At 47.1% G+C, this 57,671-nt stretch carries 52 protein-coding genes and 1 pseudogene (1 of these 53 running past the window's edge); 22 read left to right on the top strand and 31 right to left on the bottom strand.

The features are described from left to right. On the bottom strand, positions 1-11 hold the 5' portion of the coding sequence (locus tag PMG25_RS21750) for an EVE domain-containing protein (protein WP_283769001.1). The gene continues 439 nt to the left of window position 1, outside the view; 11 of the gene's 450 nt are visible here — the first part of the coding sequence; the start codon lies at positions 9-11; its stop codon lies off the left edge, out of view. 138 nt (positions 12-149) lie between these two features. On the opposite strand from PMG25_RS21750, the gene PMG25_RS21745 reads away from it, so the two are divergent. Further along, the gene (locus PMG25_RS21745; RefSeq protein WP_283769000.1) at positions 150-1,406 is read left to right on the top strand and encodes a family 10 glycosylhydrolase; all 1,257 of its coding nucleotides are present in this window, start codon (positions 150-152) and stop codon (positions 1,404-1,406) included. Positions 1,407-1,828: 422 nt separating this feature from the next. On the opposite strand, the gene PMG25_RS21740 is transcribed toward PMG25_RS21745, so the two are convergent. Next, positions 1,829-3,187 carry an LCP family protein gene (locus PMG25_RS21740; RefSeq protein ID WP_283768999.1) on the bottom strand — a complete coding sequence of 453 codons (1,359 nt, stop codon included), beginning with the start codon at positions 3,185-3,187 and terminating at the stop codon, positions 1,829-1,831. Between the two features lie 176 nt (positions 3,188-3,363). Continuing rightward, a complete protein-coding gene (locus PMG25_RS21735; protein WP_283768998.1) occupies positions 3,364-3,954 on the bottom strand; it encodes a Uma2 family endonuclease in 591 nt (196 codons plus the stop codon). 263 nt (positions 3,955-4,217) lie between these two features. On the opposite strand from PMG25_RS21735, the gene PMG25_RS21730 reads away from it, so the two are divergent. Next, positions 4,218-5,279: a mannose-1-phosphate guanylyltransferase gene (locus tag PMG25_RS21730; protein ID WP_283768997.1), complete on the top strand. Its 1,062-nt coding sequence runs from the start codon at positions 4,218-4,220 to the stop codon at positions 5,277-5,279. A gap of 86 nt (positions 5,280-5,365) precedes the next feature. Here the strand turns inward: PMG25_RS21730 and PMG25_RS21725 are convergent, their stop codons facing one another. Further along, positions 5,366-6,037 carry a class I SAM-dependent methyltransferase gene (locus tag PMG25_RS21725; protein ID WP_283768996.1) on the bottom strand — a complete coding sequence of 224 codons (672 nt, stop codon included), beginning with the start codon at positions 6,035-6,037 and terminating at the stop codon, positions 5,366-5,368. A 450-nt stretch (positions 6,038-6,487) separates the two neighbouring features. Between PMG25_RS21725 and PMG25_RS21720 the strand changes: the two genes are divergently transcribed. The 4 genes and pseudogenes from PMG25_RS21720 to PMG25_RS21710 all read left to right on the top strand — a co-directional run bounded on the left by PMG25_RS21720 (position 6,488) and on the right by PMG25_RS21710 (position 10,139). Then, positions 6,488-7,603: a PQQ-dependent sugar dehydrogenase gene (locus tag PMG25_RS21720; RefSeq protein ID WP_347178909.1), complete on the top strand. Its 1,116-nt coding sequence runs from the start codon at positions 6,488-6,490 to the stop codon at positions 7,601-7,603. A 96-nt stretch (positions 7,604-7,699) separates the two neighbouring features. After that, on the top strand, positions 7,700-8,185 hold the full coding sequence (locus PMG25_RS21715) for a YrhK family protein (RefSeq protein WP_283768994.1): 486 nt from the start codon (positions 7,700-7,702) through the stop codon (positions 8,183-8,185). 17 nt (positions 8,186-8,202) lie between these two features. After that, positions 8,203-8,434 (top strand): annotated as a pseudogene (locus PMG25_RS24570) (PQQ-dependent sugar dehydrogenase); the annotation flags it as partial. A gap of 49 nt (positions 8,435-8,483) precedes the next feature. Further along, positions 8,484-10,139: an ABC1 kinase family protein gene (locus PMG25_RS21710; RefSeq protein ID WP_283768993.1), complete on the top strand. Its 1,656-nt coding sequence runs from the start codon at positions 8,484-8,486 to the stop codon at positions 10,137-10,139. Positions 10,140-10,513: 374 nt separating this feature from the next. Here PMG25_RS21710 and gshB read toward each other — a convergent pair whose 3' ends face one another. The 5 genes from gshB to PMG25_RS21685 all read right to left on the bottom strand — a co-directional run bounded on the left by gshB (position 10,514) and on the right by PMG25_RS21685 (position 16,555). Further along, positions 10,514-11,485 (bottom strand): glutathione synthase, encoded by a 972-nt coding sequence (gene gshB, locus PMG25_RS21705; RefSeq protein WP_283768992.1) that lies wholly within the window; start codon positions 11,483-11,485, stop codon positions 10,514-10,516. Between the two features lie 42 nt (positions 11,486-11,527). Next, positions 11,528-12,214, bottom strand: coding sequence for a glycerol-3-phosphate 1-O-acyltransferase PlsY (gene plsY, locus PMG25_RS21700; protein WP_283768991.1), 687 nt, complete (start codon positions 12,212-12,214; stop codon positions 11,528-11,530). Positions 12,215-12,340: 126 nt separating this feature from the next. After that, the gene (locus tag PMG25_RS21695; protein WP_283768990.1) at positions 12,341-13,672 is read right to left on the bottom strand and encodes a DUF3086 domain-containing protein; all 1,332 of its coding nucleotides are present in this window, start codon (positions 13,670-13,672) and stop codon (positions 12,341-12,343) included. Between the two features lie 28 nt (positions 13,673-13,700). Next, the gene (locus tag PMG25_RS21690; protein ID WP_283768989.1) at positions 13,701-14,105 is read right to left on the bottom strand and encodes a DUF3119 family protein; all 405 of its coding nucleotides are present in this window, start codon (positions 14,103-14,105) and stop codon (positions 13,701-13,703) included. A 125-nt stretch (positions 14,106-14,230) separates the two neighbouring features. Then, positions 14,231-16,555, bottom strand: coding sequence for an ATP-binding protein (locus PMG25_RS21685; protein ID WP_283768988.1), 2,325 nt, complete (start codon positions 16,553-16,555; stop codon positions 14,231-14,233). A 165-nt stretch (positions 16,556-16,720) separates the two neighbouring features. Between PMG25_RS21685 and PMG25_RS21680 the strand changes: the two genes are divergently transcribed. The 4 genes from PMG25_RS21680 (at position 16,721) to PMG25_RS21665 (ending at position 21,509) form a co-directional block, all read left to right on the top strand. Further along, positions 16,721-18,226: a UbiD family decarboxylase gene (locus tag PMG25_RS21680; RefSeq protein WP_283768987.1), complete on the top strand. Its 1,506-nt coding sequence runs from the start codon at positions 16,721-16,723 to the stop codon at positions 18,224-18,226. 217 nt (positions 18,227-18,443) lie between these two features. Continuing rightward, complete coding sequence (locus PMG25_RS21675) at positions 18,444-20,399, top strand: mechanosensitive ion channel domain-containing protein (protein ID WP_283768986.1); 1,956 nt, start codon at positions 18,444-18,446, stop codon at positions 20,397-20,399. Positions 20,400-20,502: 103 nt separating this feature from the next. Next, a complete protein-coding gene (locus tag PMG25_RS21670; RefSeq protein ID WP_283768985.1) occupies positions 20,503-21,336 on the top strand; it encodes a hypothetical protein in 834 nt (277 codons plus the stop codon). Between the two features lie 14 nt (positions 21,337-21,350). Next, positions 21,351-21,509, top strand: coding sequence for a hypothetical protein (locus PMG25_RS21665; protein WP_283768984.1), 159 nt, complete (start codon positions 21,351-21,353; stop codon positions 21,507-21,509). On the opposite strand, the gene clpP is transcribed toward PMG25_RS21665, so the two are convergent. Beyond that, positions 21,506-22,114 (bottom strand): ATP-dependent Clp endopeptidase proteolytic subunit ClpP, encoded by a 609-nt coding sequence (gene clpP, locus PMG25_RS21660; RefSeq protein ID WP_283768983.1) that lies wholly within the window; start codon positions 22,112-22,114, stop codon positions 21,506-21,508. The two genes, PMG25_RS21665 and clpP, sit on opposite strands and share 4 nt — an antisense overlap. Positions 22,115-22,267: 153 nt before the next feature. On the opposite strand from clpP, the gene PMG25_RS21655 reads away from it, so the two are divergent. Then, the gene (locus PMG25_RS21655) at positions 22,268-26,647 is read left to right on the top strand and encodes a CHAT domain-containing protein (protein WP_283768982.1); all 4,380 of its coding nucleotides are present in this window, start codon (positions 22,268-22,270) and stop codon (positions 26,645-26,647) included. Between the two features lie 93 nt (positions 26,648-26,740). After that, positions 26,741-27,295: a zinc ribbon domain-containing protein gene (locus PMG25_RS21650; RefSeq protein WP_283768981.1), complete on the top strand. Its 555-nt coding sequence runs from the start codon at positions 26,741-26,743 to the stop codon at positions 27,293-27,295. Between the two features lie 72 nt (positions 27,296-27,367). Here the strand turns inward: PMG25_RS21650 and PMG25_RS21645 are convergent, their stop codons facing one another. The 4 genes from PMG25_RS21645 to PMG25_RS21630 form a co-directional block, all read right to left on the bottom strand. Continuing rightward, positions 27,368-27,802, bottom strand: coding sequence for a hypothetical protein (locus PMG25_RS21645; protein ID WP_283768980.1), 435 nt, complete (start codon positions 27,800-27,802; stop codon positions 27,368-27,370). A gap of 219 nt (positions 27,803-28,021) precedes the next feature. Further along, a complete protein-coding gene (locus PMG25_RS21640) occupies positions 28,022-28,372 on the bottom strand; it encodes a phenylpyruvate tautomerase MIF-related protein (protein ID WP_283768979.1) in 351 nt (116 codons plus the stop codon). 47 nt (positions 28,373-28,419) lie between these two features. Continuing rightward, positions 28,420-28,899, bottom strand: a complete 480-nt coding sequence (locus tag PMG25_RS21635) for a flavin reductase family protein (protein WP_283768978.1) — start codon at positions 28,897-28,899, stop codon at positions 28,420-28,422. A 156-nt stretch (positions 28,900-29,055) separates the two neighbouring features. Further along, positions 29,056-29,952, bottom strand: coding sequence for an S-methyl-5'-thioadenosine phosphorylase (locus PMG25_RS21630; RefSeq protein ID WP_283768977.1), 897 nt, complete (start codon positions 29,950-29,952; stop codon positions 29,056-29,058). A gap of 95 nt (positions 29,953-30,047) precedes the next feature. Between PMG25_RS21630 and PMG25_RS21625 the strand changes: the two genes are divergently transcribed. From PMG25_RS21625 to PMG25_RS21615, 3 genes are all read left to right on the top strand, one after another. After that, the gene (locus PMG25_RS21625; RefSeq protein ID WP_283768976.1) at positions 30,048-30,452 is read left to right on the top strand and encodes a TMEM165/GDT1 family protein; all 405 of its coding nucleotides are present in this window, start codon (positions 30,048-30,050) and stop codon (positions 30,450-30,452) included. 107 nt (positions 30,453-30,559) lie between these two features. Further along, on the top strand, positions 30,560-31,159 hold the full coding sequence (locus PMG25_RS21620) for an RNA 2'-phosphotransferase (RefSeq protein ID WP_283768975.1): 600 nt from the start codon (positions 30,560-30,562) through the stop codon (positions 31,157-31,159). A 228-nt stretch (positions 31,160-31,387) separates the two neighbouring features. Next, positions 31,388-32,644, top strand: a complete 1,257-nt coding sequence (locus PMG25_RS21615; protein WP_283768974.1) for an AAA family ATPase — start codon at positions 31,388-31,390, stop codon at positions 32,642-32,644. Here the strand turns inward: PMG25_RS21615 and PMG25_RS21610 are convergent. Continuing rightward, positions 32,629-32,808 carry a hypothetical protein gene (locus tag PMG25_RS21610; RefSeq protein WP_283768973.1) on the bottom strand — a complete coding sequence of 60 codons (180 nt, stop codon included), beginning with the start codon at positions 32,806-32,808 and terminating at the stop codon, positions 32,629-32,631. The two genes, PMG25_RS21615 and PMG25_RS21610, sit on opposite strands and share 16 nt — an antisense overlap. Positions 32,809-32,854: 46 nt before the next feature. Then, positions 32,855-33,364, bottom strand: coding sequence for a phycobiliprotein lyase (locus PMG25_RS21605; RefSeq protein WP_283768972.1), 510 nt, complete (start codon positions 33,362-33,364; stop codon positions 32,855-32,857). A 316-nt stretch (positions 33,365-33,680) separates the two neighbouring features. On the opposite strand from PMG25_RS21605, the gene hemE reads away from it, so the two are divergent. After that, positions 33,681-34,742 (top strand): uroporphyrinogen decarboxylase, encoded by a 1,062-nt coding sequence (gene hemE, locus PMG25_RS21600; protein WP_283768971.1) that lies wholly within the window; start codon positions 33,681-33,683, stop codon positions 34,740-34,742. Positions 34,743-34,748: 6 nt separating this feature from the next. Further along, a complete protein-coding gene (locus PMG25_RS21595) occupies positions 34,749-35,777 on the top strand; it encodes an NAD-dependent epimerase/dehydratase family protein (RefSeq protein WP_283768970.1) in 1,029 nt (342 codons plus the stop codon). Between the two features lie 134 nt (positions 35,778-35,911). Here the strand turns inward: PMG25_RS21595 and PMG25_RS21590 are convergent, their stop codons facing one another. Then, a complete protein-coding gene (locus tag PMG25_RS21590) occupies positions 35,912-36,364 on the bottom strand; it encodes a hypothetical protein (RefSeq protein WP_283768969.1) in 453 nt (150 codons plus the stop codon). Between the two features lie 267 nt (positions 36,365-36,631). Further along, positions 36,632-37,663 carry a DnaJ C-terminal domain-containing protein gene (locus PMG25_RS21585; RefSeq protein WP_347178906.1) on the bottom strand — a complete coding sequence of 344 codons (1,032 nt, stop codon included), beginning with the start codon at positions 37,661-37,663 and terminating at the stop codon, positions 36,632-36,634. Between the two features lie 203 nt (positions 37,664-37,866). Here PMG25_RS21585 and PMG25_RS21580 point away from each other — a divergent pair, with 203 nt between their 5' ends. Beyond that, on the top strand, positions 37,867-38,694 hold the full coding sequence (locus PMG25_RS21580) for a YwqG family protein (RefSeq protein WP_283768967.1): 828 nt from the start codon (positions 37,867-37,869) through the stop codon (positions 38,692-38,694). Between the two features lie 75 nt (positions 38,695-38,769). On the opposite strand, the gene PMG25_RS21575 is transcribed toward PMG25_RS21580, so the two are convergent. Further along, positions 38,770-39,252: an AAA family ATPase gene (locus PMG25_RS21575; RefSeq protein WP_283768966.1), complete on the bottom strand. Its 483-nt coding sequence runs from the start codon at positions 39,250-39,252 to the stop codon at positions 38,770-38,772. Positions 39,253-39,279: 27 nt separating this feature from the next. Then, entirely contained in the window at positions 39,280-40,584 is a 1,305-nt protein-coding gene (locus PMG25_RS21570) for a glucose-1-phosphate adenylyltransferase (RefSeq protein ID WP_283768965.1), read from the bottom strand. Between the two features lie 209 nt (positions 40,585-40,793). Between PMG25_RS21570 and PMG25_RS21565 the strand changes: the two genes are divergently transcribed. Next, positions 40,794-41,525 carry a phytochelatin synthase family protein gene (locus PMG25_RS21565; protein ID WP_283768964.1) on the top strand — a complete coding sequence of 244 codons (732 nt, stop codon included), beginning with the start codon at positions 40,794-40,796 and terminating at the stop codon, positions 41,523-41,525. Here the strand turns inward: PMG25_RS21565 and PMG25_RS24705 are convergent. From PMG25_RS24705 to hoxE, 9 genes are all read right to left on the bottom strand, one after another. Next, on the bottom strand, positions 41,506-41,769 hold the full coding sequence (locus tag PMG25_RS24705; protein ID WP_283768963.1) for a hypothetical protein: 264 nt from the start codon (positions 41,767-41,769) through the stop codon (positions 41,506-41,508). The genes PMG25_RS21565 and PMG25_RS24705 overlap by 20 nt on opposite strands. Before the next feature lie 55 nt (positions 41,770-41,824). Then, a complete protein-coding gene (locus PMG25_RS21555) occupies positions 41,825-43,255 on the bottom strand; it encodes a Ni/Fe hydrogenase subunit alpha (protein WP_283768962.1) in 1,431 nt (476 codons plus the stop codon). 222 nt (positions 43,256-43,477) lie between these two features. Then, positions 43,478-44,026, bottom strand: coding sequence for an NADH-quinone oxidoreductase subunit B family protein (locus tag PMG25_RS21550; RefSeq protein ID WP_283768961.1), 549 nt, complete (start codon positions 44,024-44,026; stop codon positions 43,478-43,480). Between the two features lie 11 nt (positions 44,027-44,037). After that, complete coding sequence (locus PMG25_RS21545; protein ID WP_283768960.1) at positions 44,038-44,721, bottom strand: hypothetical protein; 684 nt, start codon at positions 44,719-44,721, stop codon at positions 44,038-44,040. A gap of 6 nt (positions 44,722-44,727) precedes the next feature. Then, entirely contained in the window at positions 44,728-45,444 is a 717-nt protein-coding gene (hoxU, locus tag PMG25_RS21540; RefSeq protein ID WP_283768959.1) for a bidirectional hydrogenase complex protein HoxU, read from the bottom strand. Then, positions 45,435-45,608, bottom strand: coding sequence for a hypothetical protein (locus PMG25_RS21535; protein WP_283768958.1), 174 nt, complete (start codon positions 45,606-45,608; stop codon positions 45,435-45,437). The genes hoxU and PMG25_RS21535 overlap by 10 nt, the downstream gene beginning before the upstream one ends. 12 nt (positions 45,609-45,620) lie before the next feature. Next, positions 45,621-47,264, bottom strand: coding sequence for a hydroxylamine reductase (gene hcp, locus PMG25_RS21530; protein WP_283768957.1), 1,644 nt, complete (start codon positions 47,262-47,264; stop codon positions 45,621-45,623). 103 nt (positions 47,265-47,367) lie between these two features. After that, the gene (nuoF, locus tag PMG25_RS21525) at positions 47,368-48,981 is read right to left on the bottom strand and encodes an NADH-quinone oxidoreductase subunit NuoF (protein WP_283768956.1); all 1,614 of its coding nucleotides are present in this window, start codon (positions 48,979-48,981) and stop codon (positions 47,368-47,370) included. 130 nt (positions 48,982-49,111) lie between these two features. Further along, positions 49,112-49,636 (bottom strand): bidirectional hydrogenase complex protein HoxE, encoded by a 525-nt coding sequence (gene hoxE / locus PMG25_RS21520; protein WP_283768955.1) that lies wholly within the window; start codon positions 49,634-49,636, stop codon positions 49,112-49,114. A gap of 377 nt (positions 49,637-50,013) precedes the next feature. Here hoxE and PMG25_RS21515 point away from each other — a divergent pair, with 377 nt between their 5' ends. The 3 genes from PMG25_RS21515 (at position 50,014) to PMG25_RS21505 (ending at position 55,229) form a co-directional block, all read left to right on the top strand. Then, the gene (locus PMG25_RS21515; protein ID WP_347178908.1) at positions 50,014-52,206 is read left to right on the top strand and encodes a hybrid sensor histidine kinase/response regulator; all 2,193 of its coding nucleotides are present in this window, start codon (positions 50,014-50,016) and stop codon (positions 52,204-52,206) included. Between the two features lie 170 nt (positions 52,207-52,376). After that, positions 52,377-53,696, top strand: a complete 1,320-nt coding sequence (locus tag PMG25_RS21510) for an adenylate/guanylate cyclase domain-containing protein (protein WP_283753675.1) — start codon at positions 52,377-52,379, stop codon at positions 53,694-53,696. Between the two features lie 24 nt (positions 53,697-53,720). Beyond that, positions 53,721-55,229, top strand: coding sequence for a methyl-accepting chemotaxis protein (locus PMG25_RS21505; RefSeq protein WP_283768953.1), 1,509 nt, complete (start codon positions 53,721-53,723; stop codon positions 55,227-55,229). 15 nt (positions 55,230-55,244) lie between these two features. On the opposite strand, the gene PMG25_RS21500 is transcribed toward PMG25_RS21505, so the two are convergent. Both PMG25_RS21500 and PMG25_RS21495 read right to left on the bottom strand, forming a co-directional pair. Then, positions 55,245-55,817 (bottom strand): Uma2 family endonuclease, encoded by a 573-nt coding sequence (locus PMG25_RS21500; protein ID WP_283768952.1) that lies wholly within the window; start codon positions 55,815-55,817, stop codon positions 55,245-55,247. 61 nt (positions 55,818-55,878) lie between these two features. After that, positions 55,879-57,468 (bottom strand): glycoside hydrolase family 57 protein, encoded by a 1,590-nt coding sequence (locus PMG25_RS21495; RefSeq protein WP_283768951.1) that lies wholly within the window; start codon positions 57,466-57,468, stop codon positions 55,879-55,881. Between the last annotated feature and the right edge of the window lie 203 nt (positions 57,469-57,671).

Genomic DNA, 57,671 nt, shown 5'->3' with positions numbered 1-57,671 from the left:
CAATAAGCCATGAAAGATCGCAATTTTAACTCATTCTAGAGCAAGTTTACCATGGTTGATAGGCGATCGCCTTTTCCTCAGACTCTAAGTTTGCCCATTCCTAAGTTGATTGTCTATAATGAAACCATCAGGACTCTCACCTTAATCCCATGTCAAAATCCCCAGAAAAGCCCAAGGGATGCGGATGCTCTAGCATTCCTATTTCCGTAATTATTCTCTGTTTAGGACTAGGCTATGGGTTATTTACGCAACGTCACCGTTTACCTATCGACCAAGTTTTACCCCACATCAAAACTGCCCTGGTCGCCCTCAATATACCTATCCCAGAATCTACTCCAGAACCCTCTATCAGCCCTTCTATACTGCCTTCACCTGCCCCCACGACTCCCTCCCCAAAACCCTCTCTGAGTCCCTCCCCAACTGCAAATAAACCCACCCCAGAGCGATCGGTTAGTCCCTCTCCGACTCCAGAATTGGTGGCTGCATCTCCTTCCCCTTCCCCAACTCAGAAATCCGAGCAAACCCCTGCAATTCGCGGCATTTACCTGAGTCGATATCTGGCAACTGCCAACGCGAGTGAACGGACTATTCGCGATCGCGTGCGCTACTATAAAAGCCAAGGCATTAATACCATCATCCATGGGGTTTGGGGCAATGGTTGCACCATGTACAAAAGTGAAGTCATGAAGCAAAAATTAGGATATGAAAGTTGTCCTAACCAATTTCAAGATCAATGGATTGATTGGATGATTGATGAAGCCCATAAACAAGGAATGGAAGTCCATGCTTATTTCGAGAAAGGGATTAAAATTGATGAAGATAGCCCCATTTTTGATTTAGCCATAGATCGGCGTTGGATTGTGGCAGGAGTGGATAAAACCCATCAGGGAATCGATCATTATGTGCTAGATGTGGCAGTTCCTGAAGTCGCTTCTCTGTTAACTGAGGTTTTAGTGGAGTTTGTGCAGAAATACCCAGAAGTGGATGCCGTGCAATGGGATGATTATCTAGGCTATCATGCCGAACTCCCCGGCAAGAGCGATCGCACACAAAAACTAACTGATTTTGTCCAAAATATGATCGCCCAAATGAAAGAGGCTAATCCTAACGTAAGCTTTGATATTTGTCATCATAATCCCTATTGGGCGAAAACCTATTTTGATGCAGATTGGGAAAATTGGGATGTGGATCGGGTATTTATCCAAGTGTACAATATGGATAACTTCCAAGATGAGTTGAAGTATGTAACGGCCAATGATGGAATTGCGATTACCGAGCGACAATTTGACTATTTGCCTCAATTAGTGAATAATCCAGAAATCGATAGTATTTTACTCTTTCCCTTGGAAAAACCAGATAAAATGGCAGCAACTTATCATCAGTTGATCTCAGGGAATCGGGAATAGAGTTGTTTTAGATGGCAAAAGATAAAGGAGTGCGAGCATCTTGCTCGCAGGTTGATCATAAAGGAGTGCGAGCATCTTGCTCGCTAGTTGATCATAAAGGAGTGCGAGTATCTAATTTTCCTTGTCCTTCTAGCGAGCGAGACGCTCGCATTCCTTAAGCATTACAGCGCGAAGCGCTGCTATGAGGTACATTGTTGATTCATAGATTTGAGTTGTCATTGCGACCGCAGGGAAGCATTCGCGCTTCGCGTTTCGCGTTTCACGCAAGCTTCGCTTTTCATGTCCGCGAAGCGGAAACGCTAAGATTTGGGGATTGTGCGATTGCTTCATTCCACTGCGTTCCATTCGCAATGACTTATCTGAATAAGACTGTACTCCGTTACAGCGCTTTGCGCTGTAAATGAGCTGTATCCCAGAATCATCTAAGGATTTGGGGGAAACTGGGATAACCAATCTTCTCCAATTCTTAAGGTTAAATCGGATCTAAGATCTCCCGTAGATGCAGCTTCTAAACTCCCTAAACCTAACTCTTCTAAGAGAATTTTTCCGCCTTTTATATCCCCTTTTTGGACAACGACTTGAGTGGTTCTGAGGGGATGGGGCCAATCGGGGATAAAGTAGAGGTCATAATAGCCTTTGGATTCTAAATAATCGGCGACTTGATTGGCTAATTGGGGTTGGGTGGTGGCGTTTTGAATGGCAATTTTGAGGGTTTTGGGATCTCGACCGGTGGAGACGCTATAATCGGGGGTATCCCAAACGTTTCCCATCCAAAACTGATTAAAATATTCTCGGAGGATGCGATCGCGGCCATCGTCGTCCATAATCCAATAACTGGTATTCTCGAAGGGGGAGAATTGGGAAGAACCGGGAAGCATGACCATTTTTAGGGCATCTTTGTCCATTTTCAGGGTAAACTGCATGAGGGCAATCCTCTCTTCTGGACTCAGGTTGGTATCGATATAGGGTTCCATAATTCTCAGCACTTGCGGAAGTCGGGGAATGACCACAGGATTTTTGAGTCGTTGCTCGATGGCTTTCAGGAGTAATTGTTGACGCTGCACCCTTCCAATATCACCGAGAGCATCCCCCCGAAAGTGAACAAAATCTTCCGCTTGTTGACCGTTTAGGGTTTGCCATCCGGGAAGCAATTCAATGGTTAAGCCTTGGGTATAATCGATGTAGGACATGGGTTTGGGGACATAAACCTCTAGTCCTCCGAGGCGATCGACTAATTCGGTTAAAGCTCCTCTTTGAATGCGAATATAGCGATCGATCTCAATTCCCCTGAGCAGGTTTTCAATGGCGTTAATGGTGACTTCTGGGCCCCCTAAAAAGTTGACTTCATTAATTTTGCGTGTTCCGAATTGGGGGACTTGAACTTGGGTATCCCTGGGAATGGAGAGCAGGTTAAGGGTTTGGGTTTTGGGGTCAATTCGCAACAGGAGCAGGGTATCACTACGACCGCTAAAACCCGGACTCGATCCGCGATCGACTCCCATGATTAACAGATTCATCGATCGCGTGAGACGATATTGAAAAGGATACCCCAAATTAACCAGAGGCCCTTGTTCCTGCGGTTCTTCCTGCACCATGGTAATCAGTTGTTTGGGGACTAACAAAGCGGCGATCGCCCCCAATGTAGCGGAGATTAAGGCAGTGATAATAATTACATAGCACCAGAATAACACCTGATTGGCTTGGATTACCCTAGAGCCATTCCATGAACCTTTGCGAGAAGAATAGTCAATCAGTCCAGACAAGTCCGTGAACCTATACACTCAACGATCAAAGGCTATTGTGACACAGAGCTACACCGACTTAGGATATTGTTATAAATTCTCTCAAAAGTGAATCTAGATGCAAGTCACCCCCACTCGCAGTTAAGGGTTGATGGGAACTCAAGGCTAGGGATGAAAGGGAAGAACCATGATAGCAGGATCTTACCCAAATCCTTCTACTCTGAATCCCTTTGAAAATCCACCTTATCATACAAATCCCCTAGGGAAATTTCGCCAGGAATGCGCTCAAACTCGATGATCGATTCTGGTTGATTGTATTCTGATAACACCCATTGATTCGATTCAGTGCGATAATAATGCTCCACTTGCATCGTATATTGATCGATTAACAGATATTCTTGTAAGCTAGGAATAGTGCGATAAGCTTGGAATTTTTGACCGCGATCGTATCCTTGGGTAGACTTCGATAAAACTTCAGCAATAAAAATTGGATTAGTAAGGGTATCTTTCCGTCCTTCTTGTAATTGTAATTCTCCCTGAATAACCATCACATCCGGATAAGTATAGATCCGTTTTTCGGGAATCCACAAACGCTGATCAGTCACAAAGACATCATAAGGCTGACGTTTGAGAGAAAAATAGAGAGTTGCTCCCAAACTCATGGCAATCCTGTTATGATTTGGCATTGCACCGGTCATTAGAATAATCTCCCCATCAATATATTCATGTCGTTCATCACTATTCACTTCTTGCTCTAGATACTCTTCGGGAGTATAGGTTTTAGTTTTTTCTACTTGCATCACCATAGGGGAAAAATCTCCGATCTTTGGAGCAATTGTTGTGAGCTTACGGCACTTCGCGCAGTAATGGGGAATGGGTAATAGCAAAACTGCTGTATCTCTAGATTGTAACAGCAAGATCTACATGAGATAAAAACACTCAAGACGGTAGGACTGAAATTTCCTGGAATAACTAATATTTCACAATTTTTAATTTTTAATTTTTAATTTTTAATTGTAATGCTACCATAGCCACAGTTGAACCTTGCAACCTTTAGGAGTTCTGCACCATGTCTCATACCGTTGTGCCTGTGATTTTAGCTGGGGGAAAAGGCGAACGCTTTTGGCCCCTGAGTCGCAAACATCGGCCTAAGCAGTTTCTAAGCTTAGATGGCACGGGTTCGAGTCTATTGCAGACCACCGCCGATCGCCTGGTTCAACTGGCCCCCGGTTGGGATAAACTGTGGATCTGCACCTCTAGCCAACTCGCAGAAGGCGTGCAAGAACAGTTACCCCAACTGCCTCCAGAAAACCTGCTGGCAGAACCGGAAGGTCGGGATACCGCGCCAGCAGTGGCTTGGACAACTCTGGAAATTGCTAAACGCTATGGTGAAGATGCGGTGATTGGCTTTTTCCCCGCAGATCATTGGATTGGAGATTATCCCGCCTTTGAGAAAACCATTCAAGCAGCCGTGGAACTGGCAGCCACAGAAGAAGCAATTGTTACCCTAGGAATTAAACCCGCCTATCCCTCCACCGGCTACGGCTATATCGAACAGGGAGAAACCAAAGGCAGCTATCTAGATTTACCGGTGTATCGGGTGCAACGCTTCACCGAAAAACCCGACCTCACCACCGCCGAACAGTTCATCGCTCAGGGTAACTTTAGCTGGAATAGTGGCATGTTCATCTTCCGCGCTGGGGTGGTGTTGCGGGAACTCGCTACCCATGCGCCAGAAATTTTAACCCCTCTGCAAAACCAGGGTAAAGCCGCCTATGGAGAATTACCGAAGATTTCCATCGACTATGCCTTAATGGAGAAAACCCAACTGGCCTACATTTTACCGGCTGATTTTGGCTGGGATGACCTGGGAGACTGGAACGCCATGGCGCGTCTGTTGCAAGGAGAGCAGCCGAATTTAGAGCTAGGGAACCATGTCAGCCTGGATACTGAAGGGGCGATCGTCTATGATCAAGACCCAGAAGGTCTAGTCGTGACTATTGGCTTAGAAGATATTGTGATTGTGCGGGATGGAAATGCCACCTTAATTGTTAAGAAAGATCGCACCCAAGACATTAAGAAAGTGTTGGGACTGCTGAAAGAGAATCCCAAATATCAGAACTTGCTTTAAAACTAGAGGGAGAACCCTTGCGGAAAAGACAAATATCTCGCTCCCTAGAGAAAGGCAGCGAGCAAGATGCTCGCACTCCTTACCCCCTATTTCGCTTTCTTTGCTACTCCAGAAATATGAGGACTCACAATAGGCAATGACAGGCGAAAGTGCTGATAATTGACTGACTCGAATCCAGCATTTTCCAAAGCAGTCCAAGTGCTGCGGTTAGGATGACAATTATCAAACATCACTTTCCAAACCGGTGCAATCCCATCTTGAATGCGGCGCGTCCAAGTACAGCAGTCGGCGGCAACATGCTCTAAAAAGATGAAACTTCCACCGGGTTTAAGAATGCGGTGAATTTCTTGTAAACTGCGATCGAGATTCTGAACCGAACATAACACATGAGTGCTAACAACACTATCAATAGTATGGTCTTTGAACGGCAATTCTTCCGCCGTCCCTTGGCACAGTTCAATATTTTTAATCCCCCGATCGCCCGCTTCCTGTTCGAGATACGGGTGCATAAAGGGATTCGGTTCAACCCCTATCCACTCAATCTCTTTAGGATAATAAGCAAGGTTCGCGCCCGCACCTGGGCCGATTTCTAACACCTTTCCTTGCAGCGACCCCAACAAGGCTTGTTTCAGTTCTGCCAGGGTCGAATAACTGGGATTATCGATCAGAGCGATCGCGCTATTATCCGTTGAATTAGCCTTCGACATTCCCCAAGCAAACAGGCGCTTTTGAACTTGAGATAAACTTGAAATTTGCATGATTGCTGTCTCTTAACTCCAACCGCTCATTCTGGCCATCACTGCTGCTAACAGGGGCAAGACGGTAAAACCAGCCAACTCCCCCATTCCCCCACAGAGGGCGCATTCATGTCCGCGATCGCCCAAAGCGCTTCACCAGCCTACACCCGTGAGAGAGAGGGCTAAAGTTATGATTGTAAATCATTGTAGCTAGTAGGGTGGGCAGGAGGATAAGCGACATCATTCAACTTCTACAGGCAAACCCTACCCACCTTAACCCGATAGGGTCTAATCTCAAATCCTTTCAATGTTTGTTTACCACAAGTGAGCCAATTCATGATAGATCGCAATCCCAAACTGCCGACAACCATCAATCCTCGTACTCTGGTTGCCTTTGTATCGGCGATCGCCTGCTTAGGGGTAACCGGGTGTACGACGCAAGTTCAATCGGAACCTCCAACGGCAATCCCCATGGAGGAAGTAGCTCCTGCCGAGTCTGCAACAGAAACCGCATCTGCCGGTAATCCAGAAGTTCAGGGGGTCAGGGTGGTGGAGAATCTAGAACATCCCTGGGGTCTAGCCTGGCTGCCCGATGGTTCCATACTGATTACGGAGCGATCGGGAAGATTGCGTATTGTCCGAGAGGGTGTACTCGATCCTACACCCATTCCCGGAGTAGGAGAAGTGTTTGCCCAGAGCCAAGGCGGACTGCTCGATATCGCCTTACATCCGGACTTTGCAGACAACCGTCTGGTTTACTTCTCCTATGCCCACGGAACCTCTTCAAGTAACCGCACCCGCATCGCACGAGCCACCTTTGATGGCAGTTCCCTCAGCAATTGGCAGGTCATTTTTGAAGTGTCCCAAACCAAATCTAGAGGACAGCATTTTGGCTCCCGTCTGCTCTGGTTGCCTGACGGCACGCTGTTAGCCTCCATTGGTGATGGGGGGAATCCGCCGGTGGAACTTGATGGGGAATTTATCCGCCAACAAGCCCAGAACCTCGGCAGTCATTTGGGCAAGGTTATCCGCATCAATGATGATGGCTCGATTCCATCGGATAACCCTTTTGTCAACAATGCCGAGGCAGCCCCAGAAGTTTGGAGCTATGGCCATCGTAATATTCAAGGACTGGCCTATGATGCTGTCTCCAACCGGGTTTGGGCCACGGAGCATGGCGCGAGGGGAGGAGATGAGGTGAATTGGGTTGAAGCCGGTGAAAACTATGGCTGGCCCGTGGCCACCCACAGTCGGGAATATTCCGGCGGGCTGATTTCTCCAGAAACCTCCCTACCGGGGATGGTAGACCCTAAAGTGATCTGGACTCCCTCCATTGCTCCCTCTGGGCTGGCGGTTTATTCGGGGACGATCTTTCCCCAGTGGCAAGGTAACCTGTTTGCTGGGGGTTTGGTGTCTCAAGATGTGCGCCGCATCGAGCTGGACGAGTCTGGAAATGTGTTAAACGAAACGTCGATCGCGATCGGTCAGCGAGTACGGGATGTGCGACAAGGCCCGGATGGGATGCTCTATGTGCTGACGGACGCACCGAACGGCCAGCTCATCCGCCTAGAGCCGGTTAACCGCTAAGGCTGGTTAAGGGTTGAAGGGTTGGCGATCGCTAATCCTTTGAATACAATCCCCTTAAAGAATAGTATTTAAAGTCAATGTAACTCAACCTAACTCATGCCACATTTAATTACGAATCGTGCCCGACAACATAATTTGATAAAAGACTACCCTGCCGGACACCTCCATTTTGCTTGGGAATCAATCAATGCCATTCTTTACCTTGTAGGTGGATTAGCTTTTATTGTGGGCAGTGTTTTCTTTTTGCCAGTCTATGAAAGACTAGCCAACACGGGAGTATGGATTTATCTTTTTGGATCTTTCCTCTATTTGATTGTTACCCTTCATGATTTGCTTGAATCCATGAATCATTTGAGAAGCCAGAACCCTGTGAAGGTGATGGATTTATGTGAGTTTTTTTCAGCTATGGTCTACCTCTGGAAAATTGTAGATCCACCAATCAAAGTTGAATTATTCACCTATATGGCTTGGGAATATATTGTAGGGAGTTTCCTCTTTTTTACAGGTGGAATATTCAACTATTATAGAATTTTCAAAGTGACAAAGCACTACCAGAAAATCGCTTTTATGACAGGAATGTAATGAAAAATGCTGGAGCTAAAGTGATCTGGACTCCCTCCATTGCTCCCTCTGGTTTGACGGTGTATTCAGGGACGCTCTTTCCCCAGTGGCAAGGTAACCTGTTGGCCTGGGGGTTTGGTCTCTCAAGATGTGCGACAAGGCCCGGATAGGATGCTCTATGTGCTGACGGACGCACCGAACGGCCAGCTCATCCGCCTAGAGCCAGATCACTTTTTGAGTCAGTCGATAAATCTCAATGAATTGACATAAATCCCAGGATTTGCTTTAAAACTGGAATAGTATCCCAATTAATCCCATCATGTTTGCACTCACAAAGACCAGCTCACGCCAACGGGAAATCTTAGAAGTTGTCTTCCGCAACGGTTGGGATTACATCGGAGGTTTACTCAAAGGGGATCAACCCGGCGAACCGAAGTTACCTTCTCCCACCGTCTTACGGAATATTTTGATTGATTTAGGGCCCGTATTTGTAAAGTTAGGACAACTACTCAGTACCCGACCGGACTTACTACCGGGTCGTTATATTACTGCTCTTTCTGCTTTGCAAGCCAATGTGCCCCCGGTTCCTTGGTCACAAGTAGAGGCACAACTGCGGCAAAATTTACCCGTTCCCTTAGAAGAAGCCTTTCCCAGAATTGACCCAGAGGCGATCGCCGCCGGTTCCCTGGGCCAAGTCCATCGTGCTATCCTCAACACGGGACAAGAAGTGGCCTTAAAAGTTCAACGTCCCGGTATTAGTCGCATCGTCGAGCAAGACATGGCTCTCATTAAAGGATTAGCCGAACTTGCTTCCCTCGGAGACTTTGGTCAAGACTACGATTTAGTCGCCCTCGCAGACGAATTTACCAAAGCCTTGCGCGATGAATTGGACTTCACCAAAGAAGGGCATTTCACCACGCAAATGCAAGAAAATTTATCCACCAGTCGCTGGTTTGACCCCAAACAACTCGTTATTCCCCAAGTCTACTGGGACTATACCAGTGAAAAATTGCTGGTTTTAGAATGGTTAGAAGGTAAGCCCCTACTGAGAGCCGACCTGACTCAGTTTGTCACCCCCACCCTATCCGTTGAGCAAAAACGAGACCAAGTAACCAGCATCCTATTCCGGGCCTTCTTTCAACAAATTTATATTAACGGCTTCTTCCATGCCGACCCCCATCCGGGCAATATCTTCTTGCTCAACGATGGTCGAGTTGCCCTGTTAGACTGTGGCATGATTGGACGAGTCGATCCCCGTACTCAACAAATTTTAACCGAAATGTTGTTGGCGATCGTTGATATTGATGCCCAGCGCTGTGCCCAACTCACCCTCGATTTAGCCGAATCCAATCAACCCGTTAATCTCAGTCGGTTAGAAGCCGACTATACGCGGATGCTTCGCAAATACTATAACGTTAATTTGAGCGAAATTAACTTTAGCGAAGTCTTCTACGAAATTCTCGAAATTGCCCGCAACAACAAGATTCGCCTACCCGGTAACATGGGACTCTATGCCAAATCTTTAGCCAACTTAGAAGGAGTCGCCAGAGGCTTTAATCCCCAAGTCAATTTACTTGACCAAATTAAACCCCTAATCACCGATATTTTCCAGCGTCAACTGCTTGGAGACAAACCCATTCAAACCCTGCTCAGAACTGCCCTCGATGTCAAAAGTCTCTCCTTACAGTCTCCTCGTCTCATCGAATTATTTCTAGACCGTTTAACCTCAGAAACCCTCAATTGGAACATCTATGTTAAAGATCTAGAACGTCTGCGGCGCAGTATTGACGACTCCGCTAACCGTCTCTCCTTTAGTATTCTCGTCGGTTCCCTCATTATGGGAGCTGCCATTATTTCCAACAATGCCCAAAGTCCCCAACTTTCCTTACTCAGTGCCGTCTTATTCGGAGCCGCCAGCTTAATTGGCTTATGGCTTGTAGTCAGTATATTAAGGTCAGGACGATTGCGATCTTAAGCGCTTCTGGCGATCGGTATTATCGTAGTGCCGTGACACAGCTAAAAATGTGCATTAGCGTAGGGTGGGTTAGGCGGCTAAAACCTAGACTCTGACAGCAATCTATCAATCCGCCGTAACCCACCATTTTAGGGTTGTCACGGCAGTAGGGTGGGCAGGAGCCTAGGAAAAATGGTTCAAATTATACTAGAATACTCTGCCCACCTTGCTACTATAATCAATTGGATTAAGGTTGAGACACGAGGATACACACACAACCTGTCTAGAATACCCGTATCTGTAGGGGCGAGCGGCCGCTCGCCCCTACAAAAATGTCTCACTGTTAATTGAATCAACTATATATTTTGATTGATTACCCGGACTTGATATCATTCTTAATTAGAATCCCTATAATCGCTCAACCAAGCGATGACTTCTTCTCCTAAACGGACGTTATTTAAGCGATCGATTTCCCGAATACCGGTGGGACTGGTGACATTAATTTCGGTCAGATAGCCGCCAATCACATCTAAGCCGACAAAATAGAGACCATTGTTGCGTAAAATCGGCGCTAAGTGGGCACAAATTTCCTGTTCTCGGTCGGTAATTTCTGTCTTTTCCACTTCGCCACCAACGGCCATATTATTGCGGAATTCTTCGGTTCTAGACACCCGGTTTACTGCGCCAATGGCTTCCCCATTCAGGACAATAATCCGTTTATCTCCCTCCTTGGCTGCGGGTAAAAACTGCTGCACCATTACCGGTAATTTCCCGTTTTGGGTACTGAGTTCGATGAGGGAATTAAAATTGCGATCGCCGCTCTCTAAAATCAGAATCCCTTCCCCCGCTTTGCCTCCCAAGGGTTTCATGATCGCTTTTCCTTGAGTTTCGACAAACTCCCGAATCATGGTTTTATCGGCTGTTACCCTAGTTTCCGGGATAAATTGGGGAAACTGGAGGGCGTACATTTTTTCATTGGCATTTCGTAACCCTTTCGGATTATTGAGAACTAATGTTTTTTGCGGGTCAACATAATCCAAAATATAGGTGGCATACAAATAGGAAATGGTCACGGGGGGATCGGTACGCATCAATACCGCGCCCATTGCTTCTAGGGGGCGAAACTCCGGTTTTCCCACTTCAAACCAGGGATTAGCCGCCACCCAATGGTCGGCTTTTAACTCGACTGGAGTTAAGTGAACGGGGGATAATTTTGCCCACGCTTGACCGGATCTGACTTCTAATTCTTGGGCTTCGGTAATCCAAACTTGGTGACCTAGTTTTTGCGCCGCTTCCATCATGGCGACGCTGGTATCATGGCAGGGGTCAAGGCGGTGAATGGGGTCGATGATAAAGGTTATATCCATGGGTTAATGGGGGAATGGGGGAATGGGGAATGGGGAATGGGGTTAGGTGGAGGGTTCGGAGGATTGGGAAGAGGTTTGGCCGATTTTGGGTTCGGTTCCGGCTAGGAGACGTTCAATATTGCTGCGGTGTCGCCAAATGACGTATAAGCCGCCCATAATGCCGAAGATTTCGTAGGCTAGGGGTTGATGGAAGGCTGCCATGAGTGCGGAAACGGCGATCGCCGCACTCATCGACCCTAATGATACAATTCGCGTGATGGCGATGACGCTGCCAAATACGGCAAAGGTGAGCAAACCGACAGGCCAATAAAGGGCTAACAATACCCCTAAACTGGTGGCGGCTGATTTTCCCCCTTTACTCAAGGATTTTCCTTCGGGTTGATTCCAGATGAGCCAAATGGATAAACTATGACCGAACAGGGCTAAAAATCCGGCTAACACCACCATGGAATCACTCTGCTCACTGAGCGGAGTCGAAGTGAGCCAATGCCATTGATAGGCAAAGCGCACCAGAAAAATCGCGGCTACTCCTTTGAGGATATCCACGAAAAGCACCGTCAAAGCCGCCCCTTTTCCCACTGTTCGCAACACATTGGTTGCTCCGGTAGAACCCGAACCGGACTCGCGGATATCAATCCCTTTAAGAGCTTGGGTTAACCAATATCCGGTGGGAATTGAACCCAACAAATAAGCCCCAATCAACAGACTAACGGCGATCGCCCCTTCCATACTTTTACCTCTCAATTCCTCTAAATTCTCAGCTCTGGCAAGCCCTCATCCCCTAACCCCTTCTCCCCACGTGAGAAGGGGGAAAGTCCCTCTCGGAGTGGGAGAGGGATTTAGGGAGAGGGCAACTTACCAATTATCAATCATCGGCGGTGCATCTGGATTGGGTGCAAACGCCAACCACAGGGGAAATTGCAACATGGACACGCTCACCTTATCCTCAGACTCATCAATAATAATCAAAGGGATTTGCTTCTGTTGGGTAATGCGCTCTGCTTTTGCCGCTAAGGGTTCCGGCGCTTCAAACATGGTAATCCCTCTCTCCGAGCTAAAATCCATGCGCGAAATGCCCAAACAATCCTGTAAACCCCGTCGCCATTCGCCTAAGCGCTCCGGAGTATTGACTAAAATCAATGGCCTAATGCGATCGCCATACAAACTATAGGTCACCGAAATCACCGCCGAGGATACCAAAATATTTTGTAGACGAGACCCCATGGTACGCACTGCACCCCGTCCCCCTTGGGTAAAAAACCACTGGGATACCCGTTCTGCGTGGATGGGTTCAAACGTGCGTCGCAATTGCCAAGCGGGGCCATAATAATCGGGACGGGTGCGATACTGATCCAACAGATGGCGAATTTTCCGCACTTGATCGGTAAACTTGGATTTAGCAAATTGGGGATTTTCCAGTTCTGGGGGGCGTTCCGGTTCTCGACGGGAACGCATCATGGGCACATCTACTGGGGTGATTGGCTCGCGATCCTCTGGCGCTAACTCTATATTTTCCGCCGCACTCGCCAAATCCTGCAAGCTACCCACCAAATAATCCTTAAATCCCTGAACCCGGATGGCGAGATCCTGGGAAACTCCAGCAAAGCTTGTCCGCATTTCCGCCCGGATGCGCTCTGCTCGTCTTTCCAGCTTTTCGATGGTTACTTCTAGCTTCTGTTTGCGATGCTCTAACTCGCTTAAACCCGCTTTTACCAATTGTCCCATCGCTGCTTGCTGGCTGTCGAGTTGCTCTTGCAAGGTTGCCGCTTCCTGTCGCAGTTGCTCCACCTGATTTTGCAGCGCTTGCTCTGTAAAGCGCAGCTCATCAATCCGCGCTTGCCATTCATCCACCTCTTCATCCCTGGGGGGTTCCGAGTCTCGATCCTCCACTCCTTCATCCCGATCTCGTCCTCCCTCTGTGGCAGCGATTTCTTCACGGGGTTCGGGATGATCGGGGGTTTTGGTATCGAGCTGAAGGGGGAGTAAGGTATCCCCGGTTTCAGGGTTAGGAGTGTCTCCGGTTGCATCTTCTGGGTTATCATCAGGGCGATCGCCACTTTCCCCCGTTTCCTCAGAAACAGGGACTTGAGAACCCTCAACCGTCACTTCAGAGGGTTCAGATTCAGGAACGGGAGTTTCAGGGGTTTCGGGATTAGAGTCCCAAGGATTCAATGGATCAGTATTCATCGGTTATTCATCAGTAAAGGCAGCAGGATTAACGAGAGCGGGGACAGCGTTCTTCCAGAGTGCGCTTGAGGGTTGAAGAGTCAAAGATAATGGGCAGAAAATGGATACTCTTGATTTCTTTGAAATAGAACAAGATGGGCAGTTTGTCCCAGAAAATTTCCCAATTTTCCCACTCTTGGTAGGGAAATTGGCGAATCAGTTTGCCTGAACGGTAGACATCTAGCGCAGTTTCGCTAAACGTGAGCCGGATCGTAGCTGTTTGTAGAGTTAAGAATAACCCAAAGAGGGCGATCGCCGCACTCAGTCCAATTTGAACGGCTCCCAGAGGAATCGACAACAGCACCAACACCAGGGGTATCCGGTAGCTGGGCTTGAGGGTAACCGTCTCTAGGGTAGGGTTTGACGTTGAAGATGAAAAAGGAGTTGAGGTCATCAGAAATTCTCAAGCGCCGATTAGGGGTCGAGATAGATGTTACCATCTACCCCTCCTATTCAAAACCGGAGTTGAGACTTTCACCCTCATCCGGCTCCTTGCCCAATCAGTCATTGTCATTGATTTTAATGTTCTTCGATTAAATTTAAAATACCCCGATCGTCAAACTCTTCAGCTAGAGCCAGGACGCGATCGCAAAATCCTTGATAATTGCTATTGAGTTTTCTGAGCAGATTTACTTCTGCTTCAATGGTTTCAAAATCGCCGATCCGAGCTGAATCGATTAACTGTTTTAATTCTGAGTTCTTAGGATAGATTAACTCTTTATTTTTAGTGTCTTCTATAGGGGCTACTTCTTGAAAAATCCAAGTCAAATGTAGATATTTTCTGACTTTATCCAATAAAATATCTACATCTACAGGTTTAGCTAAAAAATCATTACACCCAGCCATCAAACTCCGATCTTGATCCTGTGCTAAAACACTAGCAGAAGAAGCAAGAATGACCACATCTGGATCGGGAAAGTTCCGAATTTGTCGCGTCAACTCAAACCCATCTATCTCTGGCATAACTAAATCGGTAACGATCAGATCCGGTTGAAACTGATGATATTGTACAAGCCCCCCCTTGCCATTTTCCGCTTCTGCTAACTGGAATCCCAGGGGTGATAAAACCTCAACAATAATCTTTCGATTGACGACTTTATCATCAACCACTAATATCTTTTTCTGGGGTTCTCGATAACCGATGATTTTTCCACTTAGGGTTTCTGGGGCTGAAAGGGACAAATTTTGGACGATAGGCAAATCGATCGCAAAACTAAATTGACTGCCCACCCCAAGCTGACTGGTGACTTCAATTTGGCCGCCCATCATCTCTACAATTTTCCGGGTAATGGCTAATCCTAACCCAGTTCCTTGATGTTTGCGTGAATTGACTCCGACTTGTTCAAAGGGCAGAAAAATTTTATCGAGTTGTTCTGGACTCATGCCAATTCCGGTATCGCAAATGTCAAACCGAACTCGTGTTATAGAACCTTCGGCTTGATCCGTTAAGGAACAGTGGGTTACTAAAAACCTCACTTCTCCTTGGTCAGTAAACTTAGTGGCATTGCCTAAAAGATTCAGTAAGACTTGACGTAACCGTTTATCATCCACATAGACACTATCCGGTATATTAGAGTCAGTGATGCATGTTAATGCCAGTCCTTTTTGTTCCGCTTTGATGCGAATGACTTCAACCACACCACCGATCAAGGACGGTAAATGGATTTGTGTAGGGAGCAATTCCATTTTGCAAGCTTCAATTTTAGCCAGGTCGAGGATATCATTAATCAGAGTTAAAAGGTGAGAACCAGCTTGTTGAATCACGGTAATTCCCTGATAATGTCTGGGTTTGAGGTCGTCCATGCGTTGCAAAATTTGTGCATAACCCAGGATGCCATTGAGGGGAGTACGCAGTTCATGGCTCATGTTGGCCAGAAATTCGCTTTTGGCTTGGTTGGCCTTATCGGCTGCTTCCTTGGCAGTTTGTAAGTTCTGTTCGGATTGGCGTAAGGCCTTTTCGATTTTGATGCGTTCGTTAATTTCCTCCCGCAGACGAGCGGGTTCACAGACGAGGACAAAGGCGAAACTCCCGGTTAATGCCGCCACTGCGAAACTGGCTACGTGAAACCAATGGCGGAAGGGGAAGGGTTGTCGCCATCCTTGCTTGGGAATGGCTGCTAGTTGCCAGGAGCCGTTGGGTAAGGTGACGTTTAAGGTTACGGGTTCCTGCTCCCATAGGTCTGGGTTGCCGAAAAAGACTTCTCCGGCTGCACCGAGACCATCTTTTCCGCGTAAGGCATAGTCCAAGGAAGAAGGTTCTAAGAGTCCAGCGTCTTTTAATAGGCGTTCTTTGGTAATGACGACAAAGGTGAGACCCAAAAATTCACCACTATTGGGTTCCCCATCGGTGGGAGTGAGGAAGACGGGGGTGCGACTGATAAAGGCAACGCCTCCTTGGACTAAGTTAACCGGGCCGGCTACCAAGGTTTGGCGACTTTCGATCGCCTTTTGCACCATGGCTCGTTGTTCTGGAATGGTCATCAAATCGGTTCCAATCACCGATTCATTGCCTTTTAGGGGATAGTAATAACTGACAATTGTGCCTTGACTGAAGGCTACGGCACTAATTCCCTCTTTTTGAGAGACCAGGACTCTGGCAATCTCGGTAAAGTCGGCTTGGGTTAAATTGGGGTAAGTGGAGGCATAAGCAGCTAATCCTTCGGCGACAGAGAGGCGTTGATTGATCGCTCCTTCTAGGGTGGCGCGAATGGTGCTGAGTTGATCGAGAACTTGGCGATATTGTTGTTCTTCAAAGCGAGCTTGTACGGCCCGATCGCAAATTCCTGTTAAGACCAGGATAACAGCAGCAGAGGCGATCGCCGCACCACAAGGTAGAAGCTTCATGTTTCAATACAATCCTTTTATGGTTCAAATAACGGATGGTTTTAGGCTTTCGAGTCTGCCTCTATGATAGGCATGAATCCACTTTAGGACAGAAGTGCGATCGTTTTCAGGTCGCTATGAACCCATTTCCCTACATAATAAAGAAGTAACGATTTGACTCAACCCATGGCTAGAGACTTACGCGGATTTATCAATCTACTCGAAGAACGGGGACAACTGCGACGGATTAAAGCATCTGTCGATCCCGATTTAGAAATTGCTGAAATTTCTAACCGAATGCTGCAAGCGGGAGGCCCTGGGTTACTGTTTGAAAATGTGCAAGGATCGCCCTTTCCCATTGCCATTAATTTAATGGGAACCGTAGAGCGCATCTGTTGGGCGATGAATATGGATAATCCCTTAGAACTAGAAGCTCTAGGGAAAAAGTTGGGGATGTTACAACAACCCAAACCACCGAAAAAGATTTCGCAAGCCATTGATTTTGGTAAGGTTTTGTTTGATGTGGTGAAAGCTAAACCGGGGCGCGACTTTTTTCCCAATTGTCAACAGGTGGTGATCCCAGAAGAGGACTTAGATCTAAATACCTTGCCCCTGATTCGTCCCTATGCCGGAGATGCGGGAAAAATCATCACCTTGGGATTGGTGATTACTAGGGATTGTGAAACGGGAATTCCCAATGTTGGGGTGTATCGGTTACAGCTTCAATCAGCGAAAACCATGACTGTGCATTGGTTATCGGTGCGGGGAGGAGCGCGTCATCTGCGAAAAGCGGCTGAACAGGGGAAAAAGCTGGAAGTGGCGATCGCCCTCGGCGTTGATCCCCTCATCATCATGGCTGCCGCCACCCCCATCCCCGTAGACCTTTCCGAATGGTTATTTGCCGGACTCTACGGAGGTTCTGGAGTCGCCCTAGCTAAATGTAAAACCGTAGACCTCGAAGTTCCCGCAGACTCCGAATTTGTCCTCGAAGGAACCATCACCCCCGGCGAAGTCCTCCCCGATGGCCCCTTTGGCGACCATATGGGCTATTACGGCGGTGTAGAAGACTCCCCTCTGATCCGCTTCCAATGCATGACCCATCGCAAAAACCCCGTATACTTAACCACCTTCAGCGGCCGGCCGCCCAAGGAAGAAGCAATGATGGCGATCGCCCTTAACCGCATCTACACCCCTATCTTGCGCCAACAAGTCTCCGAAATCGTCGATTTCTTCCTCCCCATGGAAGCCTTAAGTTACAAAGCCGCCATTATTTCCATCGATAAAGCCTATCCCGGCCAAGCCAAACGCGCAGCCCTCGCCTTTTGGAGCGCCCTACCCCAATTCACCTACACCAAATTCGTCATTGTCGTCGATAAAGACATTAATATTCGCGATCCTCGGCAAGTCGTTTGGGCAATTTCCTCCAAAGTTGACCCCTCACGAGATGTTTTTATTCTTCCCGAAACCCCCTTTGATACCCTGGATTTTGCCAGCGAAAAAATCGGTTTAGGGGGCAGAATGGGGGTTGATGCCACCACCAAAATATACCCCGAAACAACCCATGAATGGGGAGCCGTTTTGGAATCCGATCCAGAGGTAGCCGCCAAAGTAGACCAACGCTGGCAAGAGTATGGATTAGGCAATCTTACTCTCGGCGAAGTTGACCCCAATGTGTTTGGTTACGAAATGTAATCAAATGTTAATATTCTGTCCCCAAAAGTTTTTATTCTCCCCCCACTTAAAATTCCGGTTAGCTAACAAAAATTAGAGTGGGGGTCTAGGTATTTAGGAGAAAACGAGAAAACTTAATCCTGTCCATCCTGACAAATCAAAACTTGTGGTCTAAACTATCTCTACAGCCTTATGAGTCTTCATATAGTTCAAGACCCAGGAGAAGGAGAATATAATCATGTCTAAACCCAAGCGCCGCCTACGACAGCTCGTGTTAGCTGCCATGGTTTGCACCCTCGCTAGTTGGGGAGATGTTGTACCCAGACCCATGCGCTCTGCCGCAGTTGCCCAAGAAGCAGCCACAGAAACAGCTTCTGCACCTGAAGCTAGAACCACCAAAAATCCAGAGATTCCCGTTGATGAACTCAAGCTTTTAGTTAAACCCCTAACCCTAGCTGAGTTAGAAGTGGAAGCTCAAGCTTGGCAGGGCTTGCTGCAAGACAAAGTTCGGCAAATCTCCAATCAAGAAATTGCCATTAGGCGCAAGAACCGCAAGGTTCAAGAAACAGAAGAAGCGGTGAGAAAACTGCAAGAAGCGGAGAAAACCCTAGAGGAAGCCAAACAAGCGGAAATCGAAGAAGGGGCTGGCTCTACCGCCGTGATTGAGAAAACGGAACAAGCGGAAGCCGCCTTAAGAGAGGCTCAGGAGGCTGTAGAGGCCGCAACACAAGCGGAGAGGGAGATTGAGGAGGATGAAGAGGTCAGAGCAACTCTTGAAGCGGGTATAGAAGGCGATCCAGAGGCAGAAGGAGAAGAACCCGACCCTCTGCTAGAAAATGACCTAGATACCGAAGATGCTGAAGCAGCTAAGGCAGAAGTAGAAGAAGCGGCCTCTTTACTTGCAGAGGAAACTGAAGGTGGAGACCGGGCTGAGGATGAAGCTCTGGAAGAAGAGGAGTTCGATCCAGTCACTGGCGCTCCCATAGAAGCAGAAGACACTGGAGAAGCAGAAGACACTGAAGCAAGTGCCCCTGCTGATGGACTTGCGGACACAGATGAAAGGATCGACAGACTGGTTGATGTAGAATCTCGGTTAGAACGGGCCGCAGAAGCAGAAACCGATGTGAAGCAGGAGTTGGTGATCGGAGTCACGGAACTGCAAAATGAGCAAACTGCTCTAGCAGAACGGTTTAAGGTGATTCTAGATGCCATTGATCTGCGCGGTGGAGATACAGAATCCTATCGCCAATATATCGCCGCCGTTAGTGGTATCGAAATTGATGTCACAGATACTCAAGGGTTAATGGTTCGACTCCTGAGTTGGGCCCGTTCGGAAGAAGGGGGGCTGCGCTGGGCGATAAACGTAGGAATCTTTGTGGGTATTGTCTCTGTTTCTGGGGTAGTGTCTTGGTTTGGTGGAAATGCGCTCGATGCATTGTTCGCGAGGACTTCATTTGCCTCTGAGTTATTTGAGGGCTTTATCGTCAAGACCTTCCGCCGAGGAACTATAGTGATGGGAGTTCTGATCGGATTAACTGCCCTAGGAGTGAGCCTTGGGCCTCTTCTGGCTCTTATTGGGGGTGCAAGTTTCATCCTGGCCTTCGCCCTGCAAAGCAACCTCAGTAACTTGGCCAGTGGTTTGATGCTGATGTTCTATAAACCCTTTGATGTGGGAGATGAAGTGAAGGTTGCTGGGATGTGGGCTGTAGTTGATTCCATTAGCTTGGCTAACACGACCTTCAAAGCCTTTAGTGGTGAACTGGTTGCTGTTCCCAATACTACAGTTTGGAACGACAAAATTCATAACCTCACCCATGATGAATTCCGGAAAGTTAAGCATGATATCCGGTTGAATGTGAATGAGGATCTGCCCCGTGTCAAAGAGCTATTGACAGAGGTGATGAAATCCCATCCCAAAGTTGTGCAAGACAAGTGGATTGGTACTTATATCTATTGGTATCAAGAAGATCATATTCCCATTAGTGCAAGCTGCTGGGCAACCAAGGAAGATTACTGGACGGTTTGGGAAGAGACCTTGATCATGATTCAGGAACGGTTCAAGCAAGAAGGAATTAGTGTGGCAATTCCCACTGCGGTGGAAATTGGATACGAGTTCATCCAAGACAAGACTCGCAGTCCGATCATTCCTGCTTCTCTTGGGGATAACACTCCCAGTTTTGCTAAGAATAGCTAAAGCTCAATAGACGGATTAGAACAGTTAGAGTGAGTGATAGGGTGGGCATTGCCCACCCTACAGCTTTTAATTGGCTTTTAAAAATAAATTGCAACCGAACCCCATGTTTGATCCAACTTCATCTTTATCTTTGTGGACTCAGTTTAGAGCTGCCTATCCCACAGCCAGCCTGATTTCTGAGCTACTCCAGATTCACGAGCAACAGTATGTTGTCCGAGTACAGATCGAATGCGGTAACTTAGTCCTGGCAACGGGTTTATCGGCCGATCGCCACTTGGAAAAAGCCGAAGATCGAGCCAGAGAACGGGCGATCGCCCTGTTACAGCCCCCTTCCCGGTCTGCCAGTCCTGCACCCATCGCCGTCCAACCCACTCCAGTTGAAGCTCCCGTTGAACTCACCCCCGTCCAACCCACTCCACCTCCCCAACCGAGTCCACCTAAACCCGCTCCTGCTCAACCGGAAATCAAAGCGCCTGAACCCGAACCCTGGTCACCCGTACCTCCCCTAGAGGATGATCCAGAAGATTACGCCGATCAACCTCTACCCTCTCCACCTGCACCTGAACCCGAAGAGGGAGAAGAGGGAGAAGAAGAGTTTGATTTCTCGGATATCAGTCTCAAAATCGACATGGAACTCAAGCACATTGGATGGAACAGTAAACGAGAGAGCGACTACCTCAAACGCATCTATGGCAAAAATAAGCGCATGATTCTCGGCGATGAGGAAATGAAAGAGTTTCTAGAATACCTGCAAACCTACGCGCAGACGGATGTGGAACTGAAAAAAGTGGGTTGGAGTGCTGAACAAGGGAAAGACTATCTGAAAAGCCAATATCCAGACAGTCAAGGTTCCCGCCTAATGTTGACCTGTAGTCAAATCAAGGAATTTCTCCATCATCTGCAACAAACGGGTTCGTCTGGTGACGAGTTCTTTTAGGAGAAGATGGGGAGATGGGGAGATGGGGAGATGGGGAGATGGGGGGATGGGGGGATGGCCTTTTGCCTTTTGCCTTTTGCCTATTCCCTATTCCCTATTCCCTATTCCCTATTCCCCATTCCCCATTACCCATTCCCCATTCCCCATTACCCATTCCCTATTCCCTAATCTAATTAACCACGCTGATGGGTTGACTGGCGGAGGGACGGCGATCGATCACTTGATCGATTAAGCCGTATTCGACAGACTCCTGGGCTGACATAAAGAAATCACGCTCCGTGTCTTCCTGAATGCGTTCTAAAGGCTGGCCGGTATGACTGGCTAACAACTCATTCAACCGTTGCTTATGATAGAGAATTTCCTTGGCTTGGATTTCAATATCGGCTGCTTGACCTTGGGCCCCTCCGAGGGGCTGGTGAATCATAATCCGAGAATGGGGTAAGCTCATGCGCTTGCCTTTCACCCCTGCACTGAGGAGAAAAGCGCCCATACTGGCCGCCAAACCTACACAAATGGTAGAGACATCGGGCCGGATTTGATTCATGGTATCAAAAATTCCCATACCTGCCGTGACCGATCCACCCGGTGAGTTAATGTAGAGATAGATATCTTTCTCTGGATCTTCGGCATCCAAAAACAAGAGCTGGGCTACGACCAAGTTAGCCACATCTGCATCGATCGCCTGTCCGAGAAATACTATTCTTTCCCGCAACAGTCGGGAATAGATGTCAAAGGCTCGTTCACCACGTCCAGATTGTTCAATGACGGTCGGAATCATCGTGTTCTACCTACTTTTCGTAAAGTTTTATTAATTCTTACACTTTTCTTTCCACAAGAACAGTGGTGAAGATCACATCTGATGGGAATGGGGGGATGGGGAGACTCTCCAATTACTGATTACCGATTACCGATTACCCGATAGAAAACTACCATGGCCGTATTTTTATCTCGCCTGTCTTCAGGTTCAACTCTTCTAGCTCTTAGCCTGTGTCCTTGGCTCAGTCTGGTGTGGAGCCTCAAAGCCTCAGCTCAACCGGCTCCAATTCTGGCGGCTCCTGATGGCACAGGGACGCAAGTACGGGCGATCGGTAACCAATACCAAATTACCGGCGGTCAGGTTTCTTCAGACGGGGCGAATCTCTTTCACAGCTTTTCTCAGTTTGGACTCTCTGCCGGACAAATTGCCAATTTTTTGGCCAACCCCAACCTGCAAAATATTCTGGGTCGGATTAATGGCGGCGATCCGTCCATTATCAATGGACTCCTACAAATCAGTGGGGGAAATCCGAACCTCTATCTGCTTAACCCGGCAGGTATTGTCTTTGGGCCCAATGCCAGCCTCAACGTCCCTGCTGCCTTTAATGCCAGCACTGCTACGGCCATTGGCTTTGATGGAGTGAACGGAAGTACCAACTGGTTTCAAGTCTTGGGGTCAAATGACTATAACAGCCTGGTGGGGACACCGACGACTTTTGATTTTCAGACCTCCCATCCTGGGGCAATTGTGAATTTAGGGAACTTAGAAGTTGCAGCAGGTGAGAGTTTAACCCTGATGGGGGGACAGGTAATCAATACGGGAACTCTAACCGCTCCGGGAGGCAATCTTACGGTTACTGCTATTCCGGGAGCGCAGAGGGTGAGAATTTCGCAACCGGGTCATCTGCTCAGTTTAGATTTACCCTTAAATGGTGCTTCTGAGCAAGCGATCGCCCCCAATTTAGCCACATTGCTCTCTGACTCTGGTCTCGATCATGCATCCCAACTGTATATCAACGAGCAAGGACAGGTGGTTTTAACCGGTTCAGGCATGATTGTACCCGAAACACCGGGAGTGGCGATCGTCTCCGGAACCCTCGATGTTTCCACCACCAACCCCAACAGCACCCCCAGCACCCTCAACCTTTTCGGTCAACAAGTCGGACTCGTTAACGCTCACCTCAACGCATCGAGTCCCTCCCAAGGGGGAAATATTCACATCGGGGGAGGATTTCAAGGACAAGGAGAGCTACCGAACGCCACCCATACCCTGATTGATAGCCAAAGCCTGATTCAGGCTAATAGCACCCAGCAGGGAAATGGCGGCCAAATCATCATTTGGTCAGATGAAACCACCCAATTTTACGGCACAGTCGAAGCCACCGGAGGGCCCATTTGGGGAAATGGCGGATTTGTGGAAATTTCCGGTCAAGAAACCCTAGTCTTTCAAGGAAACGTGGATGTCAGTGCGGTAGATGGAGAACCGGGAACCCTGCTCCTCGATCCCAAAAACATCACTATTTCTAATGAGCCTTCCCAACCGAATGAGATTGAAGACGAATTACCTGTTCTTCAGTTTGATTTACTGCCCGATGAAGACATTACTATCAACGCCCAAGTCTTAGAAGAACAACAAGGCAACATAGAACTACAAGCGACTAACGATATTACTATTGCTAGTGGTGTTTCTCTTGAGTTTGTGGAAGGGGACTCCATTACGTTTACGGCGGATGCGGACTCAGATAATCAGGGTTCATTTATCATGGACTCCTCCGCCACGATTACCGCTCCGGGTCGAGACCTTAATATTTCTGGAGCCACCCTGAGTCTAGGTAACTTAGATACCAGCGACGAGCAACAAGGCGGCAATATTTCCCTAACTTCTACTATCGGAAATATTACCACCGGGAATTTAGATACCTCCACCACGACGGGTGACGCAGGCTCGATTGAATTAACCACAGTTCAAGGTAATATCACTACAGGAGAACTCAATGCAAGCGCCAATACTGGAGGCGGCGACGGTGGCCAGATTCAGCTCACTATTACAGAGAGCGGGAACATTACAACGGGTGGCTCTACCAATACGAGTGCTGATAATGGAGAGGCTGGAAATATTACGTTTGCAACGGAGGAAGGGAATATTACTGTTAGTGGTCTGACTGATTCGAGTGCTGACAATGGGGAGGCCGGAAATATTACGTTTGCAACGGAGGAAGGGAATATTACTGTTAGTGGTCTGACTGATTCGAGTGCTGACAATGGGGAGGCCGGAAATATTACGTTTGCAACGGGGGAAGGAAATATTACCGTTAGTGGTCTGACTGATACAAGCGCTAATAATGGAGAGGCCGGAAATATTATCTTTGAAACGGGGGAAGGGGACATTACCGCCCAAGATGTTGACTCTAGCACCCGAAATGGAGAGGCAGGTGATATTACGCTGAGGATTCTATCAGGAAATGGGGCGATCGCCTCTGGCTCCCTAGACGCTAGTGCCCAAAATGGTACGCCTGGCACAATTACCCTCGATCCGAATCCTAACCCAACGCCCCAACCGACACCGATACCGACCCCAACCCCGATTGTTAACCCTACTCCTAATCCTAGTCCAACGCCCCAACCTACACCAACTCCTACTCCCACACCCACACCCACTCCTACTCCCACAGAAACAGAAACTCCTAATCCTACACCAACTCCCACAGAAACAGATACAGACACAGAAACAGAAACTCCCACTCCTACTCCCACTCCCACAGAAATAGAAACTCCTACACCAACTCCCACAGAAACCGAAACCGAAACCTCTAACAATAATCAACCTTCGCCAGAGTCCGATGCTAATGCCAATGATGCATCAGCATCAGATCTCGAATCTATTGCCAGTCCCCTATCGCCAAAATCCGAAACACCAACTCCATCTAATGCTTCAAATTCCATAGAATTAGGAACTGAAACGACCAGCCCATTAGAGAATTCGCCAACAAAAATTGGTCAATTCCTCGATTTCACGGGCGGACTGGAACTATCGAGTTTCCCTGGAACTCAAGATGCAGAGATTGGCACATTTCTGAATCTCGATGTGAATATATCCAGGTTAACTACGGCGTTGTCTAAGCCAAATGTCAATTCAGCAGAGGGTTCATCTGTTAATCTTCAAAATCAGCCCGATAGCCCTGTTACTTCCATCAACTATGCAAACCCGGATCGAGACTCAGGTGAAAAGACCGAAGAAACGAGGGTTGTTAATCTGGGAAACTTAATGTCTCCAGCCGAGTTTAATCTTTTAATTCAGGAACGAGAACAGAAGTTAAGCCATGAGTATGCTGATTACTTAGATTTGGATTTTCAGAGAGTTCAAGCTCATGCGGTGGGAGAGAGTCAACAGATCTTAGAGCGCATGGCACAGGAGACAGGCGTTAGAACGGCGATCGTTTATGTCGGATTTAATACGCCAGGTATGATTTCGGCTCAGAACAAGGCTGAGATAGATCGTACCTCTGAGTCAGAAGGGCGATATCTCGAATTGATGATGGTGACGGCTGAAGGTAAACCTTTTCGCAAAATTATTGCGGGGGTAACGGAGGAAGAAGTGTTGGCACAGGTGCGGGAATTAACTCTGGAAATTACCAATCCCCGCAGACGATATACGACCAGTTATTTAAGTTCGTCTCAGCAACTGTATGATTGGATTATGCGCCCCTTAGAAGAGGAATTAGAAGCGCAACAAATTGAGAATTTAGGGTTTGTGTTAACGGCCGGATTGCGATCGCTCCCGGTCGCTGCCTTACATGACCGTCAAACGTTCTTAGTCGAACAATATAGCCTCAGTATAATTCCCAGTTTTAGCCTGATTAATACCAGTCAATATCGGGTTCAAGGGAGCCAAGTTTTAGCCATGGGTGCATCTGAATTTACTCAACTTGCCCCTTTACCGGCTGTACCGATCGAAATTAACACGATTGTCGAGACTTGGACAGGAGATAAGTTTTTGAATCAAGGCTTCACCCTCGATAATTTGATGAATAGTCGTAAGCAAGAAAACTATAGCATTATTCACTTAGCAACCCATGGGGAGTTCCGTCCAGGGAGTCCAGAAAATTCTTATATTCAACTGTGGGATAGTCAGCTTACCCTCGATCAGCTCGATCAACTGAACTTAGAAAATCCCCTGGTGGAATTGTTGGTTTTAAGTGCTTGTCGCACCGCATTGGGGAATCCGGATGCCGAATTAGGATTTACCGGGTTAGCGGTTAAAGCAGGAGTTAAGTCGGCTTTGGGCAGTTTATGGTATGTCAGTGATGAAGGAACTTTGGGCTTAATGACTGAATTTTATGCCTACCTGAAACATTTCCCAATTAAGGCGCAAGCCCTGCAACAAGGTCAACGGGAGATGATTCAAGGCTTAGTGAAGATTGTAGATGGACAGTTGATTGTTCCGAGTTTAGAACAGCCGATTCCCCTACCAGAGAGTCTTCAGCATTTGGAGGATGAAGTGCTAAGTCATCCTTATTTCTGGTCTGGGTTTACCTTGGTGGGTTCGCCTTGGTAATGTCAATTAATAATGAACAATTAATAATGAACACTTACGTTCTCTAAAACTGACGTTAAACTAGATGGAGAGAAAACTTCAAGGGGAACGCAAATGACCTATATGTGTGATTTGGGTGCAGGACATCGCCTCTACTTGGATAATCAAGGGATGCAAACCCTGGTAACGGTGATTGCTAGTAGTCCAGGACAACAACAGCAATCAAGCAATAGTTGGGAAACGGGCAGTTGGAGTAGTGCGCCGGAGGTGTTTGCGACCGGTGGTGGCGTGGTGGTTAAGATTAAAACATCTGGGGGCGATCGCCTGCTTCAAGTTCAAGGAACGCAAATGGGTATGCTCAGTTCAACCGATGTTCCTTCCCAGCAACAGGCGATCGGCTTACAAACCGTTGAATCGATGCCCAATTCCCCCGAAACCATGAAACCGATGGAACCCATGAAACCCATGGAACCCATGAAAATGGGCAATATGGAAATGAGTTTTTCACCGATGGAAATGAAAATGGGCAATATGAACATGAAAATGGGATCGGCTGCCTCTTCCGAATCTTCCTCAACGACTCCTCAACGGCGCTTTTGCAGTCAATGCGGTGCAGCGATCAAAGCCGACGATCGGTTTTGTTCGAGTTGTGGGCATCGTCTGGGATAGGGCAAGCACAGATGGACGCATCCATGTAGGGGAAAAGGGTTGACTTCTTGCACCTTAGCTCTGAACTGCTCTCTACAGTCCCCAATCCGTTAAAAAGCGATCGATGCTTTCTTCGACTACACTAGGGGCTTGGTTTTCTTCCGATTGCACAGAACTATAGAGGTAGGAAAGTCCCAGTAGGGCAGGAATCAAAATTAAAATAAACGTCACACAAGCGAACAGATTACTAAGATACTGAACGTTAAGCGGTATCCAGGAGTGCCAGGCTTCAGAGTCCGGTCGTTGATGGTGTCGGCGCTCCCGTCCTGCTAAAATCACCAGATAAAACCAACGGTTAAACACGGGAAAAGAGAGCCGTAAATCTACTGGATGCATATCCCATTGGCGATCGCCCAATTGCTTCTTAATCTCCTCCAGTTGCTCTTCGCTAAAGGTGAGGGCGATATGAGTCGGCATTTTAGACAAAAAGCGGCTTAATACCGGATCAATGGGAGAAAATGGCTTCATAGCTGTAGAGGTCAAACAACAATTAATCTATCCATAGGTGTAAGGTAGATCCTACAAATGAGTTGATGTCCCTGATCCGAACTTAACAGCGCAAAGCACTGTATCTATGTCCCGTTAATGGGAAAAGAGAAGCGGGCAAGATACCCGCACTCCTTCAATCCCTTGAGGTTACTGGAGTGGGAGCGTCTCGCTCCCTAGATTTTAATTTCGGACTTCATATTAAAAAGTCCCACTATTCCAACCCCACATCTTACCCTCAGCACCGGCAAACTCAATATAAGTCCGATTCGGGGGAATGTTTAATTCATCACTAATGGCTTGGCAAAAGTCCTGACTCATACTCTTGGTTTGAGTCGCACTCATGCCCCCAACACTCTTAATCTCAATGTAACATGCCGGATCTAAGGTTCCCCCAAATGTCATCGGCACATCAGATTCAAAGGCTGTCATCACATAGGATTCTGGTTTACCCAAATGCTGGGCTAACTTAGCCGATAGCGTTGTGAGCAAAGTATCAACTTTTGGGCGATCTGGGGATGGAATAGATGTTTTAATTTTTATCAATGGCATAGTTGAAATTAACCTCCTATTGTTAAGTCTGACGATTCAGCATTCCACTAACCGCCATAATTCCAACCCGTACTTTCGAGTAAGAGTGGCTCGCCTTCTCGGTGAATTCCGGCAGCAATGACTTCTCCTACAAATACCGTATGATCGCCTTTTTCCACCGATCCGACCACCTGACATTCCACATACCCTAATGTATCGGTAATAATCGGACATCCAGTTTCACCCAGATAAAATTCTACCGATTCAAACTTATTGCCTACTCGACGTTGAGGCTTAAAAAACTGCTGGGCTAAATCCTTTTGTCCTGCTTCCAGAATACTTAAGGCAAAGACCCCACTCGATTGAATCATGGCATGGGATTGAGACTTAGTATTCACACAATTCACCACCAAAGGAGGTGCAAAAGAGGCTTGCATCACCCAACTAGCAGTAAAACCATTGACTTCTTCCCCCTCTTTTACCCCACAGATATACAGTCCATGGGGAATTTTCCGTAACATGGTTTTTTTAGCCTGTTCATCTAACACAGGAATTTCTCCGAATCTGTTGTGTACCCAAGTTAGTTTAACAAAAAATAGAGCCAGCCAAGGATAAAGAATCCTAAAGTTTGACGACTCCCGAAGATACAGCCCTTCGCAATGTACCCCAGACTAGAGACAACTGCTGTAAGCCCTTGATGGAGATCATGACTTCTGTAAATACTTATCCACCAACAACCCTAACTTTTGGCGTGTGGCTTCCGGCATAAATTCCGGTCGAGTGACAATGGCATACTTTAAGGCAGAATGGGCTTCAGAGACCGGGGGATTTTCTTGCAGCCGACGCACGGTTTCTTGTATGACTTTTTGTGCATTTTCCGCATTATGGTGTAAGTTATCCAGAATCATCTCAACGGTCACATGATCGTGATCCGGATGCCAACAATCATAATCGGTGACTAAGTTCAAACTGGCATAGGCTATTTCTGCTTCTTTGGCTAATTTTGCCTCTGGGATATTGGTCATGCCTATCACAGTTGCGCCCCAACTGCGATAGAGTTCGGATTCTGCTTGGGTGGAAAAAGCGGGGCCTTCCATGCATAAATATGTGCCCTGTTTATGTAGGGTAATATCGGGTAAGTCTAAACTTTCAATTGCGTCTGCTAAGACTTGACTCAATTGGGGGCACACGGGATGACCAAAACCAATATGGGCGACAATTCCATCACCAAAAAATGTAGAAACTCGATGTTTGGTGCGGTCAATGAATTGATGGGAGATGACTAAATCACGGGGTTTAATCTCTTCTTTTAATGAACCAACGGCAGATGCAGAGATGAGATATTCGACACCAATTTTTTTCAAGGCGTAAATATTAGCCCGAAAAGGAATCTCAGAGGGCATCAGGCGATGGCCTCGGCCGTGACGGGAGAGAAACGCGACCTGAGTGCCGCAAAGTTGACCCACAATTAGAGCATCGGACGGGGAACCAAAGGGGGTTTCAATTGGGATTTCTTGTACATCTTGCAATGCTCCCATCTGATAGAGTCCACTGCCACCAATAATACCAATTTTAGCGCGAATTTCTGTTGAGTCGGTCATAGAAAAGAAGAGTCAAGAAAGGGACTTTGACTCTACTTTATCATCAAACTTGGATCGTTTAGGCGATCGCGCTGCCCATTATGGGGTAACTTTATATGTTACTCTGTAGTTCAAGTTATGATAAGCGATCGCCAAGCGCGAAACGGAGTTTTATCGCCGTGACCCTCAATCCTCCTGATACCCTGAACAAAGAACCAGACACTGCCCCCAAAGGACGTAAACCTGCCACTCGGATTTTCTTATCTACGTTCATAACCATTTTCTTAGCTGAGATTGGGGATAAAACTCAAGTTACCACCCTGCTGATGACCGCAGAATCCCATTCTCCTTGGATTGTTTTTCTCGGTGCAGGTAGTGCTTTAGTTTTAACCAGCTTTCTCGGCGTTTGGGTGGGTCAGTGGTTAGCCTCCCATCTCACTCCCCGTCTCCTAGATACCTTGGCTGGAACCGTATTATTAGTGATTTCCGTTGCTTTACTGTGGGATATGTTGCAAATTTAATCTAAAAAGGAGGATTAACTGAAGAGGTACACCCCCAAATTGACAAGCCCATCCTGCAATTTGTATTATAGTGTAGTATATTAGGACTATCCTCTACCTTAAAATTAATGACTCCAAAACGTTTAACTCAGATCAGCAAATATCTCAGTAAACATCTTCGTCATCAACCCGAACGGATTGGATTAACCCTGGAAATGGGAGGTTGGGTGGAGGTGCATCAACTGCTCCACGCTTGTCGCAATCATCAATTTCCCATTTCTTTTCTAGAATTAGAGGAGGTCGTAAAAACGAATGATAAGAAACGATTTTCTTTTAATGAAACCCAGACCAAAATTCGTGCCAATCAAGGTCATAGCTATCCCATTGACTTACAACTAGAGCCAATCGAACCCCCACCCGTTCTTTACCATGGCACACACCAAAAAGCGATTTCATCTATCCTCAAGCAAGGACTACTTAAACAATCCAGGCATCACGTTCATTTGTCCTCAGAGATAGCAACCGCAGTCCAAGTGGGTCAACGGCGCGGTAAACCTGTCGTCTTAGAAATTGCCGCCCAAACCCTGCACCATCAAGGATATATCTTTTACCGGTCTGATAATGGGGTGTGGTTAGTCGAAGCTGTACCCCCTGAGTATCTCAAAATTATCCCCAACCCTAAGAAAGACAAGCCCAAAGAGATCGCCGTATATAGCAAACCTAAATGAGTTATGTAATGGCTACCCCTCATCCCCCAGCCCCTTCTCCCGCAGGCGCTGCCCTGCTTGCCCTGAGCGAAGTCGAAGGGAGCGAAGTCGAAGGGAGAAGGGGAGCATAAGTCCCTCTCCCAGTGGGAGAGGGATTTAGGGAGAGGGCATTTCCGGTTGCACAACTCATTTAGACTAGCTATATATAACGGCTAATTGTTGAGAAAACGCCTATTGTATCCCTAAATTATGGACTCTTTTTATTTCGATTATCCTCAAAACTATCCTAACTCTAACAACCAAGCTCAAAGTCGAGGGTTATTGAGCAGTGGCTGGCGACCCCTCAACCGTGAATTTGATTGGGAGCATTTTTCTTATTTGCTGGCCAATGATTTTTGGGAACTCAACAACAAAACGATGGGAGCCGTCAGTGACCTGGCTGATGCTCTGGGTCGGAACCAGTATGCTTGGTGGGCCAATATTTTCAACCTTTTTTCTGAAAATACTCGCTATAACCTGGAAGAATATTGGGATTATATTACGCCCCAGCCGCCGTTTCCCGACTATCGCTATAAAGATGTGCTGATGACGGAAACCCCTGTAGTACAATCGGTAAGTCGCGATCGCATTCCCATTGATTTTGTCCTCAACCGCCTACAAGAAATCACCGTCTTCAAAATCCTGGCTATCCTGGATAAACCCGACGTAATCACCCAATACTATCTCGACCGTTACTTCTACTATCCCATCAATCGCTTTAACCAAAAAACCGGCATCAACTCCTCCTCTAGCCAATCTTCCAAAGACTTTTGGGAGCGTCTAGAAATCCTAGGAACCGTCTATGCGTGCTGGGAAGAAGCCAAAGTATGGCTACAAGTCGAAAACATGGGACGGGGTAAACGGCGCTATACTCTGATTGCCAACAACATTGCCCCCCTCGTCAACAAAGCCACCTATAACCTAGCTGTCATGCTCAGTGGCTATCAAAGCCGAGTCGGACAAGTGCAAAGCCACTTTCCTATTCGCACCTTTCCCACCGATATCCAAGGATTCACTGACACGGTACAACAAAGCATCCTCGACCAACAACAACTGGCCATTCTTGTCCATGGGGAACCCGGAACCGGAAAAACCGCCTGGACGCAAGCCGTGGCCAAAGAAATCCTCATGCCCCTAGGATACGTGATTTTCATCCTCGATCATGATGCGGTGGAAAACTTTGTGCCTCCCACCTACCTGGAAAAAATTTGTCTGGTGATTAACGAAGCGGATAATCTGGCCCAAGACCGTTCTGTGACTGCCGGTCACGACCATACCAAAACTGAGCATATCTTGAGTTTATTAGATGGAACTCTCTATCAAAGTGTGATTGATGAAGACGGGATTCAACTACAACAACGGCTCGTGGTGATGATGACTTGCAACACCACAGAACGGCTCGATCGCGCTATGCTGCGTAAAGGCCGAGTCGATCTGATGCATCACTTTGCTCATCGCTTTGTGTAATCGGCATCTCCTAAAATGAGCAAAGTTGAGTACGAAAAACCATCGTTTCTGGCGATCGCGATCGCCAGATTAACTCCTTCGAGATTGAGACTTTTCCGACTGGCGTAGCCGAAAACTCGCAATCTTGTTCGTCCTTGTTCGTCACCTTGACAGGGCTGAGGCACAAGACTCCATCGAGTTCTCCGTGAGATTTTGCCAAACTCACATCGACTAAGCGGGATTTCCTCCTAATCGGATTTCGGTACACAGAGAAGCAAAAACCGTTTCACCAGAGACTTGAGTGAGGCTCGTTCTGAGGCGAAAATTAGGAGAGGCAAACCATAGGCGATCTTCCGAAACTTGCCCTTGAGATTCGACTCTTAAGGTGAGAATTTCGTCTTCGTCGAGAACAAAGGAACCGGGAGAGGAACCTTCAACAGAAGAGAAAAACTTACCCATTTGGGGGTTTTGAACATCCCCAACCCAAACCAATAGACGCTCTCCCTTGTAGGATTGGGCAGAAGGGTCAATGGTCGCTTCCCAGCTCATGCGTGTGCCTGCTAACGCCGTTTCTAGACCGTGGCGATCGCAGAGCGTTTTTACTTTTGGGTCATCACTGGCTAAAAATTCGACATAGAGAGTAGATTTTCCGGTCTGAGTTTGACTTGATTCGACCTGATGAGCAGTGCGCTGAGAAAACCATTTTCCCGCCGTCTGTTGTAAAAATTCCGTAATATTCATTAAACCGTCGTACTATCTCCACAAGTTGAGCGTCAGTATTGGAAAAAAGCCAACATTCTATTTTATAGTGCTTTCCGCGATCGCGGACATGAATGCGCTGGTAATGGGTAATCAGTAATGGGTAAACCGTTTGATCGCATCTTATGAGATGATAGGGGAAGCAATCCGGAAAATCGCAGCCGGTTGTCTGGATCGGTGAAGTTAACTGGCTTGTCCTCAACTGTTAGCCCAAAGAAGCAACGAACTGAGCTACCAGGCTTCCCTATCCCCAATTTTTGCACTCATCTCCAGCCCTTGGCATTAAACACCCTGAAGCATGACCCAATCAACTGAGATACCCTATCTATTACGCGCTACCCGTGGAGAAGTCCTCCCTCGCCCCCCCGTATGGATGATGCGGCAGGCAGGGCGCTACATGAAAGTTTACCGTGACTTGCGAGATAAGTATCCAAGCTTTCGGGAGCGCTCCGAAAATCCCGAACTCTCCCTAGAAATTTCTCTGCAACCCTATCGCGCCTTTGAACCCGATGGGGTGATCCTATTTTCCGATATTCTCACCCCCTTACCGGGAATGGGGGTTCCCTTCGATATTGTCGAAAGCAAAGGGCCGATCATTGACCCCCCCATTCGCTCCCTAGACCAGGTGGAAGCGGTGACTCCCTTAAACCCAGAAGAGTCCCTCCCCTTTGTCGGACAAGTCTTGCAGGAGTTACGCAAAGAAGTGGGTAATAAGGCGGCTGTATTAGGGTTTGTGGGGTCTCCTTGGACGTTAGCTGCTTATATGATTGAAGGCAAAACCTCGAAGACCTACAGCAATATTAAGCGCATGGCCTTTAGTGAGCCGCAGATGTTACATCAACTGTTGGGTAAGGTCGCTGACTCGATCGCCACTTACGTCAAATACCAGATTAAAAACGGCGCTCAAGTGGTACAACTGTTTGACTCTTGGGCCGGTAACCTCAGTCCCATTGACTATGAAGCTCTAGCTCTCCCCTATCAACAACGGGTGGTTAAGCAAGTCAAAGCTGAATACCCCGATACGCCCCTGATTCTATACATTAGCGGCAGTGCAGGGGTATTTGACCTGATGCCCAAATCGGGAGTCGATATCATCAGTGTAGACTGGACGGTGGATATGAAGGATGCCCGGTCTCGCCTACCGGAAACCATGGGGGTACAAGGCAATGTCGATCCCGGTGCGCTCTTTGGGTCTCAGGACTTTATCCGCGATCGCATGATCGACACCGTTCGCAAAGCCGGTAACCAACGGCATATCCTCAACCTCGGTCATGGGATTTTACCTGGAACACCAGAAGAAAATGCCCAGTTTTTCTTTGAAACCGCAAAACAAATGGATCAACTGCTGGCGACCTGTTAATCGATTATGACCCGAACCCCATCAACCCCGAAAAAAAAACGGATTTTCATGACCGGTGCAAGCGGTTGCATTGGCCACTATATCGCCGAATCTCTGATTCAAAATACCGGTCATGAGTTGTTTTTTCTTGTCAGAAAACCCGAAAAACTCAAATTCGACTATCAAGCGCGATCGGGGATCACCCTATTAGAAAACGATTTGCGTGAAATTAGTCAATATAACGATCTGTTAAGTACCGTTGATGGGGCCATTTTAGCCGCGACCGCTTGGGGAGGGCCAAGGGAAGTATTTGATATTAATGTCGTTAAAACCATTCAACTCATTAAAGCCTTAGACCCGAATGTTTGTAACCAAGTCATCTACTTTTCTACCGCCAGCATTTTAGGTCAACAAAATCAGCTTTTACCCCAAGCTGGACAGTTAGGAACCGATTATATTCGCTCTAAATATGACTGTTATCAGCAACTGAGTAAACTCACCAGCGCTCCCCCCATTTCCGTTGTCTTTCCTACCTTAGTCTTTGGCGGAGATGACCATAAACCCCACTCCCATCTCTCTTCTGGACTCTCAGAAATTCCCAAATGGATTAACTTGGCTCGGTTTTTGAGCGCTGATGGCAGTTTTCATTTTCTCCACGCCTATGATATTGCCCAAATTATTACCCATTTGGTCGATTATCCTCTCCCTCCTGATTCCAAAGAAGATTTTGCTTTTTCCAATCATCTAGTTTTAGGGAATCCTGTGATAAAAATTGATGATGCTGTGGAAGAAATTTGCCGGTTTTTGAATAAAAAAATCTATTTTCGCATTCCTCTATCTGTTGCTCTAGCTGATACCTTGATTGGGATTTTGCGGCTGATTGGTGTAAAAATTGAAATGGCCGCTTGGGATCAGTTTTGTATGCGCTATCGCCATTTTTGCTATCAAAACCCCGTCAGTCCGACTACGTTTGGTTTAACTACCTATTGCCCCACCTTAAGCGATTTACTTAAAATTAGCGGAGTCAGCCCCAAACTAGAGCAGGAGCAATTATAGTCGATTCACTTAACAGTGGGACATAACATAATTGTAGGATGTAGGGGCTTTCCGGCCGTTTCGCTATGCGCTCCGCGCAGGCTACGCCAACGCGACATGAAACGCCCCTACAGATCGTTGTTAGAAAAAAGGGTCTAATTTTTGGCTTTACGAGCCATCTCTAAAAAGCCTTTCATATTGGGGCCAGGGCGACGGCGACTCATGGTTTGCCCTAATCCCGTATTCATGTACTTGGTGGCAAACCCTTCTTCTACAACGGGTTGAGCCGGTTTAGTCACTGCCGCAACTTTAGGTTGAGCAACGGGTTTGGCCACAGGGGGAGCTTGTTCAGGGGCGGTTTTCTGTTTTGCCTTTCTGAAGGTCTTGGTTTTTTTCGGTTCTTTTTTCGCTTTTTTCTTGGCAGGAGCTTCTGTTGTTGCTGCGGGTGCGGGGGCTTGAGCAGTGGTTTCAGGAGCTTCAGGAGCTTTAGGGGCTTCTGGTGCAGGGGAGGCTACCGGTTGAGTTTCGGTTTTTGGGGTGTCATCAAATTGAACTTGAAAGTTCTCACCTTTTTTTTTGCCACCGAGTAAATTTTTCAGGAATGCCATAGTCGAAAATACTCCTAAGAGTTCTAAGGGTTGATGAGTAGATAGGAATTGGATCTATCTATACTCCATAAGCTTCTTAAAGAATTTTAAGTTTTGTGCGTATCTAGCACAAGATTGATTAAAATTTATTTACAATTCTTCACAATGCGCCGAAATAGAGGCACATTGAGGCGATCGCCTGTTACATTCGTTTATATTAGCTTTCAGGTCATGACCTGTAATCTAAACAGTTGAAGGACAGGGAATGTACAGTTACAGCCGAACCGATTACAGCCGAACCGATCCAAAATTCGCTCTTGGATTCTGAGTGCGGATGGTTTTCAGTTTCTCGTAACACTCCCGTTCGCTTTTGCTGAGGGTTTTGGGAACGGCGATCGCAATTTTCACCAACTGATCCCCTCTCGCGCCCTTTGGATTCGGCCATCCCTTACCCCGCAAACGCAAGGATTGACCATGACGAATGCCAGCCGGAATACTCATCTGTACCCGTCCATCGGGGGTGGGGACTTCTATACTGGCTCCTAAAACGGCCTCTTCCGGAGAAATGGGCAACTCACAGACTAAATTATCCCCCTCAAACTGGAAAAAGCTATGGGGTTGCAAGGACACGGTTAAATACAAATCTCCCCGTTGTGCCGTTTGTGGGTTGACGCTACCTTTGCCCCGCACTCGAATCCGAGTACCGGGTTTCGCTCCAGGAGGAATCCGCACCTCTATCACTTCTGAGCCTAAGTTAATCCGCTTTTGGACTCCATGAAAGGCTTCTGCAAAGGAGAGGACAATGGAAGCTTCTTGGGACACATTACTGGTTTTCGGAGGCGCTCCATAGCTGGCAAAATCTTCAAATCCACCAAATCCCGTAGAGCGTCCTGTGGTGCGGTAATTATAGTTGGAATTATAGCTAGTTCTGCGGCCCGTCGTACTCGCTCCGGGGTTTCCCGTTCCCATACGTCCGAGGAGTTCATTAATAAACTCATCAAAGGTCGTATATTGGCTAAAATCAAAGCCATTAAAGTCTACCCCACTAGAAGCTCCTCGTCCGTAACTCGACGATGTACTACCCGCTTGCTTCCAATATTGGCCAAACTGGTCGTATTTTTTGCGCTTTTCCGGATCGGACAGGACTTCGTAGGCTTCGCTAACTTCCTTAAACCGAGCCTCCGCTTTCTGATTTCCAGGATTCATATCCGGGTGGTATTTCCGGGCTAGACGACGGAAACTCTTCTTAATCTCGTCGGCACTGGCAGTGCGACTAACCCCCAACACGGAATAGTAGTCCTTAAAATCAGTAGCCACCATATACACTCCTTAACGCTGTTATGTCTTTAGTCTAATGGGTTTATATAGCAATATCAGCTTAAGAGTATCAAAGGTTGAGTCTGGCTCGCAGTTCGGTTGCGATCGCAATTTCCGAACCCCATAGCAGCCCAGAATCGCCCCCAGCCACTTGAGGTAATTAAAATGAAGAGGCAGGTGTAATCTATCTAGCCAGGCTATGCCCCATGAACAATGACCCCGATCAACGACCTTTATCCTCCATCTTAGAGCCTTATCGCGATCGCATTGCCGCCACAATCAAGCCCTACCTCAGAATGACCTTAGTTGCGGATGAAAGCCTGACCTGGTGGAGCAGCAAATTTCCTGGGTATCGTAACACTCAGGCAGGATTTCCCTATCTACCCAAAGGGATGACCTATCCCCAAACCCCAGAAGGTCAATATCTTCATCTTCTCTGCCAAATTAACTTTGATCAAATGCCTGTACTGGACGGATTTCCACAGCAGGGAATTCTCCAGTTCTACATTGCCGATGGGGTGGGGTGGGGGTGTCCCGAACCTAACTATGGTGACCGATTTAAGGCCACTTGGTATCAGCAAAATACCTTTCGTATTCTCTATTTTCCTGAACTGGAACTAGATGAAGCTAATCTGGTTACCCATTTTGATTTTCTTCCCGAAAAAAATCCTGACGTTCTCGACCCCTATCCCCAAGACTGTTCCGCCATTGAGTGGCATTCTGGTGTAGCTCCCATGTCTTGTGATGATTATCAGATCTACAACCTAATCTTTGAGGGGTATGCTCGCACCACCAACGAAGAGCTAGAGGCATACTCTATAGAAGTAGAGGAATATTGTGGTGAAATCCACATCGGAGGTTATGCTACTTTCGCTCAAGAAGATCCCCGTGATTTTGCCTTCGAGGAAATTGAAGGGCCACTCGATACGGTTTTACTGAAAATTTCTATGCCAGAAAATGTATTGTTGTTTTATATCCAGGAATCTGATTTACGCCGACGAGATTTTTCTCATGTCCTGTATACTTTTTCATAGTAGAGCCACCTGGCCCTCAAACCCAAGCCATTATTTGGGCTGTCGCCAACATGAAAAAGGTTAATTGATATTGCTTTACGGTTTCCTTGTGGGTTGATAAAAAATCAAATGATCCATTCCTTCGCTCAGACTCGGAGGCGCACCCCAGAGCTGGCGGTACATGCTTAAGATTATCTCTTCGGGAACCTGGCGATCGCGCGATCGATTTCTGGCTAAACACTCCTGTAACCGCGTCCTGATCCAAATCCCGGTAATTGTGGAAAATCCTAACTCACGGCCGAGCTTAATCACATCCTGGCGGTTGGCTCGTTTCACATTAGTCGCATCATAAATCGTCGATGCTCCTTCGAGTAGAGCCGATTGAAACTGTAACCTCACCTGATGCCAAACTAAGCGCCAATCTCCTTGAACGGCTGGATCTCCAAACAACTGCCCGCGAATGGCATCCGTAGAAACCAGTCGATAGGTCGGCCAGGCCGCCATCAACTGGTAAGCTAGGGTGGATTTTCCGCTACCTGGAAGACCAATTAATATCATCAGTCGGCAGGAGTCAGTCATATCCTGAAGCCCTAAATCTTGTACAGACTAAATCACTGTACCATCAGGAATCGTGGCATTTTTGATAATCACAACGACTCCGCCACGAATCAAGAAACCAAGTTTTTCAGTCTCTTTATTGTTGCCTTCCTCCACATGGTCTTTATTGATAATTTGCACATTGCGACCAATGCGAGCATTCTTATCAATAATCGCGCCTCGGATGGTGCTGCCTTCACCAATACCGACGGGAACCTTGCCTTGTTGAGTTCCGGATTGACGTTCGGCGAAGGGTTCGTAGAAGTCTGCCCCCATGAGCATGGAATCTTCGACCACACAATTGCCTTCTACTCGCGATCGCACACCCAAAACGGAATGATGGATTGTACAATTCTTGAGAATACAGCCTTCTGCCACAATTGATTCAGTTACCTTCGCATCCAACAGCTTAGAGGGAGGTAGGAACCGGGAACGGCTGTAAATCGGAGCAATTTCGTTATAGAAGCTAAACGGGGGTGTCGGTTGTTCCGTCAGAGCCAAGTTCGCGTCATAAAAGGCTTTGATGGTTCCGATATCTTCCCAATAATCATTAAACAGGTAAGCCTGCACTTTATAACCCTGAGTGGCTGCAAAGGGTAGCACTTCCTTACCAAAATCTTTTTGATCGGGATTCTCTGTAAGCAGTTTACCCATCAAATCCTTATTGAAGATATAAATCCCCATGGAGGCAATATAGGGCTTTTGTTTGGCTTCTTCGGGAGAAAGCCCCAAAACGGTGGTATCCACAGCCATCTTCTTGAGATCGTCTCCCTTGGGTTTCTCACTGAAATCAATGATGCGTCCGGTATCATCAATTTTCATTAAGCCAAAATCAGAGGCTCGTTCTTCATCGATGGGAACCACAGACAGGGTAACATCAGCCTGGCTTTCCCGGTGGTAGTTGATGAAGTCCCGATAATCCATACGGTACAGATGATCCCCGGATAGAATCAGGTATTCATCAATATCCCATTCTTCCATTAACCACAGGTATTTACGCACCGCATCGGCGGTTCCTTCAAACCAACTGGTGCGATCGCTTGCCGTCTGTTGAGCTGCCAGAATTTCTACAAAGCCTTCCGAGAAACTGGAAAAGCTGTAAGCACGGGTTACATGGCGGTTCAGGGAAGCCGAGTTGAATTGAGTGAGAACGTAGATTTTGTAAATCTCGGAGTTGACACAGTTACTAACGGGAATGTCAATCAACCGGTATTTACCAGCTAACGGTACAGCCGGTTTAGCCCGTAGTTTGGTCAGAGGATACAGCCTAGTTCCTGCCCCTCCTCCAAGAATGATCCCTAAGACATTTTTCACGAAAAAAACCCTCTTATATCAAAAATCAATAGCTTTCCTAGTCCAGTGTCTGACTGAACCGGGCAGTTGGCAAGGGGGATCGCCGACAAGCTTGGGTTAAGGAAGGGTTATGTGGGGGAGATGGGGAGGCGATCTAGTGGTTAATTGCTAATTTTTAATTTTTAATTTTTAATTCTTAATTGAATGGTAGTTCTTGGAGAAAATGCCCAATGCATCGATTGTTCAATGTTCGTCGTCGTCTCTCTATTCTCGTGTTAGGGATGGTTTTGCTGGGGGGCAGAACGGTTGCCCAAACTTTGCCCGTTGCTGAACGGTTAATTGAGTTAGATTCATCACTAGGGGAGCAGTGGTTAATCGACAGCCGCGCTCGCCAAGATTATGTGCCCTTGAGCATTCAGTTTGAAACCCAGCAAAATCAGGCGTTTTGTGGGGTGGCGAGTATGGTTATGGTGTTGAATGCTTTGGGCATTGAGGCTCCGGATGCACCAGAGTATGGTAGAAAGCGGTTTACTCAAGAGAATATTTTTAACCGTAAAACGGATGGGGTAATTACTCAAGAGACGATCGCCAGGCAAGGGATGACGTTGGAAGAGTTAGGGGCTTTTTTAGCCCGTTATCCGGTGAATACTCAGGTCTATCACGGAGGGGATGTGAGTTTACGGGAATTTCGCCAGTTAATGGTAGAAAACTTACAACAGCCGGATAATTTTGTCCTGGTCAATTATTTACGAAAGTCCATTGAACAGGAGCGAGGGGGCCATATTTCTCCAGTGGCAGCTTATCATCGTCAGAGCGATCGCTTCCTAATTCTGGATGTAGCCCGCTACAAGTATCCTCCGATTTGGGTCAGTGCTGAAGATCTCTGGAACTCCACCCGCACTGTCGATTCAGTTTCGGGGAAAACCAAGGGGTTGGTGCTGGTTACCTCAAGGAATGAGTAATGACTGCGTTTAACAGGCTGGTTTGTTTGGCTGTGCGTTGCTCGATGTTCGCTTCGAGTTCGTCGCACAGGTTCATCAGGCGATCGACAAATGCTAAAAAGCCAGTTTCTGCTATATTAGCAGCAATTGTTATACATAAAGTTCCTGGATTCCATAATCTACTCTGTGCTAATCCAAAATCATTATAGTAGCCGGTGCAAGTTGTAAGGTGGGCATTGCCCCACCCTACTCGTTGGTGTCTCACTGCACAATTGAATCAACTATAGCAGCGCAAAGCGCTCTCAAAGCAGCGCTAGACTTTAATCCCGATGAAGTTGATGAGCAATGCTACCATCGGCTCTCACTAACTCTAGATGGAGAGGCATTTGACCGATCGCATGGGTTGAGCAGCTCAGACAGGGATCGTAAGCACGAATACCGGCTTCTGTGCGGTTGAGCATGGCTTCGGGGATCTCATTGCCATGGATATAATGTTTGGCAATTTGAGTGACCGTTTTATTCATCGCCAGGTTATTTTGACCGGTGGCAATAATCAGGTTCACTTTCTCAATTAGGCCCTGTTCATCCACTTTATAGTGATGGAAAAGGGTTCCTCTGGGCGCTTCACTGACTCCGACTCCTTCGAGTTTATTAATGCCTCCAGTGGCGCGAACACGGGAGGAAACCACATCGGGATCGTCTACCAATTGCTCTAAACGCTCCAGACAAGCGAGGATTTCAATCAAGCGAGCATAGTGATAGTAGAAGGAAGAAGTGGCGACTCGTCCACCGGCGCGATCGCGCATTTCTTGCAATTCGCGGTCAGCATTCGGCGTTCCAATGCGATCGCACACATTCAACCGCGCTAAAGGCCCAACGCGATAGATTCCATCGGGATATCCCCAGGGTTTGTAATAGGGGAATTTCAAATAAGACCAATTTTCGACCGCTTCGCCGATAAAGTCTTGATAATCATCCTCGCTCAAATTATCAGCAACGATATTGCCCTCACTGTCAATAAAGCGCAGATGGCCGCCATAATGTTCCCAACTGCCATCAGCCCCAACTAAGCCCATAAACAGGGAGGAGAACTTACCAAAAACTTCTGCTTCTGTGGTTAACTCGCTATCCAATAGGCGCTTAAACAGACTCAAAGCTTTCTCGGTGACGGTGCGCGACTCCGGTAGGCGGTCTTTGATCCAAGCGCGACCTTCTTCCGAAAGAGGCGATCGCACCCCACCGGGAACTGCCCAGGCTGAATGAATTTTTCTCGCGCCTAACAGTTCAATAATATTTTGTCCAAACTGCCGTAGACGAATGCCTTCCCGCGCCAAATCAGGATCGGCTGCCATTAAACCGAACACATTGCGAGTCGCTGGATCGCTCTCCCAGCCCAAGAGAAAATCGGGACTACTGAGGTGGAAAAAGCTCAAGGCATGGGATTGGGTCAACTGGGCCAAATTCATCATCCGCCGCAGTTTTTCGCCTCCTGGAGGCACTTGCACGGCTAAGATTTTATCCCCGGTTTTTGCCGAGGCTAACAGGTGACTGACAGGACAAATACCACAAATACGGGCAGTAATTCCCGCCATTTCAAACATGGGTCGCCCTTCACAGAATTTTTCAAATCCGCGAAATTCGACCACATGAAATTGGGCGTTTTCCACTTCTCCGGCATCATCTAAGAAGATGGAAATTTTGGCATGACCTTCAATACGGGTTACGGGATCGATAACAACTTTTTTACTCATTTTGATGTTCTCCTTTGTGTGGGTTTTGGGGTGGGGTTGCCCTCTCCCTTTCATGTCCGCTTTGCGGAAAATCAGGAATCCCACGGGAGAGAGACTTTTGTGCCCCTACAGGGTTTTGGGTGGGGGTTGCCCTCTCCCTAAATCCCTCTCCCACAGGAGAGGGACTTATTTCTCCCCCTTCTCCCGTGGGAGAAGGGGGCTGGGGGGATGAGGGCATGGGGTTTAGCCAAATTTCAGCATTTCCCGTCCTTCCATGGCTGGAGTTTCGCCAGCTAATAAAGGTGCGATCGCCGCTTTGATGCGATCGGCAGGGGGAGGACATCCGGGAATAAACAAGTCTACTTTAACCATTTCATGGAGGGGGCGGACTTGATCGAGGAGTTCTGGCACAATTCCGGGTTCATTGGGCAATTGGGGAGTCGTATCTCCCAATTCCAAATAACAGCGTTTAAGTACCGATTCCGTCCCGCCTAACATATTCCGCATGGCGGGGACATTGGCAGTCACGGCACAATCTCCAAAGGAAATCACCATCTTGGTTCTCTCGCGCACTTTTCGGGCGAGTTCTAAGTTCTCCTCATTAGCGATCGCTCCTTCGACTAAACAGACATCTACATTTTCTGGATATTCCTTAATATCTGAGCCAACGGGAGAGTAAACCACATCAACTTTTTCTGCTACATCAAATAGGAATTCATCTAAGTCCAAAAAGGACATATGGCAGCCCGAACATCCTGCCAGCCAAACCGTTGCCATTCTAATCTTTGCCATGTTCTTCTCTCCTAGTTTTGGTTTCCATTTAATAGGTACTGTGCTTGTTTTTCTAGAATTTCTTGAAAGTCAACGCCCCTCCATTCACCCAATAATTCAGCAATCATTTCTAAGGATTGGAAATTACCTGAAGCCAATACACTGCTTGCTTTTTGTCCTTCAAGCAGAGCAACTAACAGGCTACAAAAGTCTCGAATTCCCAACCCAATTGGAGATTCTTTGACTCTCCAATTATCAACTGTACCTGCATATGTAAATACTGCATTGACAGTCATTTGAATTGACTCTTGATAGAGATTCACCAAACGGACAAAACCATTCACATCTTGAGCTATTTCACAGAGTCTATCCACAGAGTTATAAGGAATACTAGAGTATTGAGCATGATGAGTGCTAAGAGATTGGCAACTTTCCAGAATCTCTAAGAACTGCTGTTCCATTAACTCTGACTTGGATAAACTTGCTGTTACATCAAGGGGTTGATTCATGGTTTTGTTTTCTCCGGTAAACACTCCATCCCCAAAGGCATAATTTTTGGCTCGCTTAACCTCTTCAATATCGAGTTGATAGTGTTGGGAAATTTTAGGGATATCGTCAGTATCTTCGATAATTTCATCGTAGGCTTCGATCGCCACTTTAAGATACTTACGCTCATAATAACTGAGATGCTCCCAGCGATCGCTACCTTGAGCCATTCATCATTATCTTGTCCATTGGTGTTTGGTGCGAGCGTTGACTAGGAACTCTAGTTTCTCGCGATCGCTTTCTTTCTCTGCGGTAGTCGTTCCCTTGCGGAAAATTGACCCCGTAGGACAAGCATTGACACATTTACCACAGGAGGTGCAAGCATTCACTTCACCCCAAGGTTGATTTAAACCAGAGATAATTTTAGCTGTACCTCCCCGTCCAGAAACATCCCAGACATGGGCCCCTTCAATCTGATCGCAGACACGGACGCACCGAGTACAGAGGATGCATCGGTTGTGATCGATACCAAATTGGGGATGGGAGATATCAACCTCGCGGTTGGGGAAGCGATACTCAAAGCGGGAATGATCCATACCGACGGCGATCGCCACATCCTGAAGTTCACAGTTGCCATTAGCGACACAAAAAGCACACATATGATTGCCTTCTGCAAAGAGCAACTCAACGGTCATGCGCCGATACTCTTTCAGGGTGTCGGTTTGCGTATTGACCTCCATTCCTTCAGAGACTTCGGTCACGCAAGCGGGAAGTAACTTAGGAATCCCTTTGACTTCCACTAAACAGAGGCGACAAGCGCCCACATCCGAAACTCCTTCTAAATGACATAGGGTCGGGATCTCAACCCCTGCTTCTTTGGCTGCATCTAGAAGGGTTGAACCTTCTTCAATGGCCACATCAATTCCATCAATTGTTAGGGTTTTTACAGACATAGTATTCTCCAAGTAGGTAATGGGTAATAGGGAATGGGGAATGGGGAATGGGGAATAGGGAATAGGGAATAGGGAATGGGGAATGGGGAATAGGGAATGGGGAATGGGGAATGGGGAATAGGGAATCGGGAATCGGTAATCTGTTGATCCCCGTGTCTCCCCATCCCCCCATCCCCCTACCCTGCTAAACAGGCTGCCAGATCTGCCTCTGGGGTAGAAATGGGTTGCAGGTTATAGGTGTCCGAGAGCAACTTAAACACATTGGGAGTCAAGAATGCGGGTAGGGTGGGCCCTAGGCGGATGTCCTTAATTCCCAAATAGAGTAAGGTGAGTAAGACGGCGATCGCCTTTTGCTCGTACCAAGACAGCACCATAGACAGGGGCAGTTGATTCACATCCATCTCAAACGCATTGGCTAACCCCAAGGCAATTTGAATGGCAGAATAGGCATCATTACATTGGCCCACATCCAATAAGCGGGGAATATCGCCAATGGTTCCCAGTTGCTGATCAAAGAAGCGGAATTTGCCACAAGCTAGAGTCATCACCACACAATCTTGGGGCACTTGTTCCACAAATTCCGTATAGTAGTTGCGATCGGGTTTCGCCCCGTCACAACCTCCCACCAGGAAGAAATGGCGAATTTTGCCCTGTTTCACTGCATCAATAATCGTGTCACTCACGCTTAAGACGGCATTGCGAGCAAATCCCGTCATCACCTGACGCGGTTCAGTTTCTTCCGTAAAGCCTTTCATGGTTTTGGCTCTGGAAATCACCAAACTATAGTCCACCGTGTCATCGATGGTAGGTAAATGGATAATGCCAGGAAAACCTACCGGGCCGACAGTATACAGATGTTCCTCATAGGTTTCATGGGGAGGCATCAGGCAGTTGGTGGTAATGACCACCGGGCCGGGAAACTTGGCAAAGTCGCGGGTCTGATTTTGCCAGGCTGTGCCATAGTGACCATAGAGATGGGGATATCGCTCTTTGAGTTGGGGATACCCATGGGCTGGGAGTAGCTCGCCATGGGTATAAACGGTAATACCACTGTCTAAGGTTTGTTCGAGCAGAGCTGCCAGTTGCTTGATGTCGTGACCCGAAACTAGGATCGCCTTACCTAGTTTGGGGTTGAGCGGTACGGTGGTGGGGACGGGATGACCATAGGTTTGGGTATGACCCGCGTCCAAACAAGCCATGGCTTTCAGGTTCATTTCTCCCACTTTGAGCGCTAGGGCGACCCACTCCTCTAAACTCAAGTTATCGCGATCGATCGCATATAAGGCTTGATGGCAGAACTGGTAAATCTCTGGGTCTTCTTGACCGAGTTCGTAGGCGTGGAAGGCGTAGGAAGCCATGCCTTTGGCTCCATAGAGTACCAGGAGTTTGAGGGCAAAGATATCGGGGTTGCCCTTAGCTGACTCTAGTAAGCGAGCGGTGATGTTTTCCCCTTGTTCGACTAAACTTCCGGTAAAGTCGGGTTGATATTCGGCAATTTCGGGCCACTCAACGCTTGTAGATTGGGCAATTTGATCTTTGAGGTCTTCCCGTAGGGCGATCGCATGACGGATTAAATTGGCAAAATAGCGTTTGTCAAAGTTAACATTCGTCATGGTGGTAAACAAGGCTTCACAGGTAAAGCGATCGACTTCTAGGGTCGATAACCCTACCTCTTTGGCTTTTAGGGCCACAGGAGCCAAGCTTCTGAGGCAATACACCAACAGATCTTGCACGCCATTGACGGCTGGACTTTTCCCACAAGCGCCCCATTGGTGACATCCTTGACCACTGGCGGTTTGTTCGCATTGTTCGCAAAACATAAATTAATTAATTTCACTCCTTTTGAGGCAACGTGGGGTAGGGGCGGGTTTACCGAGATTGAGTGGGATAGGTTTGGTAAACCTCCCTACTATGGATTAAGGCTTAAGCCTTGACAGCTAAAAACTCCTCATACTCAGATTTGAAGTAGCGCAAGGTACTTAACACGGGGTTGGGGGCACTCATGCCTAACCCGCATAAGCTGGTTACCCGCACCATCTGACACAGGTGTTCGAGTTTTTCCAGGTCTTCAGGTTTGGCTTTTCCTTTAATTACTTTGGTTAACAGTTCGTACATTTGCACCGTTCCGGTGCGACAGGGAATGCATTTACCACAGGATTCTTCTTGGCAAAATTCCATGTAGAATTGGGCGACCTGTACCATGTTGGTGGAGTTATCCATAACCACCATTCCCCCTGATCCCATCATGGAGCCGAGTTTGGTTAGGGAGTCGTAGTCTACCGGGGTATCCATATATTCGGCGGGAATACAACCGCCAGAGGGGCCGCCGGTTTGCACGGCTTTCACTTGGCCGCCATCGGGCACTCCACCGCCCATAACTTCGACGATTTCCCGTAAGGTAATGCCCATGGGGACTTCAATCAGGCCGTTGTTGCACACTTTTCCGGTGAGGGAGAAGATTTTTGTGCCTTTGCTTTTTTCTGTGCCGATGCTGGCAAACCAGTCTGCACCGTTGCGGATAATGGGAGCTAGGTTACCGAGGGTTTCTACGTTGTTGATTAAGGTGGGTTCTCCCCAGAGTCCAGATACGGCAGGATAGGGAGGCCGGGGCCGAGGAACACCGCGTCCACCGTCGATGGAGGCGATGAGGGCGGTTTCTTCTCCACAAACGAAAGCGCCTGCTCCGACGCGAATGGCGATGTTAAAGTCAATGGACGATCCGAGGATACTGGAACCGAGGAAACCTTGGCGTTTGGCTTGTTTAATGGCTTTTTCTAGGCGGCTGATGGCGAGGGGATATTCGGCGCGGACGTAGATGTAGCCTTGGTTGGCTCCGACGGCGTATCCGGCGATCGCCATTCCTTCTAAAATCCGATGAGGATCGCTCTCTAAAACTGAGCGATCCATGAATGCTCCTGGATCGCCTTCATCAGCGTTACAGATGACATATTTTTGGCCGGGGGGCATTTTGGCGATCGTGGCCCACTTTAAGCCGGTAGGATAACCTGCACCACCCCGTCCCCGCAGTCCAGATTTGGTGATTTCTGCGATCACGTCTTCTGGAGACATTTCATAGACGGCATGATACAGAGACTGATAGCCGCCCATGGCGATATATTCGCCAATTTTTTCGGGGTCGATTTTACCGCTATATTCCCGCACAATTTGGAATTGACGACTAAAGAAGGGATGATTGGGATCGCCTTGATTGGCAGTTACTGCTCCTCCTTTCAAGCCTTCGATAATGGAGTGGCTCTGCTCTGGGGTGACTTTTTCGTAGTAAAGTCCATCGGCTGCTTCTGAGTTTTCTGAATCGATCTGAACAATGGGCCCTTGACCGCAAAATCCCATGCAGCCTACGCCAACAATCTGCACCTCCTCTTCTAAGCCTTGGTCTTTAACGGCTTGTTCCATGCCTTTTTTGACGGCTAAAGATTGCGCGGCTTGGCATCCCGTTGAGGTACAACAATGGACTCTGGTGGGTTTCTGGGCTTGTTTCTCTTGTTCGGCGAGTTCTTGCAGTTCGCTAAATTCCATATGATGTTCTCCGTAATCATTATTTTTACCGGGGTTGGGTTCGGGCGGGTTCTCTAATATCTGGGTGAGAAGAGGATAGAGTTGCAGAACCCGCCCCTACATTTGTGCGACATGGAAACCCACCCGTCCCCTACTCTTGCCAGCCTTTAATCCGCTCAATGACAGATTCTGGGGTTTGCTGGGGAGCCACTTGACCATCGAAGACTACAGCCGGAGCGATGCCACAGGCTCCGATACATCGGGCGGTGACGAGGGAAACTTGCCCATCGGGGGTGGTTTCTCCGGAATGAACGCCTGTGTGATCTTCTAGGGCGGCTAATACTTTGTCTCCTCCTTTGACGTAGCAGGCGGTTCCCATGCAAACGACGCAGGTATGAGCGCCAGCCGGTTTGAGGGAGAAGAGATGATAGAAGGTGGCGACTCCATAAACTCGACTCAGGGGGAGTTTGAGGTTACGGGCGATGTATTCTAGGACTTCTTCTTCGAGATAACCAAAGGCTCCTTGGGCTTTGTGAAGAATTTCAATGAGGGCATCTTGGCGATATTGATTGCGCTTCATCGTCACATCTAGGGCTTTGAAGCGTTTGTCTTTGGCCGCAGGTTTGCCAGGGGTGTTTTTTTTGTCTGAGGTGGGAGGGGCGACTGAAGATTGCATAGTCTGTGTTGAATCTTGGGTGGTCTTATAGATTCTATTGAAGCGCTTAATGAGATAAAAATTCCAAAATTTTATAAAGATTTTCAGTAAATTTTATTAAGCCTTTTTTGACAAGCTTTTGGTTGTTTAATTTGGTATTGATGTTTTCTTAAATTTTTAGGGAATTGATATAAAAAATCACTAATTTTAGTTGCTAAGTTTATGGTTTTATGAAGTTTTGTAAAACTATGGGTGTGATCGAGATCGCGATCGCCACTCGATCTCCCTCACTCAACGGAATGTTAAATTATGTGAAGATGTAAAGTACCAGTTGAGTACATTGGGAAGATACTGACATGCTTGCATCCCCCCTACCCGTTGACCGAGAGCAAACCTCTATGGATCTACAGCGTCTTCAGGAAGAACAGGAATTAATTTTGTCTCAGGTGGACAATGCGATCGCCCTATTCGATGCCTCCCATCATTTGGTCTTGTTTAACCATAAGCTGGCACAGTTGTGGGAAGTTGACCTCCACTGCCTGCAAAAACAGCCCCATATTGAAAATGTCATTAGCCACCTGATGCAACAAGGCTACTGGCGTTTAGAACAATGTCAGAAACTCAAATCCAGAATTATTGGCTCGGAAAACATGGATGTGGCTATTGAAGTGGAACAGTCCAATGGCATTCATCTAGAAATCTCAACGACAGTGACCTCCAACCAAGGACGCTTACTGATTTTCCGCGATGTTACCCGCGATCGCCAAGCCCTCAAACATGCGGCTCTCATGCAATCGAGCTTAAATGCGGAGGTCAAGCGCCTCCGATTCCTGTTAGGTCTCAATGAACGGCTACAAACTTCAGCGTCTCTGAAAGAAATCGGTAAATATGCCCTCAATTACCTAGTAGAAACCATGGACTCGGCTTTTGGGGACATTAAAGTGATTAGCGGGGAAGGAGAAGAACAACTGGCCGGCCCCTTAACCAATAATATTGCCGGTCAGTTTATCGCCAGTTGCGGTGAACCCGTGGTCACAGAAATGGAATCTTTATTACAACAAGGGGTTCCCCAAGGTCAAGGTCTGCTCTGGGAAGTCGTGCGGACTGGAGAACCTTTATTTATTCAAGACTACTGCAACCATCCCCAAGCCTTAGAAATTTTCCGCAATCCAGGAATTCGCCAAGTGGGGATTTTTCCCATTCCCACCTCCGATGGTCGGGTAATTGGGGTGTTAACCTTAGAATCAAAGAATCTGCATGAACTTCAAACGTCTCCCCAACAGGATATGCTCAAAGCAGCCTGTCGGACGTTGGGCGTGGCCATTGAACGGGCAACAGCACAAGAAAAACTGCATGAAATTAACCAGGATTTAGAACGAGCATCGCAACTGAAATCGGAGTTTCTGGCTTCGATGTCCCATGAACTGCGAACGCCGCTCAATAGTATTTTAGGCTTCTCGGATTTATTGCTGCGGCAGCGCTCTGGTCAACTGAATGAGCGGCAACAAAATCATGTGAAGGCGATCGCCTCTAGTGGTAAACATTTGCTCTCTCTGATTAATGAAATCCTAGACTTATCAAAAATAGAGGCAGGTAAAACAGACCTGGATCTACAAATTTTGGGGATTCATGAGCTATGTACAGATTGCCTGAAGATGATTCAACCCCGTGCCGATAAAAAACGGCAAATTCTCTCCCTAGAACTCGATTATCGCTTAGATCGGGCCTTGCTTGATGAACGGCGTATCCGCCAAATTTTAGTCAACCTGCTCTCGAATGCGGTCAAGTTTACCCCAGAGGAGGGACGGATTAAACTCAAGGGCAGATTAGGATATGGAGAAGAATTAACCCAAGAACATCGCTGCGATCGCTCCCCCATTAACCAGAGTACCCCCTATTTGTGCCTAGAAGTCCAAGATACGGGCATTGGTATTCCTGAAGATCAACAGCATTTACTCTTCCGTCCCTTTCAACAAATTGACTCGTCTTTAACCCGTCGTCATGAAGGAACCGGTTTAGGTCTTTCCCTCACCAAACGACTCGCCGAACTCCATGGGGGAACCCTCTCCTTTGAGTCCCAAGAAGGAAAAGGCAGTATCTTTCGAGTCTGGTTACCCCTGACTGGGATGAGTCATTTATCTGCTGAGGATCGGGAAATAGATCGGGATGAGCCTCCCATGGGAGATCCCCCGAAAGAAATCAATGGGAAGCGAGTGTTAGTCGTGGAAGACCAACCCTATAATCAAGCCTTGATTTCTGAGATTCTAGAGTTGGAAGGCTACAGCGTGGAGTTGATCGCCGATGGTCAAATGATGGTGCATACCATTGAGTCTTCGTTGGTGACGCAGCAAAATTTACCCGAATTAATCTTGATGGATGTACAGTTGCCAGAAGTGGATGGTTTAGAGTTGGTGCGGCGCTTGAAGGCCCATCCCCTGTGGAAAGAGGTTCCGGTGATCGTGGTGACAGCGATGGCCATGGCTGGCGATCGCGAGCAGTGTCTGCAAGCGGGAGCGGATGGCTATTTGAGTAAACCTCTGGAGTTTGAGGAGGTAGTGGACATGATTCACCAGGTTCAGCACAAGGAGTAATGAGTAATGAGTAATGGGAGTGCTGTAATTGTTGATTGTAGAGAATGGATCGTTAATAATTAAGAGTAGGAGGGGTTAGTTTCCTCAGTCAGAAGCTGATCCACCAGTTGGGGGCATCGCATTTACTAGGCTGCAACAGAATTCTGGCGCGGCAGGTTGGGAACTAACAGATGCAAAATCCTGTTCAACACATTTTGATTGTCGATGACGATCCGAGTAATATTTTTTTCCTGGAAGAGTTACTCGATCTCGAAGGCTATCAAATCCAAACAGCGAGTTCCGGCGAGCAGGCCTTGAGTTTAGCGGCTCAGATGCATCCGGATTTGATTCTGTTAGATATTATGATGCCGGGGATGGATGGGTATGAAGTCTGTCGTCGATTGCGCGAGGATGAAGTTCTGCAAGGGGTTCCGATTATTTTTTTGACTGCCCTTGATGATGATGATTCTCGGTTAAGGGCGCTGGACTTGATGGGGGATGATTATATTACCAAGCCCATTGATACGGAGCTATTGTTAACAAAGATATCGAGTATTTTACGCTTGTCCCAGTTGCGTCAAAATAAGGCTAACCAAGAAAACAAAGAACGCAATCAAAAACAGTTGTCAGCCGCTTGGAATATTAATGAGAATCTCTCGGAAAAGTTTCATTTATTTGTCCCAGAACAATATTTGCGACGCATTGCGCCCCAGGGGTTAGACTCGATTCAATTGGGGAATGGGACAGAAGAAGAGTTAACGATTTTGTTTTGTGATATTCGCGATTTTACTCAAATTGCGGAAAACCAAGCTGCTCAACAAACTTTTGCTTGGTTAAATGTGTTTTTTACTCAGATGAGTGAAGCCATTTCTAGCCATCAGGGGTTTATTGATAAGTTTCTAGGCGATGCGATTATGGCCGTGTTCGATCGCCCCCATCACCATAGTAGCGATGCGCTGAAAGCCGCAGTGATGATGCGTCAACGGTTGCAGGAGTTTAACCAAAATCGTCAAGTTTTGGGACTGCAAGAGCCAATTCAAATCGGGATTGGTTTGCATACAGGAGTGGGCATTGTGGGGACTCTGGGAGGCAATAACCGTATGGATTCTACGGTGATTGGGGATGTGGTGAATACAGCAGCACGGATTGAGGGATTGACAAAAGTCTACGGTTGCCCGGCGATCGCCAGTAAAGCCGTAATTGATGCCATACAGCAACAGTATCCCGATCCCGATTATTTTCTCCTGCGCTGCATCGATTTTGCCATTCCTCGCGGCAAACAACAAGGAATTTATTTATACGAAATTCTAGGCACAAAAACCCAAATCTTAGACCCAGAAATTGTCCAAACCAAAGATCTATTTGAACAAGGCCTACAAGCGCTCAATCAACAAGAATTTCAATCGGCTATAAACTGTTTTCAGGAAGTCTTGAAGAAAAATCCGGCTGATTCTGTTTCTCCTATGCATCTTCAAGCCAGTCGTGAGAAACTTTTATCCAGACCTCTCTAAATCTTATCTACAGGAGTCCTCCCCATGAAGCAGAAATCGAATCGGCTCAAAGTACAACACAAAATTTTATTAGGGTATTTGCTTCCGGTAGCTGCCTTAATCATTGCAACATTGTGGGGATCGGGGGTTGCACAGCAAATCGCTGTTAATTTCCAAAGACTTAATTTTTCGTCTGATTTGACGGACAAGGTTCATCATCTACAAATCGCTCATTTACAAATGTCTAACGCGATCAGAGGTTATTTGATCCAACCAGAACCATTTTTTTTAGACTACGATCGAGAAGGGGAACGTTTTTTTGAGCAAACCCTGAATGACTTAGAGATCATTTATCAGAATATAGAACCGTTTCAATCCCGGTTCAGTGATACAGAATGGAGCCAAATTAGTCAACTCAAACAGAACGTGAAAGAAGTCAGTGAACAAATTGCTAACTATGACCAAATTAGCAATCAGATGGCAAATTTAGTCCAGCAGCAACAACGGGGACAAGCCACCTCACTGTTTATTAACCAGAGTGGGCAACTGATTCATGAAAACTTCAAGCAAATTAATACAAATCTTCATAATATGTATGAAAGTTTAGTCGTTTCTGAACAAGAATTAATTGACGACTCTTTAGGTTTGTTGTTAAATGGACTCCTTTTATTATCCATTGGTTTGGGAGGACTGGCGGCTGTTTTTGTGGGCTTAATTGCTCAGGGTATTTCTCGTTCAATTCATCGAACGTCTAATCTCATTACCCAATCGACTCTAGAGATTTTGCATACGGTAACTGAACAAGAAGAAACGGTCAATACTCAGGCTAGAGCAGTGAATTCAACGACGACAACGGTGGAAGAGTTGGGGGTTTCTTCCCAAAACTGTACCTATCAAGCTAAAAATGCATCTGTGGCAGCACAAGAAGCTTTAACGGTGGCGGAAACCGGAAATCAAGCGGTGGCGGAAACTTTACAGGGAATGATGGAAGTCCAACAAAAGGTAGAGAAAATTTCTACCCAAATTTCCCGCTTAAGGGAGCAAAATAATCAAATTGGGACAATTTCCCAAGTGGTGAGTGATATTGCAAATCAGACGAATATGTTGGCTTTGAATGCATCGGTGGAAGCGGTGCGAGCAGGAGAGTCGGGTAAGGGGTTTGCAGTGGTGGCGGCGGAAATTCGGAAGTTGGCGGATCAGAGTAAGAATTCTGCCGATCGCATCAACCATTTGGTGATCGAAATTCAAAGCGCGGTAGAAGCTACTGCTAAAGCGACGGGGGAGGGAACAGAACGGGTACAAGCGAGTCTGACGATTGCCAAACAATCCTCTCAAGCGTTTTCGGGGGTGACGGAAGCGGTGAATAATATGGTGATTAGTAATCAGCAGATTGCTCTGAATATCCAACAACAGGCGATCGCTGTTCAAGATATTGTCAAAACCATGAATGACCTCAATAACAGCGCTCAACAGGTGGTTATAGCCATTCGCCAAACCCGCCAGGAAACGGAGCAACTCAATCAGGCTTCTGATGAACTGAAGATGATGGTTTGATGGGGGAATAGGGATTTACCAAATTTTGGCTAATTTCAAGACAAATCCGGGTAATACAGTTTCTCCTGACAACTCAGAAGGATATTCTAAGGTTTCTACATCGCGATCGGGTCGATAAATCTCTACTCGTTTTTGCTTGCGATCGATCAGCCAACCCAATTTGGCTCCATTATGCAAATATTCTTGCATTTTTTCTTGGGTCGTTTTCAATGAATCGCTGGGGGACATTAACTCAACGACAAAATCAGGACAAATCTTACTAAATTTTTCCCGTTCTTCTGACGGGATTTTTTCCCATTTTTCTAGGGGAATCCAAGAAGTATCGGGAGATCGTTTTGCCCCGTTCGGCAAGGTAAAACCGGCTGAAGAGTCAAAGACTACACCTAATTCTTGGTCTTCATTCCATAACCACAGTTGAGCGGTGATTCCCGCATTACGATTACTGGTTTCATCACCTGCGGGAGGCATAATCACTAAATCTCCATGAGCATTACATTCCAAGCGAAGATGCTTATTTCTGATGCACAACTGATAATATTGCTCATCCGTCAAGTTGACGGTTTCTAGGTCTAGAGTCAAATGAGTCATTTTAACGCCTCATATGAATTAAAAATTCTCGATCCCCCTTCTTAAATAAGGGGGACTTTTTCTATCTCGGTCGATACACTCGATAGTCAATATTGGGGAAAATATTATCCATATGCTCGACTTTTTCGAGCCAACCACTATCAACGGTTCCGGCCATTACATCCTCATAGAGTTTATTAAAGCGCATGAGATGGGATTTGGTGCGCCGGTTAGCGTAGGGAACCATGGTTCCGCTTCGCATGATAAACGCCCAATCAGAAGATTGCGCTAGGAGCAGTTCCCTGGCACATTGGTTAATGGCTCTTTCTTCCAGGCGATCGCCTCCTTCGCGTATACTTAGTTCTACCATGCGATCGGCTGTCTTATGTAAGTGGGGATAAATCCAACTATTGGTTTCATTCAACCAATATTCATGAAAGCCTTTATACCCCCAACTTGACTGAGCTGGACGGCACACTTGCTGGGTAGGATAGGCATTTAAGTAATCGGATAAATGGGTCATGGCATAGGTACTTTGGTCGAACCAAGTTTTGCGATAGATATAATCTAAAAACCACGGCCCTTCATACCACCAATGACCAAAGAGTTCGGCATCATAGGGCGATAAAATAATCGGCGGACGCTGCATAATCCGGTGCAAATGTTGCACCTGATATTCCCGATTAAACATGAAGTTGCCAGCATGTTCGGCAGTTTTTTCCCTGGCCCAATAGGGATCGTAGAGTTCTTTTTCCGATAATCCTAAGCCTCGACCGGTAATTCTATGATATTTAATACCAATATTTTTCCGTTGTCCATTGGGCAAAATATAGGGTTTAATATATTCATATTCGGCTTCCCAGCCCAAATCTTTATAAAATTCTCGATATTCTGGCGCTCCAGGATAACCAACTTGGGAAGACCAAACTTGTTGGGAAGATTCATGATCTCGGCCAAAAGCTGCCACTCCAGTCTCGGTAAAAATGGGGGCATAGGTTCCAAACCGAGGACGGGGACGAGCGTACATAATCCCATGGCCATCAATGAGAAAATAGCGCAATCCGGCATCGGCGAGCAGTTTTTCTACCCCTTCATAATAGGCACATTCGGGTAACCAAATTCCTCTAGGCAGTTGGCCAAAGACATCTTGATAATGATCGCAAGCGACTTTAATTTGGGCCCAGACGGTTTCTGGTCGCATTCTCATTAAGGGGAAGTAACCATGGGTTGCGCCGCAGGTGATAATATCGAGATTGTTACTGTCTTGAAATTGCTTAAAGGCGGTGATTAAGTTGCCTTGATATCTCTCCCAGGTTGCGCGGGTATTGGCAAATTCTTTAGCATAAAATTCTGCTAAATATTTTAGGTGTCCGTGATATTTGTAGCGATCGATTTCTTTTTCAATTAATTCTTGCAGGGTGGCTAAATGATGATCGTAGCGTTCTTGTAAGAGGGGGTCCATGAGCATGGAGACTAAGGGGGGGGTTAAGCTCATGGTGAGTTTGAAGTCTACTCCATCTCGTTTGAGTCCTTCAAATACATGAATTAAGGGAATATAGGTTTCTGTAATTGCTTCATAGAGCCATTCTTCTTCGAGTACATAGTTACTTTCTGGATGACGCACAAAAGGGAGATGGGCATGAAGAACAAAGGCAAGATATCCAATAGCCATAGAGAGTTCCGCAGGAGTTTGATTAGTTGGGCAGTCGTTTTTAACCTCTTTATTACAATACAGCAGTAATGGGTAATAGGTAATGGGGAATAGGGAATGGGGAATGGGGAATAGGCAAGAGGGAATGGGGAATGGGGAATAGGGAATAGGGAATAGGCAATAGGCAATAGGCAATAGGCAATAGGCAATAGGCAATAGGCAAT

This window comes from Roseofilum capinflatum BLCC-M114, from assembly GCF_030068505.1.
GTDB classification, from domain to species: domain Bacteria; phylum Cyanobacteriota; class Cyanobacteriia; order Cyanobacteriales; family Desertifilaceae; genus Roseofilum; species Roseofilum capinflatum.
This window is presented reverse-complemented; position numbering and strand designations above follow the sequence as displayed.

Excerpts from the sequence above, each read along its gene's own strand:
- PMG25_RS21510 (WP_283753675.1), top strand. The coding sequence starts at position 52,377 with ATGCAAAATCCTGTTCAACACATTTTGATTGTCGATGACGATCCGAGT.
- PMG25_RS21680 (WP_283768987.1), top strand. The coding sequence starts at position 16,721 with ATGGCTAGAGACTTACGCGGATTTATCAATCTACTCGAAGAACGGGGA.
- PMG25_RS21625 (WP_283768976.1), top strand. The coding sequence starts at position 30,048 with ATGTTACTCTGTAGTTCAAGTTATGATAAGCGATCGCCAAGCGCGAAA.
- PMG25_RS21615 (WP_283768974.1), top strand. The coding sequence starts at position 31,388 with ATGGACTCTTTTTATTTCGATTATCCTCAAAACTATCCTAACTCTAAC.
- hcp (WP_283768957.1), bottom strand. The coding sequence starts at position 47,264 with ATGTTTTGCGAACAATGCGAACAAACCGCCAGTGGTCAAGGATGTCAC.
- PMG25_RS21665 (WP_283768984.1), top strand. The coding sequence starts at position 21,351 with ATGGGGAGATGGGGAGATGGGGAGATGGGGGGATGGGGGGATGGCCTT.
- clpP (WP_283768983.1), bottom strand. The coding sequence starts at position 22,114 with ATGATTCCGACCGTCATTGAACAATCTGGACGTGGTGAACGAGCCTTT.
- PMG25_RS21515 (WP_347178908.1), top strand. The coding sequence starts at position 50,014 with ATGGATCTACAGCGTCTTCAGGAAGAACAGGAATTAATTTTGTCTCAG.
- PMG25_RS21640 (WP_283768979.1), bottom strand. The coding sequence starts at position 28,372 with ATGCCATTGATAAAAATTAAAACATCTATTCCATCCCCAGATCGCCCA.
- PMG25_RS21575 (WP_283768966.1), bottom strand. The coding sequence starts at position 39,252 with ATGACTGACTCCTGCCGACTGATGATATTAATTGGTCTTCCAGGTAGC.
- PMG25_RS21715 (WP_283768994.1), top strand. The coding sequence starts at position 7,700 with ATGCCACATTTAATTACGAATCGTGCCCGACAACATAATTTGATAAAA.
- PMG25_RS21555 (WP_283768962.1), bottom strand. The coding sequence starts at position 43,255 with ATGAGTAAAAAAGTTGTTATCGATCCCGTAACCCGTATTGAAGGTCAT.
- PMG25_RS21695 (WP_283768990.1), bottom strand. The coding sequence starts at position 13,672 with ATGAATACTGATCCATTGAATCCTTGGGACTCTAATCCCGAAACCCCT.
- PMG25_RS21535 (WP_283768958.1), bottom strand. The coding sequence starts at position 45,608 with ATGGGGAGACACGGGGATCAACAGATTACCGATTCCCGATTCCCTATT.
- hoxU (WP_283768959.1), bottom strand. The coding sequence starts at position 45,444 with ATGTCTGTAAAAACCCTAACAATTGATGGAATTGATGTGGCCATTGAA.
- gshB (WP_283768992.1), bottom strand. The coding sequence starts at position 11,485 with ATGGATATAACCTTTATCATCGACCCCATTCACCGCCTTGACCCCTGC.
- PMG25_RS21630 (WP_283768977.1), bottom strand. The coding sequence starts at position 29,952 with ATGACCGACTCAACAGAAATTCGCGCTAAAATTGGTATTATTGGTGGC.
- PMG25_RS21565 (WP_283768964.1), top strand. The coding sequence starts at position 40,794 with ATGCATCGATTGTTCAATGTTCGTCGTCGTCTCTCTATTCTCGTGTTA.
- hemE (WP_283768971.1), top strand. The coding sequence starts at position 33,681 with ATGACCCAATCAACTGAGATACCCTATCTATTACGCGCTACCCGTGGA.
- PMG25_RS21720 (WP_347178909.1), top strand. The coding sequence starts at position 6,488 with ATGGAGGAAGTAGCTCCTGCCGAGTCTGCAACAGAAACCGCATCTGCC.
- PMG25_RS21730 (WP_283768997.1), top strand. The coding sequence starts at position 4,218 with ATGTCTCATACCGTTGTGCCTGTGATTTTAGCTGGGGGAAAAGGCGAA.
- PMG25_RS21505 (WP_283768953.1), top strand. The coding sequence starts at position 53,721 with ATGAAGCAGAAATCGAATCGGCTCAAAGTACAACACAAAATTTTATTA.
- PMG25_RS21735 (WP_283768998.1), bottom strand. The coding sequence starts at position 3,954 with ATGGTGATGCAAGTAGAAAAAACTAAAACCTATACTCCCGAAGAGTAT.
- PMG25_RS21545 (WP_283768960.1), bottom strand. The coding sequence starts at position 44,721 with ATGGCTCAAGGTAGCGATCGCTGGGAGCATCTCAGTTATTATGAGCGT.
- PMG25_RS21500 (WP_283768952.1), bottom strand. The coding sequence starts at position 55,817 with ATGACTCATTTGACTCTAGACCTAGAAACCGTCAACTTGACGGATGAG.
- PMG25_RS21585 (WP_347178906.1), bottom strand. The coding sequence starts at position 37,663 with ATGGTGGCTACTGATTTTAAGGACTACTATTCCGTGTTGGGGGTTAGT.
- PMG25_RS21745 (WP_283769000.1), top strand. The coding sequence starts at position 150 with ATGTCAAAATCCCCAGAAAAGCCCAAGGGATGCGGATGCTCTAGCATT.
- PMG25_RS21605 (WP_283768972.1), bottom strand. The coding sequence starts at position 33,364 with ATGAATATTACGGAATTTTTACAACAGACGGCGGGAAAATGGTTTTCT.
- plsY (WP_283768991.1), bottom strand. The coding sequence starts at position 12,214 with ATGGAAGGGGCGATCGCCGTTAGTCTGTTGATTGGGGCTTATTTGTTG.
- PMG25_RS21690 (WP_283768989.1), bottom strand. The coding sequence starts at position 14,105 with ATGACCTCAACTCCTTTTTCATCTTCAACGTCAAACCCTACCCTAGAG.
- PMG25_RS21590 (WP_283768969.1), bottom strand. The coding sequence starts at position 36,364 with ATGGCATTCCTGAAAAATTTACTCGGTGGCAAAAAAAAAGGTGAGAAC.
- PMG25_RS21655 (WP_283768982.1), top strand. The coding sequence starts at position 22,268 with ATGGCCGTATTTTTATCTCGCCTGTCTTCAGGTTCAACTCTTCTAGCT.
- PMG25_RS21580 (WP_283768967.1), top strand. The coding sequence starts at position 37,867 with ATGAACAATGACCCCGATCAACGACCTTTATCCTCCATCTTAGAGCCT.
- PMG25_RS21650 (WP_283768981.1), top strand. The coding sequence starts at position 26,741 with ATGACCTATATGTGTGATTTGGGTGCAGGACATCGCCTCTACTTGGAT.
- PMG25_RS21550 (WP_283768961.1), bottom strand. The coding sequence starts at position 44,026 with ATGGCAAAGATTAGAATGGCAACGGTTTGGCTGGCAGGATGTTCGGGC.
- PMG25_RS21675 (WP_283768986.1), top strand. The coding sequence starts at position 18,444 with ATGTCTAAACCCAAGCGCCGCCTACGACAGCTCGTGTTAGCTGCCATG.
- PMG25_RS21495 (WP_283768951.1), bottom strand. The coding sequence starts at position 57,468 with ATGGCTATTGGATATCTTGCCTTTGTTCTTCATGCCCATCTCCCTTTT.
- hoxE (WP_283768955.1), bottom strand. The coding sequence starts at position 49,636 with ATGCAATCTTCAGTCGCCCCTCCCACCTCAGACAAAAAAAACACCCCT.
- PMG25_RS21725 (WP_283768996.1), bottom strand. The coding sequence starts at position 6,037 with ATGCAAATTTCAAGTTTATCTCAAGTTCAAAAGCGCCTGTTTGCTTGG.
- PMG25_RS21645 (WP_283768980.1), bottom strand. The coding sequence starts at position 27,802 with ATGAAGCCATTTTCTCCCATTGATCCGGTATTAAGCCGCTTTTTGTCT.
- nuoF (WP_283768956.1), bottom strand. The coding sequence starts at position 48,981 with ATGGAATTTAGCGAACTGCAAGAACTCGCCGAACAAGAGAAACAAGCC.
- PMG25_RS21670 (WP_283768985.1), top strand. The coding sequence starts at position 20,503 with ATGTTTGATCCAACTTCATCTTTATCTTTGTGGACTCAGTTTAGAGCT.
- PMG25_RS21595 (WP_283768970.1), top strand. The coding sequence starts at position 34,749 with ATGACCCGAACCCCATCAACCCCGAAAAAAAAACGGATTTTCATGACC.
- PMG25_RS21710 (WP_283768993.1), top strand. The coding sequence starts at position 8,484 with ATGTTTGCACTCACAAAGACCAGCTCACGCCAACGGGAAATCTTAGAA.
- PMG25_RS21620 (WP_283768975.1), top strand. The coding sequence starts at position 30,560 with ATGACTCCAAAACGTTTAACTCAGATCAGCAAATATCTCAGTAAACAT.
- PMG25_RS21685 (WP_283768988.1), bottom strand. The coding sequence starts at position 16,555 with ATGAAGCTTCTACCTTGTGGTGCGGCGATCGCCTCTGCTGCTGTTATC.